50 protein-coding genes and 1 pseudogene (2 of these 51 running past the window's edge) are annotated in these 56743 nt (G+C 64.3%); 31 read left to right on the top strand and 20 right to left on the bottom strand.

The window, feature by feature from the left end:
- The 5 genes in view from ACM0O9_RS15470 to ACM0O9_RS15450 are tightly spaced (at most 43 nt apart) and all read right to left on the bottom strand, a layout consistent with a single transcriptional unit that may run on beyond the window.
- On the bottom strand, positions 1-475 hold the 5' portion of the coding sequence (locus ACM0O9_RS15470) for a PD-(D/E)XK motif protein (protein ID WP_235649893.1). It extends 554 nt beyond the left edge of the window; only the first 475 of its 1029 coding nucleotides appear in the window; the start codon lies at positions 473-475; its stop codon lies beyond the left edge, outside the window.
- Positions 456-3425 carry a Z1 domain-containing protein gene (locus ACM0O9_RS15465; protein ID WP_235649894.1) on the bottom strand — a complete coding sequence of 990 codons (2970 nt, stop codon included), beginning with the start codon at positions 3423-3425 and terminating at the stop codon, positions 456-458. Before ACM0O9_RS15465 ends, ACM0O9_RS15470 begins: the two co-directional genes overlap by 20 nt.
- A 10-nt stretch (positions 3426-3435) precedes the next feature.
- The gene (locus ACM0O9_RS15460) at positions 3436-4893 is read right to left on the bottom strand and encodes an ATP-binding protein (protein WP_235649895.1); all 1458 of its coding nucleotides are present in this window, start codon (positions 4891-4893) and stop codon (positions 3436-3438) included.
- 43 nt (positions 4894-4936) lie between these two features.
- Positions 4937-7072: a sigma-70 family RNA polymerase sigma factor gene (locus ACM0O9_RS15455; RefSeq protein ID WP_235649896.1), complete on the bottom strand. Its 2136-nt coding sequence runs from the start codon at positions 7070-7072 to the stop codon at positions 4937-4939.
- A 25-nt stretch (positions 7073-7097) separates the two neighbouring features.
- Entirely contained in the window at positions 7098-8675 is a 1578-nt protein-coding gene (locus tag ACM0O9_RS15450) for a DNA cytosine methyltransferase (RefSeq protein ID WP_106466889.1), read from the bottom strand.
- A gap of 17 nt (positions 8676-8692) precedes the next feature.
- Here ACM0O9_RS15450 and ACM0O9_RS15445 point away from each other — a divergent pair, with 17 nt between their 5' ends.
- Positions 8693-9172 (top strand): very short patch repair endonuclease, encoded by a 480-nt coding sequence (locus tag ACM0O9_RS15445; RefSeq protein WP_088435688.1) that lies wholly within the window; start codon positions 8693-8695, stop codon positions 9170-9172.
- A gap of 910 nt (positions 9173-10082) precedes the next feature.
- On the opposite strand, the gene ACM0O9_RS15440 is transcribed toward ACM0O9_RS15445, so the two are convergent.
- Both ACM0O9_RS15440 and ACM0O9_RS15435 read right to left on the bottom strand, forming a co-directional pair.
- On the bottom strand, positions 10083-10451 hold the full coding sequence (locus tag ACM0O9_RS15440) for a hypothetical protein (protein ID WP_049449348.1): 369 nt from the start codon (positions 10449-10451) through the stop codon (positions 10083-10085).
- 487 nt (positions 10452-10938) lie between these two features.
- Positions 10939-11154 carry a hypothetical protein gene (locus ACM0O9_RS15435; protein ID WP_170272467.1) on the bottom strand — a complete coding sequence of 72 codons (216 nt, stop codon included), beginning with the start codon at positions 11152-11154 and terminating at the stop codon, positions 10939-10941.
- A 194-nt stretch (positions 11155-11348) separates the two neighbouring features.
- Between ACM0O9_RS15435 and ACM0O9_RS15430 the strand changes: the two genes are divergently transcribed.
- From ACM0O9_RS15430 to ACM0O9_RS15405, 6 genes and pseudogenes are all read left to right on the top strand, one after another.
- Positions 11349-11990 carry a DUF1629 domain-containing protein gene (locus ACM0O9_RS15430; RefSeq protein ID WP_235649897.1) on the top strand — a complete coding sequence of 214 codons (642 nt, stop codon included), beginning with the start codon at positions 11349-11351 and terminating at the stop codon, positions 11988-11990.
- Between the two features lie 207 nt (positions 11991-12197).
- A pseudogene (locus ACM0O9_RS15425) lies at positions 12198-12834 on the top strand (DUF1629 domain-containing protein).
- Between the two features lie 87 nt (positions 12835-12921).
- Positions 12922-13566 carry an imm11 family protein gene (locus ACM0O9_RS15420; RefSeq protein WP_414603827.1) on the top strand — a complete coding sequence of 215 codons (645 nt, stop codon included), beginning with the start codon at positions 12922-12924 and terminating at the stop codon, positions 13564-13566.
- Positions 13567-13940: 374 nt separating this feature from the next.
- A complete protein-coding gene (locus tag ACM0O9_RS15415) occupies positions 13941-14573 on the top strand; it encodes a DUF1629 domain-containing protein (RefSeq protein WP_111188413.1) in 633 nt (210 codons plus the stop codon).
- Positions 14574-14604: 31 nt separating this feature from the next.
- On the top strand, positions 14605-17952 hold the full coding sequence (locus tag ACM0O9_RS15410) for an XVIPCD domain-containing protein (protein WP_414603828.1): 3348 nt from the start codon (positions 14605-14607) through the stop codon (positions 17950-17952).
- Between the two features lie 73 nt (positions 17953-18025).
- The gene (locus ACM0O9_RS15405; protein WP_235649900.1) at positions 18026-18634 is read left to right on the top strand and encodes a hypothetical protein; all 609 of its coding nucleotides are present in this window, start codon (positions 18026-18028) and stop codon (positions 18632-18634) included.
- Between the two features lie 236 nt (positions 18635-18870).
- On the opposite strand, the gene ACM0O9_RS15400 is transcribed toward ACM0O9_RS15405, so the two are convergent.
- Complete coding sequence (locus ACM0O9_RS15400) at positions 18871-19740, bottom strand: hypothetical protein (protein WP_235649901.1); 870 nt, start codon at positions 19738-19740, stop codon at positions 18871-18873.
- 214 nt (positions 19741-19954) lie between these two features.
- On the opposite strand from ACM0O9_RS15400, the gene ACM0O9_RS15395 reads away from it, so the two are divergent.
- From ACM0O9_RS15395 to ACM0O9_RS15375, 5 genes are all read left to right on the top strand, one after another.
- Positions 19955-20881, top strand: a complete 927-nt coding sequence (locus ACM0O9_RS15395; protein WP_235649902.1) for an XVIPCD domain-containing protein — start codon at positions 19955-19957, stop codon at positions 20879-20881.
- Positions 20878-21513 (top strand): hypothetical protein, encoded by a 636-nt coding sequence (locus ACM0O9_RS15390; protein ID WP_235649903.1) that lies wholly within the window; start codon positions 20878-20880, stop codon positions 21511-21513. The genes ACM0O9_RS15395 and ACM0O9_RS15390 overlap by 4 nt, the downstream gene beginning before the upstream one ends.
- 2 nt (positions 21514-21515) lie before the next feature.
- Positions 21516-22529: an XVIPCD domain-containing protein gene (locus tag ACM0O9_RS15385; protein WP_235649904.1), complete on the top strand. Its 1014-nt coding sequence runs from the start codon at positions 21516-21518 to the stop codon at positions 22527-22529.
- 186 nt (positions 22530-22715) lie between these two features.
- The gene (locus ACM0O9_RS15380; RefSeq protein WP_235649905.1) at positions 22716-23861 is read left to right on the top strand and encodes a YncE family protein; all 1146 of its coding nucleotides are present in this window, start codon (positions 22716-22718) and stop codon (positions 23859-23861) included.
- Positions 23862-24037: 176 nt separating this feature from the next.
- Positions 24038-24727 carry a hypothetical protein gene (locus ACM0O9_RS15375; protein WP_235649906.1) on the top strand — a complete coding sequence of 230 codons (690 nt, stop codon included), beginning with the start codon at positions 24038-24040 and terminating at the stop codon, positions 24725-24727.
- A gap of 27 nt (positions 24728-24754) precedes the next feature.
- Here ACM0O9_RS15375 and ACM0O9_RS15370 read toward each other — a convergent pair whose 3' ends face one another.
- Together ACM0O9_RS15370 and ACM0O9_RS15365 are read right to left on the bottom strand one after the other, a co-directional pair.
- Entirely contained in the window at positions 24755-25147 is a 393-nt protein-coding gene (locus ACM0O9_RS15370; RefSeq protein WP_235649907.1) for an XVIPCD domain-containing protein, read from the bottom strand.
- A gap of 75 nt (positions 25148-25222) precedes the next feature.
- Positions 25223-25702 (bottom strand): nuclear transport factor 2 family protein, encoded by a 480-nt coding sequence (locus ACM0O9_RS15365; RefSeq protein WP_235649908.1) that lies wholly within the window; start codon positions 25700-25702, stop codon positions 25223-25225.
- 227 nt (positions 25703-25929) lie between these two features.
- Between ACM0O9_RS15365 and ACM0O9_RS15360 the strand changes: the two genes are divergently transcribed.
- Complete coding sequence (locus ACM0O9_RS15360) at positions 25930-26742, top strand: alpha/beta fold hydrolase (protein ID WP_171956380.1); 813 nt, start codon at positions 25930-25932, stop codon at positions 26740-26742.
- Positions 26743-27036: 294 nt separating this feature from the next.
- On the opposite strand, the gene ACM0O9_RS15355 is transcribed toward ACM0O9_RS15360, so the two are convergent.
- Complete coding sequence (locus tag ACM0O9_RS15355; RefSeq protein ID WP_139726658.1) at positions 27037-27717, bottom strand: hypothetical protein; 681 nt, start codon at positions 27715-27717, stop codon at positions 27037-27039.
- 134 nt (positions 27718-27851) lie between these two features.
- On the opposite strand from ACM0O9_RS15355, the gene ACM0O9_RS15350 reads away from it, so the two are divergent.
- Both ACM0O9_RS15350 and ACM0O9_RS15345 read left to right on the top strand, forming a co-directional pair.
- Positions 27852-28511, top strand: coding sequence for a hypothetical protein (locus ACM0O9_RS15350; RefSeq protein WP_171956381.1), 660 nt, complete (start codon positions 27852-27854; stop codon positions 28509-28511).
- Between the two features lie 103 nt (positions 28512-28614).
- Positions 28615-29583 (top strand): polysaccharide deacetylase family protein, encoded by a 969-nt coding sequence (locus ACM0O9_RS15345; protein WP_065197335.1) that lies wholly within the window; start codon positions 28615-28617, stop codon positions 29581-29583.
- A gap of 3 nt (positions 29584-29586) precedes the next feature.
- Here ACM0O9_RS15345 and ACM0O9_RS15340 read toward each other — a convergent pair whose 3' ends face one another.
- The 3 genes from ACM0O9_RS15340 to ACM0O9_RS15330 all read right to left on the bottom strand — a co-directional run bounded on the left by ACM0O9_RS15340 (position 29587) and on the right by ACM0O9_RS15330 (position 32080).
- Entirely contained in the window at positions 29587-30429 is an 843-nt protein-coding gene (locus tag ACM0O9_RS15340; protein ID WP_005415070.1) for a class I SAM-dependent methyltransferase, read from the bottom strand.
- 456 nt (positions 30430-30885) lie between these two features.
- A complete protein-coding gene (locus ACM0O9_RS15335) occupies positions 30886-31548 on the bottom strand; it encodes a hypothetical protein (RefSeq protein WP_235652619.1) in 663 nt (220 codons plus the stop codon).
- Positions 31549-31660: 112 nt separating this feature from the next.
- Positions 31661-32080, bottom strand: coding sequence for a hypothetical protein (locus tag ACM0O9_RS15330; protein ID WP_235649910.1), 420 nt, complete (start codon positions 32078-32080; stop codon positions 31661-31663).
- Positions 32081-32170: 90 nt separating this feature from the next.
- Between ACM0O9_RS15330 and ACM0O9_RS15325 the strand changes: the two genes are divergently transcribed.
- On the top strand, positions 32171-32455 hold the full coding sequence (locus tag ACM0O9_RS15325) for a hypothetical protein (protein ID WP_005415073.1): 285 nt from the start codon (positions 32171-32173) through the stop codon (positions 32453-32455).
- A 74-nt stretch (positions 32456-32529) separates the two neighbouring features.
- Here ACM0O9_RS15325 and ACM0O9_RS15320 read toward each other — a convergent pair whose 3' ends face one another.
- On the bottom strand, positions 32530-32901 hold the full coding sequence (locus ACM0O9_RS15320; RefSeq protein WP_053499005.1) for a MerC domain-containing protein: 372 nt from the start codon (positions 32899-32901) through the stop codon (positions 32530-32532).
- A 69-nt stretch (positions 32902-32970) separates the two neighbouring features.
- On the opposite strand from ACM0O9_RS15320, the gene ACM0O9_RS15315 reads away from it, so the two are divergent.
- On the top strand, positions 32971-34296 hold the full coding sequence (locus ACM0O9_RS15315; RefSeq protein WP_065197339.1) for a GTP-binding protein: 1326 nt from the start codon (positions 32971-32973) through the stop codon (positions 34294-34296).
- A 143-nt stretch (positions 34297-34439) separates the two neighbouring features.
- Here ACM0O9_RS15315 and ACM0O9_RS15310 read toward each other — a convergent pair whose 3' ends face one another.
- On the bottom strand, positions 34440-36047 hold the full coding sequence (locus ACM0O9_RS15310) for an ATP-binding cassette domain-containing protein (protein WP_069140077.1): 1608 nt from the start codon (positions 36045-36047) through the stop codon (positions 34440-34442).
- Positions 36048-36272: 225 nt separating this feature from the next.
- Positions 36273-37172, bottom strand: coding sequence for a LysR family transcriptional regulator (locus tag ACM0O9_RS15305; RefSeq protein WP_061478607.1), 900 nt, complete (start codon positions 37170-37172; stop codon positions 36273-36275).
- Between the two features lie 227 nt (positions 37173-37399).
- On the opposite strand from ACM0O9_RS15305, the gene ACM0O9_RS15300 reads away from it, so the two are divergent.
- Together ACM0O9_RS15300 and ACM0O9_RS15295 are read left to right on the top strand one after the other, a co-directional pair.
- Positions 37400-38578 (top strand): serine hydrolase domain-containing protein, encoded by a 1179-nt coding sequence (locus ACM0O9_RS15300; RefSeq protein WP_414603829.1) that lies wholly within the window; start codon positions 37400-37402, stop codon positions 38576-38578.
- Positions 38575-39759 (top strand): MFS transporter, encoded by a 1185-nt coding sequence (locus tag ACM0O9_RS15295; protein ID WP_235649914.1) that lies wholly within the window; start codon positions 38575-38577, stop codon positions 39757-39759. The genes ACM0O9_RS15300 and ACM0O9_RS15295 overlap by 4 nt, the downstream gene beginning before the upstream one ends.
- Positions 39760-39826: 67 nt before the next feature.
- Here the strand turns inward: ACM0O9_RS15295 and ACM0O9_RS15290 are convergent, their stop codons facing one another.
- A complete protein-coding gene (locus ACM0O9_RS15290) occupies positions 39827-41443 on the bottom strand; it encodes an EAL domain-containing protein (RefSeq protein ID WP_235649915.1) in 1617 nt (538 codons plus the stop codon).
- A 228-nt stretch (positions 41444-41671) separates the two neighbouring features.
- Here ACM0O9_RS15290 and cycA point away from each other — a divergent pair, with 228 nt between their 5' ends.
- Positions 41672-43045 (top strand): D-serine/D-alanine/glycine transporter, encoded by a 1374-nt coding sequence (gene cycA / locus ACM0O9_RS15285; RefSeq protein WP_005415083.1) that lies wholly within the window; start codon positions 41672-41674, stop codon positions 43043-43045.
- Between the two features lie 212 nt (positions 43046-43257).
- Positions 43258-44034 carry a lytic transglycosylase domain-containing protein gene (locus ACM0O9_RS15280; RefSeq protein ID WP_005415084.1) on the top strand — a complete coding sequence of 259 codons (777 nt, stop codon included), beginning with the start codon at positions 43258-43260 and terminating at the stop codon, positions 44032-44034.
- A 7-nt stretch (positions 44035-44041) separates the two neighbouring features.
- Here ACM0O9_RS15280 and ACM0O9_RS15275 read toward each other — a convergent pair whose 3' ends face one another.
- Positions 44042-45562 carry a tetratricopeptide repeat protein gene (locus ACM0O9_RS15275; RefSeq protein ID WP_164230510.1) on the bottom strand — a complete coding sequence of 507 codons (1521 nt, stop codon included), beginning with the start codon at positions 45560-45562 and terminating at the stop codon, positions 44042-44044.
- A 167-nt stretch (positions 45563-45729) separates the two neighbouring features.
- Here ACM0O9_RS15275 and ACM0O9_RS15270 point away from each other — a divergent pair, with 167 nt between their 5' ends.
- Positions 45730-47811, top strand: coding sequence for a gluconolaconase (locus ACM0O9_RS15270; protein ID WP_414603830.1), 2082 nt, complete (start codon positions 45730-45732; stop codon positions 47809-47811).
- Here the strand turns inward: ACM0O9_RS15270 and ACM0O9_RS15265 are convergent.
- Positions 47789-48196, bottom strand: a complete 408-nt coding sequence (locus ACM0O9_RS15265) for a YciI family protein (protein WP_005415088.1) — start codon at positions 48194-48196, stop codon at positions 47789-47791. The genes ACM0O9_RS15270 and ACM0O9_RS15265 overlap by 23 nt on opposite strands.
- A gap of 705 nt (positions 48197-48901) precedes the next feature.
- On the opposite strand from ACM0O9_RS15265, the gene ACM0O9_RS15260 reads away from it, so the two are divergent.
- The 9 genes from ACM0O9_RS15260 to ACM0O9_RS15220 form a co-directional block, all read left to right on the top strand.
- Positions 48902-49315 (top strand): YciI family protein, encoded by a 414-nt coding sequence (locus ACM0O9_RS15260; protein WP_053500761.1) that lies wholly within the window; start codon positions 48902-48904, stop codon positions 49313-49315.
- Between the two features lie 67 nt (positions 49316-49382).
- Positions 49383-49805, top strand: coding sequence for a VOC family protein (locus ACM0O9_RS15255; protein WP_111175762.1), 423 nt, complete (start codon positions 49383-49385; stop codon positions 49803-49805).
- Between the two features lie 33 nt (positions 49806-49838).
- On the top strand, positions 49839-50249 hold the full coding sequence (locus tag ACM0O9_RS15250; RefSeq protein WP_414603831.1) for a VOC family protein: 411 nt from the start codon (positions 49839-49841) through the stop codon (positions 50247-50249).
- 22 nt (positions 50250-50271) lie between these two features.
- Positions 50272-50628, top strand: coding sequence for a DUF1428 domain-containing protein (locus tag ACM0O9_RS15245; protein ID WP_014645774.1), 357 nt, complete (start codon positions 50272-50274; stop codon positions 50626-50628).
- A gap of 45 nt (positions 50629-50673) precedes the next feature.
- Positions 50674-51936 carry an RNA polymerase sigma factor gene (locus ACM0O9_RS15240; RefSeq protein ID WP_171957927.1) on the top strand — a complete coding sequence of 421 codons (1263 nt, stop codon included), beginning with the start codon at positions 50674-50676 and terminating at the stop codon, positions 51934-51936.
- Between the two features lie 106 nt (positions 51937-52042).
- Complete coding sequence (locus ACM0O9_RS15235; protein ID WP_005415094.1) at positions 52043-53239, top strand: hypothetical protein; 1197 nt, start codon at positions 52043-52045, stop codon at positions 53237-53239.
- Complete coding sequence (locus tag ACM0O9_RS15230; RefSeq protein WP_049464579.1) at positions 53230-54330, top strand: hypothetical protein; 1101 nt, start codon at positions 53230-53232, stop codon at positions 54328-54330. The genes ACM0O9_RS15235 and ACM0O9_RS15230 overlap by 10 nt, the downstream gene beginning before the upstream one ends.
- Positions 54331-54428: 98 nt before the next feature.
- Positions 54429-55106, top strand: a complete 678-nt coding sequence (locus ACM0O9_RS15225; protein WP_235649920.1) for a hypothetical protein — start codon at positions 54429-54431, stop codon at positions 55104-55106.
- A gap of 16 nt (positions 55107-55122) precedes the next feature.
- Positions 55123-56743, top strand: the 5' portion of a protein-coding gene (locus ACM0O9_RS15220; RefSeq protein WP_053500757.1) for a CsgG/HfaB family protein. Its footprint extends 35 nt past the window's final position; the window shows 1621 of its 1656 coding nt (coding positions 1-1621); its start codon is at positions 55123-55125; its stop codon lies beyond the right edge, outside the window.

The raw sequence follows: 56743 nt of genomic DNA, 5'->3' as shown, positions 1-56743 counted from the left end.
CTCCGAAGAGCCCAATCTCTTCCTCCGTGGAAAGAACGCCATCGCTGTCGCGCTTCATGAAGGCTTGCCAAGCACGGATCCTGGAAATCATTGCACTATGAATCCGTAGGCCGTCCTGAGCGGACGTGCTCTCCATCAGGTTCACCAGATCTACCGCCACTTTGGTAAAGAGCTCAAGCGATCCTGACTCCTGTCGAACCAACGCAAACCACGAGTGGCCTGCATGGTGGCCCTGAAGCTCCGTGCTTATGAGGCTGAAACCCTGGCCGCGTGGCAGCTGAAATGGTTGGGATGGCACGTTTCCCTTGACGCCGACCAGGACGCTCTCTTCATTCCGCGCGCCACGACGGCCTGCCATGACGCAGCAGTTTCCAATGCTGAAAAGCTCGATAACCTTCCAGCCATCCCCTGTGGCAAGGCCGCTCAGGGCGCGCCACGCGGCGACCAGCTCTGTGTCACTGCTGGAGCTGAGCATTCATATCCTCCCAGCCGATGTTGTTGATGACGTACTCGGGGATGTCGGAATACTCGCTCTCCCAACCGACGTTGTTCACCTTGTAGGGAACCTTGATATCGGAGCTGCTTCCTGGGAAGCTCACGGCAAATGCCAACACGGGTGGGGCGCCTGCAAGGTTCTTCGGGCGTTCCCAATCTGCCCCTGTCTTGGCGCCCGCACGAGCTGGATCAAGAACGTACAGAATCAGGAGGCCCTTCTCTGGTTCCGCCCTTACGGTCGAAGTTCCCTTGCCTCGAACTCGGCGCAGCGCTACGCCGCTGGGGGTGTCCGGAGCCGAAGCACTTTTCTTCTCCTCCCTCTTCTCCCAAGTGGACACGGTGAGCGCGAGCGCGGCGTCCCATTGATCCTGGCTCACGTCAATTGACTCGTCGGTCGGATCAAGGAGGACACCAATCGAGTACCGGCTCCCCTCCATCGAATCCGCCTTTCTGCGCGCCATGCCAACACTAATCCCTGGAGCAAGCTCGTAGGGCTCACCCGATTGAGTCCCCAAAACTGCCACTGTCCACTCCGTGAGCTCGCTTGCTTCCGCCATCTTGCGGATGAACTGAGCAATCACGTTGCTGTTTACCCGGTGGGCGGCTGCCAGTGTGCTGTAGCTGTCTAGGAAGTCGGCTACGGTTGTGAAGTCGACACCTCGCCAGAGATGCCCCTGCCATTCCTTGGAGCCACCTTGGAATGCCGCCTTTATGGGGTTGCTCTCGTCAGGCTTTCCCATTTGAACGGCAAGCCGATTACCTGCATCCAGGTTTCGATTCAGAGTCGGTTGATCAGTCGGGAAGCTGACTGTCTGAACAAGCTCTCCACTGTACGAAAGATGCAGTGTCTTCGCGCTCCGCATCTTGATCTGCGACGTAACCATCATCTCGGGATGCGACTGGACCTTCAGCCCAAACTCCCTCGGCGTCGCCCCAGAGTTGGCCATGAGATCGAACTCTTCTCTCAGCTCTGCTGATGCATCAGAGATATGCTTGAACCAGCGAATAAGGTCCGGGGATGTATAGAGACGGCAGAGATCAAGGTAGCCCGGACGGTATCCGAACCACCGACCCATCTGCATCAGCGTGTCGTACATCTTTGATGCGCGCAGGAAGTAGCTGGTGCAGAGGCCCTCCAACGTAAGGCCGCGTGCAAGCTTGTCGCCTCCGATAGCGATGACTTTGAGGCCTCGATCCTTGTTCTGCTCGTAATCCAAGGCATCCTTGGCAGTTCCGTTGATCATTCGCACTTCGATATCATCGAGTACTCCCGGCAGCGCAGACGCGACGTCTTGCCAAGTAGCATCTGCACTGGGAAGGTCACCCAACCCAAGCTCACGAATCGCGGCAGAAGCAGGAAGGAAGTCACGGTTCCACAGCTCCTGCAGGCTGGATAGGGCGTCGGCGTGGCCGATCCCGCGCCCAATCGCTTGTCGGGCATGCTTGATGTAATCGTCAATGTCAGCCTTTACCACCTTCTGAACGTTGTTGAATCGCGTGACGTGAACGAGCATCGAACTATGCTTCTTTCCTTGGCCACGGAGCTTCCTGACAGTGCATGCCAAGACAAAGGAGTCGACTGCCTCTCTCAGGCTTGGTGGTAGCGCGTGTGCCTTGCTCCACTGCGGGACATGATCGATCTTGTGGCCCGTAGGCATCCATCCCGTTGTCTTGTCGTCTGACTGGTAGTCACCCACAGGTCGGGTCAGGGGAAGCTGTCCCTTGCGACCCTCCGGGGATGCCTGCCCAAACATCGTCGTAGGGCCAACGTAGTTGTCGGGCGCTGCCAGGTTCTGGATGAAGGCAGAGGGGAACAGGTCCGGCCCTTCGTTTCGTGTCTCACCGCGCTCATGAATGAAGATGTTTGCGAAAGGCGTAGCGGTATAGCCCACGTACGCTGAGCGCGAGAACGAATTCAGTATGCGCCGGATAAGTTTGTTGATCGCTGTTGGGTCATGTTCCTCGTCGGGCTTTCCATCCTCGTCGACTACCTCTTCACCTGTGTCAACCGAGGCATTGTCAGCCTCGTCATCAATGATGAGCAACGGGAACTTGGTCGCCCTTTTTGCCACGATGGGAAGCCCTTTCGTGTTCGCGGAGGCGGGCTCCGCGCCTGGAACAGGAGCGTCCGCGACGTGCGTCTGAATCCACCTGAGAAGCCTGACAAGTATCGATTTGTTCTTCTTGACGACAAACAGCCAAGGCCGCTGTTCGGGGCTGATCGAAAACTGTTTTCCGGCAAGCCCACCAAAATCACCGTTGTCGGCTCGCGTTGTAGCGCAATTGGGCTTGATGGACAGGTCGGTGTCGATCAAGCCGACGCCCACGCGTTTGAGTACATCATGCATAGAGTTTGTCTCATACCCCAGGAAGCCTTCCTCAAGCCGTATCTGGGTCTGGGATCGCAGGTTGTTGTGCAGGCCGGCGAGGACGATGATTATCTTGTACTGCGCATCCGCCGCCTTGCATACGAGACCGGTATAGCTCGCCGTCTTGCCTGACTGCACGTGCCCGACGACAAGCCCCCGGCGACTCCACTGGCCAGAGCGCAGAGGATCCTCAAGCATCCCCAGAATCTTGTCGGTTGATTTGTCCAGCTTGTCAGCGATGTCCCAAGACAAGTCCTTCTCGATCATCTCCCGATAGCGCTGCCAGTAACGCCAGTCCTCTTTCCTGGAGGAGTCGAGCCAGGGTTCATGGCCACGATCGTCGGAGAGACTGATGTCATCACCGATCCATACACTGAATCGCCGGATAAGCTCGTCCGTAACAGCGTCACGATCAAGATCGGCTGCCCACTTTCGATTCATCATCAGCACCAGGCTGATCTTCTCGTCAATCAACGCTGGAGTGATCGGTCCTGAATCTTTCTCGCCAGCCAGAAGCTCCTGGACAATCTTGATAACGCTGCTTTCGCTTGAGTCACTCATAGTTCTCTCTTCAGTCCTTGGAGATATTGTCCGGCAAATTCTTGACCAGCTCTGGGTGCAGATCGAAGGGTTCGGTTCTTAGAAGTTGCCGCTTGGCCATGCTCGGCGACATGCCCTTCTTCTCAACCAAGCTCCGGTAGATCACGTTGAGAACCTCTCGAACTGAGTCGTCAGTCTCCCCTGTGAATCCGCCCTTTGCATGCTCTCCGCTTTCTGCAGCTTCAAGCCAGATCCTCTGTACGGGGATAGTTTCCTCGAGGATACGCAGCATCGCTTCAACCTTGGTGCCGTACGCTGCGTCATCCAGCAGTTCTTTCACCGCTGCATGTGTACGGTCGACGCGGTAACGTCGCCCTGTCGCCGTCTCTCTGGACTGCCATACGGATACAACCTCGTCGCGGCGGCCCAGCGATGAATTTGAGTGCGCCCGATGCAGGAATACCTTGCGCGCCCTGTCGCGCGCGTCTTCGGCCAAGCGGTAGAGCTGATCCCGCAGTGCAGCGGGAGGATGAGCGGATGACTTGCGGATGTCGATCTTCCATTGCGCATCAAGATCGTTGGGCAGGTCCAGCCGGATGCGTGCGAGCCTGTGAGCCTCGTCCTTGGACCAAGAGCGTCCGCGTCCCAAGCCGAGCCAACTGCCTGCAACCAACAGTCTCCGTCCACGATAGATGTAGAAGCCTTGCTGACTCGACCATCCCTCGATTCCGCCCGCTTCAGCGTAGGCCTTGTCGTTGAGACGGTCCTTGTGGGGCAGCACGAAGGCTTGGCTGGTGATTCTCAAACCACCTTCGCCAACGCTCGACTCGGGTGACCTCCAAGTTGCCGGATTCGATGACAGGAATGGGTCCCATGGTCTCACTGCTTTCCCGTTGAGCCGCAGCTCAATGCCGGGACCGCTGCCATCAAGATAGCGGTGGAAGATCATTGCGAGGTGGCGCTCCACGTCGTCAATGAGATCAAGGAAATGCCTGCTTGTGAAGCCTTCAGTGACAATCCGATCGAGTTGTTCCCACAGAACTACCGTCCCTGATGAGTGCGCAGCGTGCTGGCCGAGGCGTGGCTCGGAGGACGACTCGGGTCCATCAAGAAGGTGCCACTCGCCGTCAGGATCTGAAGCCAAGACATCCAGATCCCAGCGCAGGCAGCTCGACTGACCATCCTTGACGCTCAGTACGGTCAGCCTTCTGGCTTGTGAGAACGATGCTGTCTTGAGTCCCAAGCCAAAGCGACCCAAGTCCGAGGCCCCCCGTACGTCCAAGGGGTTGCGGTCACCGAGGCGCATTGCGCTGAACAGCTCAGCATCGTTCATACCTCTGCCGTCATCTGCAATGGATATCCAGCTGTCTACGCCATTCCAATTGAACCGGATCTCTACATGGCCGGCGCCAGCGGAGATGCTGTTGTCCACCAAGTCTGCCAGCGCCGTGGCCGTCGTGTAGCCCAGGCCGCGCAGTGCCTCAACCATGGCGTCAGCCCTGGGGGGAGCATTTCGGCCTTGCGGCCTACCTTTACTGTTCTGCTGCATCGTCAGCCTCTGGCTTTCCATTGACCAACTCCCTGAGACGTCGCGAAGGGTGGCGCATCAGTCTTAGTGCCTTGGATTCAATCTGACGTATGCGTTCCCGTGTCACGCCAAAGATCTGGCCAACTTCCTCCAATGTCTTGTCGCTGCCGTCGATCAATCCAAACCGATGTCGAATGACTTCAGCTTCTCTTGAACCAAGCGCACCTAGGCAGTCATCGATCGCTCGCTTACGCAGATATCCATCAGTGAATTCCTCAGGCGGCTGAAACGTATCTGGAGTGGCGAGGACCAAATCCGCTGTCTCATCCTGCTGGTCCCAAGAGACCGCATCGTGCGCCACATTCAGCAACTTTGCTACATCCCCGACTGATAGATCGCAGGCCTTTGCGATGTCCTCGGCGCGCACGTCATCTAATGAGTCTTCACGGAGGACTCTGACTGCCTTTGAAACCTTGTTGACCCTTTCCATGACGTGTATGGGTAACCTTATGACACGCGCTGTGTCTCCGATGGCCCGCCCAACGGACTGTTTCAGCCACCACATCGCATACGTGGAGAATTTGTTGCCCCTTGCGTAATCGAATCTGTCGATAGCCTTGAGCAGGCCTATCAGGCACTCCTGAATGCGATCCATGCGTGGCAGCGTGCTCCACGCGTGGCTATCTGCCACGTGCACTGCGAGTCGAACGTTTGCATGGAACATCTCGAGCTCAAGGCGCGACAGACGCTGCACCGCTCTACGCAGTAGTACGCTTGTGCACCCAGCTGCCCTGAACTCCTTGTCAAACCGTTTAACGGTCGATGAGGTCAGCTCCAGCGCACATACAGCGGCCAATGCATCCCTAGCAAGACCTTGGTTGTCTGGATTTTCCTGGGAGGCGAAACATCTGCAGCGTGCGCTTTCCAGCATGTCGCTAAGGTTGAGTCCGCTGACGGGTCGGGCCGGGGCTGGATCATCATCGGCGTCATCCGAGGCGTCGAGAAGATCGCTGGCGCGCTCAACGTCTTCGCTGCTGATGTGGCTGATTTGGCCGACTGAGAGGCGACCCCGCTCAAAGTCTGTGGCTAGGCGTGCTATCGACGCGACAGCATGCGGGCTCTCTGCGATGGCGCGATACGCATCCTTCAGGGACAAATCCAGCAGAATCCCAATTCGCTCTTCGCCCGTACGGTCAAGCAGAACAGACGACTGGGCAACCTTTGCGAAGTGGAAGTAGGGATCGTTCGTCATCGACGCGAGATCCTGCATGAACTGCTCCAGTTCACCGATATCGCTGTCCGATGCTGGTTCGCTATCCTTTTCTAGATACAGAGGAGGTAGCCATTCATCATCGTCTTCCGGTACAGCATCAATCTGGCCCATAAGGACAGTGAGCTGGCGAAATACATCGCCCCTCTCATCGCCTTCAATCTCACGGGAGATGACCTCAAGGTCAAGAGGATTGAAGTTGCCCTCCATCTGGGCGCGATGAACTAGCGCTTCGAAGAGTCCATGGGTCGAGCTGTGATTCAGCTCCCGGACCAGTGAAATTTCGGCGTGACTTGGGAGCAGCTTCGCCAGGTCATTCCAATCCTCATCGTTATCGACAATTACGTGCTTGGAAATCACGTCCTGCACAATCTGTATTGTCGATCGAAGCGAAGGATCCTCCAGCGGCGCTTCGGTCGCAACTTCTTCCTCCCAAGTGGCAAAGAACTCGGATTCGAATTCAGCACCGTCGTGAGAGGAGTTCCGTATGGAATCAGTGGCTCGCGTTCGAGCAGATTCCTCGGCCTCACCATTACGTTCATTGCTCCAGAGGTTGTCCAGCGCGACTGTTGAATCGTCAGCCTTCTCGACTGCAAGCCGCTGAACTTCGAAAGCATGCTCCGAAATCAGGCGGCAGAGATCCAGATGCCCTTTGGAAGCGGCAAGCATATGTAGTGTCCGCCCCTGCTGGTCGCGTGCCTCTACGTCACCCCCGAGTTGAAGGTAGCGCAGAACATACTCCGCATCGCCGCGAAGCGCGGCGAGTCGAAGGAGCGGCTTCAGCGATGATTGCCGCTTGTCCCCGGCGCTGGCTTCACTGCCAGCCCGGGTACCTGCAGAGCCCAGGGGCTCCATTTCCCCTTGATTCATTGGTTCCCCCTGTTGAACCCTTTGCCTAGCTGAGTATCGACCACACGACTCGGGCGATCTGTCTGGCAATCAAAGGCGGAACTGCATTTCCGACCTGTACAAACTGTTGAGTCCTATTGCCGAGGAAAACATAGTCGTCCGGGAACGACTGCAACCGAGCGGCCTCTCTGACAGTGAGACTTCGGCACTGGCGAGGATCCCAATGGATGAACGCATGACCATCTCTCGAAAGGTGGCTGGTCACCGTATTTGAAGGTTTGCCCTTGAGCTGAACGCGGAAGCGATCCGAGAACGAACCACTTTCCCAGTTCAAGTGATCAGGCGCGAGCTTCTTTGGGAAGTCACGGCTGGTCGGTGATCTGTCGTGCTCGCGCGCGAATGCCGCGCAGAAGAGGTAGCGCCCGAGGTCGGATTTCATGTGTCCCCGAGTCTCATGGTTGAGCACGGAGTGCTGCGAGTCGCTCTTGAGCTGCTTGACGTAAGGATTGCTTTCCTGAGTGTACTTGATCGAGCCGCGCGGAAGCCCGCCGGATGGAACAATCGAGCTGAGCTTCTCGATCAACTCTGGATGGGATTTGTCCAGAATCCGCACCAGGCGATCCCTCTCCGATTCCATGGCTTTCCGCCATTCTTCGGGATCGTCCTGTTTGCGGCTCAGTCCGCTTCTCAGCCTGGGAAGTCCCTCGAGGGCCTTCTTTACACTGACCGGCTCTGCAGCATTGAGGCCGGGCAAGTCCTCGATTCCATCGGGAAGAAGATCTTCCCGGACACCCATGATGATGACCCGGTGTCTCGCCTGTGGAATTCCGTGGTTCTCACACTTGATAATGAATGCAGACGGATCCTCCGCGACAAGTTCGCTGGTCCGCTTCTGATTCGCCTCAACGTGGATAGGAAGAAGCACATAGCGATGCCCGTTCTTCCCCCCCTTCTTTTCCCTTTTCAGGGCTGCAGCAGGGTCGGATAGATCGCGCATGATTGCAGCGAACATCTCCTTGTTGCCAACCTTGGAAGTCAGGATTCCCTTGACGTTCTCCATGATGAAGACAGCGGGTGAGAACTCGTCAAGAAGACCCAGGTATTGCTTGTAGAGGAAATGCTTCTTGTCGCCCTTTGAGGAGAACCCCTCCACATTCCGCTGGCGAGCCCGGCCTACGACGGAGTAAGCCTGGCACGGGGGGCCTCCGATGAGGATCATCTTCTCGTACCTATCCTTGACCTCGTTGATCCGTGAATAGAGAGCCTGATTGTCCCGCTCTTCTCCCAAGGTGAGGTTGAGTGCCTCTCGCTCGGCTTCAGCCCACAGGTCGCTCCATCGACCGTTTCCGAAGTGTGCTGCCGGAGGAAGGGCGTCGCCCTTCGCAATTTCATCCAGATAGTCGTAGTACTCTTGCGGGACCTGGCCTTCCTGCCGGATGAGAAGGCGATAGAAGGCCCTTAGACGGAGAGTCGAGTGCGCAGACTTCTCCATTTCAGCGGATACCGCGAGTTCGAAGGGATACTTGGCACCTTCATCGGGCTTGAAGCTGCTGAACCCTTCGCCCAGGCCACCGGGGCCGGCAAAGATATCAATTACACCGATGGGCTTGCGTACTGCTGTCAAGACGGAGTCTCTGCTAGATGGTTGATGTGATGAGCCAGGCTGTTCGATCAGCACTGATGTCAAGAATCAGGGCCAGGAACACTAAGCCGGAAGTCACTGTCCGAAGGCATCTCTGGGCGCGCGGCTTCCGCTTTCGACTTCATACGAAGGGCCTCGCAGGAAAGCCTGACCTTGTGCTTCCGAAATGGAAGGCGGCGGTGTTCGTACACGGGTGCTTCTGGCATCGCCATGAGGGTTGCCCTCTTTTCAGACTGCCGAAGACACGAGCAGCCTTCTGGGATGCAAAACTCTCCGCCAATCGACAGCGCGACCTGGCAGTAGTCAGGTCGCTTCTGGACATGAGCTGGCGCGTGGCAGTTGTATGGGAGTGCGCTATCCGACTCGACTCGAGTGTCGCGAATGATTGCCTTTCGGAGTGGATATCCAGTGATCGCAAGGGAATAGAGATCCTGGCCAGCGATGGCACAGTAATCTGTGGAAACTTGGATAGCGATTAACCGTGAAAAATCCATCTGCCTTCGACCACTCCCTTGTTCATTTTCGCGTTCAGAAAGGGTGGTCGCTTTTGATCCAGGATGTCGGCCCCAATCTGTCTGCGGCAGGGTTCAGTGCTCCGATCTGAATGTCTGAGCCGCGCCCCCCGACGCCTGACGGAATCATACCAGGGTGGAAGCCCCTATCGCTGATTCTTTAGTGGCGCCGGATGGCGATAGGGGCGATTGCCGAATGCCTGAGTCGCATGGGGCAGCCTCTGGGGCATCATGCCCGATTGTTTCGTGCCGCAGAAGGCAAGCCGGGCAGGCGGCCGCCAGAGCCTTGATAGAGCTTGGTCGACCCAGACTTCATCGACCCGTGAGCAGGAAGATGAGCGGGGTTGGGGGCATCTCACTCGCGCGGAAGGCCAGACTGGCGTCGTGGGTGTTCATGGAGGTGAGGCCGGACGGGAGCTCATCCAGCATGCTTACGCACTCAGGACTAGTGGCCACTACTGCGCCACAATCCGCCCACTGCAATGCGATAGCAGCGGCACAACGCACGGAACATCAATCTGCCTATTCGCATACAGCACGATTACAAGCTGCTACAGCGAGTTATCCACCAACATCACGGGTATGCCGTGACAGCTGATCTCGAAGTACCTCCCTCCCGCGTACCGCGCGGGCGGCTTCCTCGCGCATTACAGCAAATTCAGCGTCAGACACCTTTCGAAACGTACGCAGTTCCGGGCCTGCCTTGGGTACATGCCGGCTGGCGATCGTGGCAGACGGCGCCGCCAGCAGCACAGCGCCATGGATCACAGGCTTCATTGGACGCTCTGCAGACAGGGAATGAACCAGAAGGCGAACGGTCCGCCGATAGGGCGTGGGTGACCAGCAGTCACGCTGCAGATGGCCACGTCCAACTGGGCTATTCCCGCACGTGCAACCGCTCAGTCACCTGCGCAGTCAACGCCACACACGCCATCTTCAACCCTTCCATAACCCGGTCCCCCAGGTACTCCTCGGGCGCACCGTTCTGCCGGGTCCGCTCTGCGGCCAGCATCAGCTCCGCCACCACACGCAGACCCGCCAGCGCGCAATCCGCATCCGCCAGCTGAAGACAGCGCCCAGGCAGTTGATGCCGCTCCGGCCAAGGCTGGCCGTCCGCCGCTGCACCGGTTCCGATGCGGTGTAGCGTGGCGACGAAGGCGTTGGGATCGACGGATGGTTCGCGCTCGGGTTCGGCGTTGTCCGGATCGTACTGCGCGTGCAGGGAACGGAAGTCCGATGTGTTCATGGCAATGCTCCGTACAGGACAGATAGCAACGCCACCGATAGAGGCGGCGGACGGTGCGTGGTTCGAAAGCCGGACAGTAACCAAGCCGGTGGGTCCGAGGACCCCCACGCACCGCCCGCCATGGAACGCGAACGGATTGCCAGCCGGCGCCACCCAAAAGGTGACGCCGGCTGACAAGCGCAAAACACAAGGTTACTGAGCGGGCTTTCGAACCCCGCGCCACCCTTTTCCGGTGGCATGCCAAGGTGTACTCGCATGGTTGCGAGATGCCAAGAAACCGTAGACCGCAGAGGCCGTAAATGCTGACGCTTACGGCATTGTTGCATGGAGCAGGCGTGGCAGAACCCTTGCGGTGCGGTGGTTTCGGCCGGTGTTAAGTTATCGCCGGAATGCGCATTGAAAAGCACGGTTTGTAGCTCTTCGGGATCCCAAAAGCGACACGTAGCCCACATGCCCCATTCGCGCAGCGTGCCGATTGCGACACAACTTAACTTTGCAGCGCCACCCCCGGCCGAGGCCACAGCGCATCGTCGCGCTCCAGGTCGTAGTCGCTGCCGAACGCCAGGGCAGCCTCACGCGGCGGAAGGTCTGTGTAGCAGCCCAGCAGGTATTCATCCATGCCGGCATCGCGATGGTCGATGGCGAACAGGCGGAGGAGCTCCTTGTCGAAGGCTTCCAGCCATGCGGGGTCGATCTTGGTCATGGGCATCCTCAGTGGGGGAGGGAGAATGGTCTGCCTCCATCTCAGAGGATGCGATGGAGGGCAGAATCTGCCTCTCAGTCATCACTGGGCGGCATCAGCGGAAACCGTGAGCCTGTCGCTGCCTCGAAACGACCATGCCAAGAGGGGTAAGCTCCATCTGCGGTGTCATTGAAGCGAATCCAGGGACGCAGGAGATGAAGCAAAGCCCCATCCAAGGCCCTCAAGCGGGCCAGTACTACTTGTTCTCACCAGATCTGGAAAGCAGCCGTCCTTTCCGGGGCGCCGAGGTTGAGAACCTGTCGGTGTTGCTCGATCCACCGCGCATCATTCTCCGTCCGGACAATGGGGGTTTCCCGGCGCTTTGCGAGAAGCCACGCGTTGTCATCGATGCTTCCAAGGGCCCTGAGCCGCGTGACCTGGAGGGCGGCTTCAGCGGGTACTGGCTCGTCTCGGAACGGCTATGGCAGGTGATGAATTCTGTGGATCCGCATGCGTTCGACTTTGCTGAGTGTGATGTCCGCCTGGCCGATGGCACAGCTATGCCACGGCGTTTCCTGTGCGACGTGGTGCGTGAACTGGACGCGATAGACGAGGAGCGTTCAAGGCTGGATATCGAGGTCGATGAGGACTTCGTCAACGGAAAGTTCTATTCGATTGCAGGCGGGGCGAGTCTGGCCATTCGCTCTGAGGTGGTGCGAGATGGGCATGTCTTCCTGACTCCATTCAGCACCTTCGTGATCGCGAGCCGCGAGTTTGTTGATGCAGTTCACGCGGCGGGGCTTCCCACGAATCCTCGGGATAGCGGCATCTCGTTCGTGGATGCTGCGGAAATCTGACCTTGGGGGAGACAGCTGATGGCAGACAAGTTCCGGCTGTCGAACGGCCGCCCGATTCAGTCAGGTGCGCCCGGCTGTAGCCACTGCCCATGGTCCAGCTCCAGGTTGTAGTTGCTGCCGAACACCAGGGCTGCCTCGTGCGGTGGAAGGTCCGCGTAGCAGCCTTCGAGCAATCTCGATTCACATTTACAGCGTGAGACAACAAGCATGGGATCAACTTCCACCCATCAGCCGCGCAAGGGCGAGTTCTTCAAGCTACGACCGGATGCTACCCGTAGAGGAAAGGGTCACGGGGTGGTCTTTAAAAACGAGGACGCGTTGCTTGCGACTCCCAGGCTGATCCTCTTACCCGAAGCCGGTGGCTTCCCTCCACTGCGTGAAACCCCGCGCCTGGTCTATAGGGAGCGGCAGGGTGTCCCTCCACAGGACCTGGAAGGCGGGTTGAGCGGCTACTGGCTGGTCTCCGAGCGTTTGCGCCAGGTCATGGAAGAGATTGACCCTGACGCGTTCGTTTTCGCTGGACCACCGCTTGGAAGACGGTTCAAAAGGGCCAACCTACTTCCTTTGCGACGTGGTCCGCACGCTGGATGCCTTGGATGAGAAAGCCTCCCAGCTCAAAATCGTGATCAGAGATGAGTACAAGGCAAGGAAATACTACCGCCTGACCGGCGATGCCCGGTTGGCGTTCAATCGTAGAGTGCTGGGTTCGGCTCATGTGTTCAGATTGCCCTTCCATGGCGGGGTTATCTGCGACCTAACGTTCAAGGATGCGGTGGAAGCTGCCGGCATCGTCACGGCCAAGAGATCCAACGGGCTCTGGTTTGAAGATGTGGTGAACTGCTGAGTCGGTTCCATCGGCACCAAGTTCGTGACCGATGCTGCAAGTATGCGGACTGCGGTACATGCCTCAAATTCGGAAGGGAACAAGCACATGCCCACGTTAGAACGTAATCAGCCTGCGCCCGGCGAGTTCTATCTGCTCATGCCCGACACGACCCGAAGGGGAAGAGGGCATGGCGTTGAGATCGAGAATGAGGGCGCACTGCTGACGCCACCCAGGCTGATCATCCGCCCTCAAGAAGGTGGTTTCCCTCCTCTGGCGCAGAGACCGCGCCTGGTTCTCGAACCAAAGCTGGGGGATCCACCGCAGGATCTCGAGGGAGGAATGAGTGGCTACTGGTTGGTATCAGAGCGCCTCAAGATGGCCTTCACCGAAATAGATCCCGTTGCGTTTGAGTTCGTGGAGTGTGATTACGTGCTTCCGAACGGCACAGAGGGCCCAACGTACTACCTGTGCGAGGTTGCTCGCGAACTGGATGCCGTCGATGAGGAAGCATCGAAGTTCCGGGTCATCGTCGATGAGGGCTATCCGGGCGGAAAGTTCTACGACCTTCGTGGCGGATCAAGCTTGGCATTCAAGAGGGACGTAATCGGGGACAGTCATGTCTTCAGGAGCCCGTATTCCGGCGATCTTGTCTACTGCGATCGCATGGTCCGGGATGCCATACGCGCTGCGGCAATTGGAAGCGAGTGTGAAATGCGTGGCCTGAGGTTCAAGGACGCAGCCAATGTCTGATATGGCGCGCGTCATTCTAAGCATAATCCGCATGTAAAAATTGAAGACGGCTGCGGCGCGTCTCATGGAACGGGATCGGTAGTCGAACTCAAGATCGATTTCATTTTTGTCCGATTGCTTGCCGGTGCAGAACGGTTTAAAAAGCAGTCATGCCTATTCAGTGCTTGAGTTGAAGGCAGAGCGGTAAGAGTCAGGTCGCATCGGTACTTCAGAGCGGCCAGAGGAATTGGAGAGAAGCAGTAGTGCGCTATGTCGGTGGAGGGGACTTCAGGCTGAGAGCGCGCGGGGATGACTCGAAGAAGGCATGGAAGGCTGACACCCTCTGATAAGCTCTTGGCACGCTTATTTAGATTGATTCTGAGGTGAGACAAGCAATGAATTCGAATCTGCCAAAGAAGGGCGAGTTCTTCGAGTTGCGCCCAGATGCTCGACGGCGCGGCAAAGGGCATGGCGTCGTTTTTGAGAACGAGTCTTCCCTGAAGACGCCTCCAAATTTCCTCTTGCGTCCCGATCAGGGGGGCTTCCCGCCTCTGCGCGAGACCCCGCGCCTAGTGTATTACCCAAGCGAAGGGTGGCCACCGGAGGATCTTGAAGCTGGGATGAGCGGCTATTGGCTCGTTTCCGGGCGTCTCCGCGAGGTGATGGCGGCCGTGGACCCAGGAGCTTTTGCGTTCAGGGAGACTGACTATCGACTCGCTGATGGAGCAATGGGTGGCCCTTATTTCCTTTGCGATGTCATCAGAACCATTGATGCCTTGGATGAGGCAGCATCCCAGTTGAAGATCATCGTTAGTGACGACTATGAAGAGGGGAAATACTACGATCTGACTGGCGACGTCCGCTTGGCGTTCAAGCGGGAGGTCATCGGCGATGCTCACGTATTCCGGCTCCCTTACTACGAAGGTGTCTTCTGCGACCGCACTTTCAAGGAGGCGGTCGAAGCCGCGGGACTGATCGCCAGCGGTACGTCCAACGGTCTGTGGTTCTATGACGCGGTGAACTGCTGAGACCAGGCGATGCTTGAGTCAAGGAGGATTTGTGGCTGGACATTCCACTCATTTGCAGGACCATCACGCGATTGAGCAGCAGACGCTGAGGCACAGCCCATTGCTCGCAAAGCTGCAGGAGGCCGGGCGATTCAATATTCACGCCCAAGAGAACCGGCTATTCCTCCCCGCAAACCCTGCCTATGCAGATGCGATGGGCATTACGCCTCACAGTGGCGGACCGTTGGGTGAATACCAGAACGGAATGATTCGGCGCTTGAACGAGATTCAGAGAACGCGAGACGGTAAGGCCGCGCTGCTGAATGACTCTGACGCCCTCGATAGAGTGATGGCACGTGTAGAAGCATTGCGAGACACCGTCAAGGTCGGGTTGATCAACGGCGATCTCAACACGAATACTCCGCTGGGAAGCACGCCTGCGATCACGAACAAACGAATCCGGGATTTTTTTGACGGAGTTCCTGAGTACCACCAAAGGCATATCGCTCAGATTCAAGCCTTGAAAGGTTTCACCGGGGTCGACCTTGGCTGGGTGGCTGTCACTCATTCCGAAAGTGGTATCGTGACTACGCTCAATAGAATCGAGTATGACGCCAAGCCACTGACTCGCGGTGGAAACATTGAGTTGCAGCGAAGCGGCCTGTCGCTTGCCATTTCCAATGCCCACCACGGTGGCCGAGTTGTTCTGACAGAGCCGGGTATCCAGACGGTCGAGCGCGTGCTCGGCGAGGAGGCCGGGCATCGCATTCGCAGCCCGCGCTCGCAGCAAGGCGGTGCGACATTGGACCTCCTCCTCGGCGAAGCCTCCACGAGCCAACTGATCCGCTCCGGCGGCCTGCTCGCCTCCGGCGCCGACGCTGTCATCACCGCCCGCCGCACCTCGCAACTGCTGGAAGAAGGCAACGGCACGGCCGCCCAGTCCGAGCTCACCCACGCTCTGGCACGCAACGGCGGTGGCTGGATCGGCGGCATGGCCACCGCATCACTGATCGGCACGTCGAGTTTCGTCCCTGCGGCCATCGTCGCGGGCGATGCGCTGCTGATGAGCAAGGCGTTCGACAAGGGTGCCGATCTGCTCGACAACCGCGCCATCTACCAGCAGACCGACAAGGCCGATGTCACATGGCAGTTCAATGGCCTCAACTGGCAGCGCCAGGCGGTCATGGACAGCGCGGGCGACGGCCTGGGCAATCCGACTGAGCGCAGTGTGGGTGCCAGTTACGAGAAGGCCCGCGAGCTGGGCGCATACGCCCATGTAAAAGCGGTAGAGCTGGCGCTGGGCAAGGCGCCGCCGCCGCAGGATCCTTTCAGCATCCCGGCGAAGGACGGCGAGGGCCGTCTGGACAATCCCAACTGGCACCGTGATGCGCAGACCGAACAGTGGACGCGGCAGGTCAAGATCGGTGTGTCCGGTGCCAACGACCGGGGTGTGTATGAGACGCAGACCGCCAGCCCCGAACGCGCCAACGAGTTGAATCGCGAGGCGGTGCAGCGCATCGAGAACAACATCGCCAACGGCAAGGCCGCGATTGCCGCCAGCTACCTGGAGACCCGTGCTGCTACACGCGCAAGTGACTTCGTGCCGCTGGTGCCGGAGGCGGTGGAGCAGGCCCGTGCCAGGCCCGACGCCATCCAGGGCTCGGACAACCAGCTCTACCAGCGCGATGAAGCAGGACAATGGAGCCATGCTGGCCAGATCGCGCAGGGCAACATGGCGCTGGAGCTGGAGCTGACCCGCACCATCCAGCAGCCGTCGCTCGATCAGTTCAACCAGACCATTGCCGCATTGGAATCGCGGCCGCTGCCGTCTGCGGCGGAGGTGAACCAGAACGAGCTGCGCCACAGCTACTACGCTGCGGGCGTCGCACTAACCCCGGCGTGGGAGCAGGCCATTGCCCTGGCCACGGCACGCACGCGCGAGCAGCACGGCATTACGGGTCCCACGCTGCAAGAACTGGGGCCTGTAGCCGAGGGCAACGCGGGCGCGTCCCGGCCCATCACCCATTACCAAGTGGGTCAGGATGGCGTGGCGCGCGCCGTCGCGACCACCAGCACGCAGGAGCTGCAGGCCGCATGGAATGAGGTGCGCGCGCGTGCCAATGAGCAGGCGCCGTTGCCCGACTCGCCCGAGCTACGCATTACAGCGCTGTCGGCGGGTGAGCAGGAGGCGTACCGGCAGGCACTGCAGGAGGCAAATCGGCTGGGTGCTGCGCAGGTAGATGCAGGACAGGCTGCACGAGCAGCCGCGCAGGTGGCACATGGCGACAAGCCATCCGAGCAGGATGGGAACGTGGAAGTGCGGCCTGAAGAGCCGGCGACTGCGCAACCCATCGCGCCTGCGGCGGTGGCGGCAGCGCCGCCCGCGATAGGGGTCACGCCACCGCCTACGCCCGCCCCCCAGGACAAGCCCGAGCTTCAGCGGCACGCCGAGCAGCGTCGCGAGCCACAGCGGCGTGAGGCGGAGCCCCAACCTCAGCCCCATCCAAACAGCGAGGCGCCTACCGAAAACCGTATCGCCTCACAGACGCCGGAGCCCGCTGGGCCGATGCAGGCACAACCGGCCGCACCTGAGCGCGCGACGCCACATGTCGCCGCGCCTCTGGATGCGGCAACGCAGATGATGCCCACGCAGCGCACAGAGCAGGCATTGGAACCGGAGCAGATGGTCGCACCTGCGGTTGCTCCCACTCCAAAGCAGGACATGGCAGTGCAGGAGAGTGAACCGGTGCCCTTCAAGGAGCCGCTGCCTGCTGAGCCTGCGCGCGATCCATGGCCTTTGGAGCAGGAAGCGGCACAACACGTGCCAGAGCCCGAAACGGCTCCATTGGATGACCACCAGCCCGTCACTGCGGCTGTCACTGTTACTGCCGCGCCCACGATAGCGCCAAGCCCCGAGCCAGCCGCGCCCGCACCGGATGAGGCATCGGCCCCGAGCCGGGTGGTGCAGGACCCCACGCAGCCCGGCCATCCCGATCATGCGCTGTATCAGCAGATCCGCGAGGGCGTGGAAGCGTTGGACGCCAAGCACGGTCGCAGCTTCGATGAAGTCAGCGAACGCATGACCGTCAGCCTTCTGGTGGTGGCCAAGGACAACGACTTGGAAGGGGTGGACCATGTGCTGGTGAGCAACGCCACGCACGAACACCCGGCAGGGCACACGCTGTTCGTGGTCCAGGGCGAACCGAGCAATCCGGCCCATCAGCGCGCTGCGATGCCGACTGAGCTGGCGGCGCAGACATCGGTGGAGGAATCACTGCAGCAGTTCGATGCGGTCAGCCGCGAGGCAAACCAACGTGCCATTGCCAACCAGATGGAGCAGCAGCTGGAAGACCAGCGGGTGCAGCACGACATACAGATTCGTGCGGCGAGCGGGGGATGAGTAGGGCATGCACTGCACTGGCGACCTGGACGGAGGACTGAAGATGACGCCACATGGAATGCGCCGGATATGCATGCTCGCAGCACTACTCGTTCTTCTGGCTACCGCGTGCCGGCCCGATGCGGCTCGCGACGAAGGCTCGATAGCAGAGGCCCATCGTCCGGATCTGGTGCCGCTTGTGCGAGCCATGCCCACCTCGTCAATGGATGCACCATTGACGGTCGAGTTCGATGTGGCTGCTCCCAGCAAAAATTCCTCTCCAACGCTCATGATCGGCATTCGCGTTGACCGCACGGATAACACCGCGGCGTTTTGGGCACTGGCCGATGTTCGGGCGTCCGGGTTCCAGGCGAAGGTTTCCATGCAGCGCCTGGAATCGAGTGGATGGAAGGACGTGCCCTTGCACCGGCTGGAATGGGTCATTGGGGAACCTGCCAGAACAATTCCCATCCCCGCTGATGGTCGAGTGACAAATGCGTGGCTGGACGATGTTGACGTGCTGGCGCTGCAGAATGCTGGGCTGGAACGACCCGATGATAACTATGCACAGCTGGCCTTCGCATGGGCACGCAATCCGTCGCCGGGCCGATGCCGGGTTGAAGTGCAACTGCACTCCCCTCTGCCACAGCTTGAGCCGTACCAGCCGGAACTGCTGGTTGCTTACTTGCGCAGGCCTAAATAAGGCAGCCTCGCCACCGCCGGTACGCTGAGTGTCACGGGTAAGTCAGCTCGCCATTCTGCCGATAGACGGGGATCGTATTCATCGGTCTCCCTCTCCGAACTGGACTGCGTAGACGCAGGCTCATGATGGAGGAGAGCTGCGCAGAAGCGTCTTTGGCTGTGATGACCCTCGGTGGGTCCCTGTCCGGGTTGAAGCCACTGTACGACCCGAATGAAGAGCGCCCGGACCTCCATCGTTCACGGCTGAACGCGATACCGTTCCAGAAGATCACGCACGCTGGTTTCCAGACGCTGCCAGTCGCTCAGCATTACGCGTGCATAGTTCATCTCGATGGCGATGCTGTCGCCCACATCCACGATGGAATGGCGGCACATTGCGATCTGGCCTTCTCCGACGCGTTCAAGTGTCTTTCCCTGAGCTACAAGTCCGTCAGGAATGCGATCTGCCGGGTCGCAGCTGATGAACGTTGTCAGTTGCCCCTCCGCCGAGCGGGCCACATACCAGTCTGGCTCCATCCCCGGGTTGTGCACGTAAGGCCTGCCCAGCGCAGCCTCTGACTCCTTTGCATAGGCTTCCATCAACGATGGGTCGATCGCATAGGGCGTCAGGCCCCATCGCTCGGGTTGTGCAACGCGTAGCGCAAGATTCTCCACCGGGTCTCTTCGCTCCAGCGACCCCGGCGCGCTGGTGGCCTCACTGCTGGACCGGCGTGCCAGATAGTTCTGGATGGGAACGCGATCGATGTACCTAAGCTCGACCAGTACCTGCCGCCGGCTGTCCTGCGTGCTGCGCACCGGGCGATCACCAGGAGGCGCTGCATCGAAATCAGGCCAGAACACAGTGAGCATGACGCCCCCATCGGCCAAGGGGCCCGTCTGGTTGTAGTAGAGGTTGGCCGGGAACATGAAGCGGTGCGGGCCAAGCCGAGCTTCCACCGGCTGCATTGTGTAGGTCTGTCCGCCCACCGTACGTGGGCTGGTTGCGGTTTCGGACATGGGGGTTCCGTTCGGGTCCTTTTCCGTGGATGGGGCCTTCGCGCAGGCGGTGGTGCTCAGCACGGCCACCAGGGCGAAGGAGGCAAGCCGGCAAGCCGGTGCTCTGCTCATGGTCGATTCCCTTGCATGATCGAAACGACTATAGAACGGTGGGATGGCAAGCTCCAGTCGCAGCCGAGACCGCGGCCACCGCGGGGTCATTACTGCATGCTGGCTCACATATTCGGCAAGTCGCGATCGGCGTCCTCTCTTCTTCCACCTGCCCCCCAATCCACCTATGCCATCATCCGCCCAGGACCGCAGCACCCATCAAGGCTGAACAGGCATGGAGCAGGCAACACGCTACACCGTAACCGTTTATCTGGCCGCGCCCGGCACCCCGCTGAAAAGTGGGGGCATCTCGCCGCGCGGCCATATGTACCTGCAGGTGGCCGCGGGCGACGAGGCCCACAGTTACGGCTTCGCGCCGCCGCGCCAGGCGCCGGGCGAAACCCCCACCGGCGTGCAGTACGCGCAGGTGCGCCACGATGATGCCGACGAGCATCTGGACCCGTACTACAGCCGCACCCTGGAAATCACCGAGGAGCACTACGGCTGCCTGCGTGATTTCGCCGAGGAACCCGCCGAGTTCGAATTCGATGTGGATCGCCCGGCCACCATCAACCGCTGCAGCGACTTCGTTTGGGCGGCCCTGCACTACGCCGGGCTGCATCCGCTGCCGGCGCCGCTGGATGGCAGCAGCAATCTGGGCGAGTTCGCGGTGCTGTTCAACCTGCCGGAGATCCAGTGCATCGCCGCGCCGTTCCCGGGCAGCGACCTGAATGCCGAAACCCACCACGCGATGCCCGAGCGCGAGGCCGAGCATCATCGCCAGGGCGACCGTGCCAGCGATGAGCCGCCGCCGACGCCGATTGAAGTGGCCGGTACGCTGCTGGACCCTTCGCATCCCGACCATCGCCTGTTCTCGCAGCTGATCCAGAAAGTGGCCGAGCTGGATGCTGCGCATGGGCGCCCGTTCGATGCCGCCAGCCAACGCATCAGCGCCAGCCTGCTGGTGCTGGCCAAGCAGAACAACCTCTCGCGCGTGGACCACGTGCTGCTCAGCAGGCCGACCCAGAACAGCCATGCCGCCGAGAGCATCTTCATCGTGCAGGGCGACCGCAACGACCCAGGGCACCGCCGCGCCAGCATCGCCACCGAGGTGGCGGCCAAGACCGATGTGGCCGATTCGCTGCGGTTGAAGGAGCAATGACGCGGCCACTGCGGCGGGGGCTGGTGGTACTGGCGGTGCTGGGCGCGCTGGCGGCATGCCGTGCGTCACCAGCGCCTGAGGTTGCGCCGTCCCTGCTGACGCGCGCACAGGCCGAGGCCCGCACGGTTGTGCCGCTCACGCGGGCCGTGCAGTTGCAGAAGGCCGGTCGGATTGCCGAGGTCACGTTTGATTTGCCGGCGCCCCAGAAGCCGGCCATTCCGATCCTGAACATCGGGTTGCGGCTGCAGGATACCGATGCGCGACGGCTGCTGGATGCTTCGGAGAAGATCACTCACGGACGGCTGCCAACGCGGCTGCGCCTGGAGCGTATTGATGGTAGTGCACCTGGTCCTGTGCAGCTCTGGCAGCGTACTCGCGATGGACGCGATTCTCAGAAAATCGGGGACGATGGCGTGGTAACAGACCTGACCACGGGGAGCGTGGACATCAACAGCTTGGCCGAGGCCGGGTTGTACTCTGAAGAGGTGCTCTATCGCACGTTGCAGTTGGCGCAGGTCGGAGGCGTTGCACCCGGGCGCTACGTTCTGCGGGTGGACCTTGTGGAGGATCGGCCCCGGCTGGAAGGCCTGAAAGCAGAACTGATCGTTGGCTACCAATCACTAGGAAAGTAGACATGCACAAGGACGATGCCGAACGCTACAGCGTAACCATTCATCTGGCGGCCCCCGGCACGCCGCGCTACGGCCGTGATGCTGAGGGAAACAGGTTTCTGCTGGAGCCATCGTTCGCGGGGCACATGTTCCTGTCGCTGCGCCGTTCGGGTGAACCCTTCCCGGAGAGCATGGGTTTCACCCACGCAGGCACCAAGGACGAGCCGAACAGGGGCAAAGTCGATGACATGGATGTGTTGGTCTACGACAAACCCCGCTTCGAGCGCACGATCGAGATCAGCAAGGCGCAGTACGACCGCATCCTCGAGTTCTCGGCGAACCCGAAGAAGCACGGCTTCGACATGGAGTACGACTTCTTCTCCAACGCCTGCACCGATTTCGCATGGGGTGCCCTGAACCACGCTGGGCTGCGCCCGGTCGGGCTGGCCGGGGAGATCACCAACTACGAGGGCGCTACCAGGGTCCTGGACAACATCCGCGCGGTCAATGCCATTCCGCAGCAGGTGAAGGGCAGCGAACTGGACAAGGTGCAGTGGAACCCGATGCCGAAGCAGACCTTCCGCGAGTGGATGTTCACCGAGAACGGCGAGCAGTGGCGCGGCAACAGTACGCTCGCGGCAAGCGGCACGCCCGCAGACCCGGCGCACGACGATCATGCCCGCCTCAACCAGATCCACCAGCAGGTAGCCGACCTCGGCGCTTTCGGGGCGCGCAACGGCAATGTCAGCGCCAGCCTGCTCGCGCTGTCGAAGGAGCAGCAGTTCTCGCGCGTGGACGAGGTGGTTCTGGGCGAGCAGCGCGGTGATACCGCACCGAAGCTGTTCATCGTGCAGGGCGACCGCAGTGACCCGGCACACCAGCGCGCCAGCATGCCGGCGGAGGTGGCTGCGCAGGCACCGGTGGAGGCCTCGTTCGATCGGGTCGCGCAGTTGCAGCAGAATCAGCGGCAGGGAGACGCGCAGCGCCTGCAGGAGGAGCAGCAGCTTCAGCAGAGCCACGGCCCACGGATGGGATAGCGGCGGGCGCAGCATCGAGGTCGAGCGTTGGCCATGCCCGCGCCGGCGCACGCCACGCCCCCCACCTGCTACCATTCCCCCCGCAACCCCAGCCAGCCCACCCCGCGCAGACAGATGCGGGGCGGGCCGTCGCAGTACGGCCCAGCGAGCCAGGACACCTTCCCGTGCCCATTCAAGGACGCTCGCATGTTCCGTATTCCTCTCTTCCGCTCGGCCGCGCTGGCCGTTGCCGTTTCGCTCAGCCTCGGCGTGCCCTCCGCGTTCGCCGACAACGCACCCGCCGCCAGTGCCACCGCCGCTGTACAGCGCCAGGCCGTGGCCAAGGGCCTGTACGAGCTGGCCTACAGCCCGAAGCAGAACGCCGTGTTCGTGGCCTCCTCTGGCGGTTTCGGCGATGACGCCGGCCCGGCCCAGGTGCTGCGCCTGAACCCGGCCACGCTGGCGGTGGAAACCCGCATCCCGCTGGAGCGCAAAGCCTTCGGCGTGGTGCTGGATGACGCCCACAACCGCCTGTACGTGGGCAACACCGTGGACCTGTCGGTGACCGTGGTCGACACCGCGCAGAACAAGGCCGTCGGCACCATCCAGCTGATGGAGAAGAAGACCGGCAAGGACGGCAAGGCCGCCTACACCCATGACCTGCGCGAGCTGGTGGTCGACAGCGCGGCCAACCGCCTGTACGTGACCGGCCACAGCAGCCAGCCGGACGTGAGCAGCGTGCTGTTCGTGATCGATACGAACACGCTGAAGGTGATCAACACCATCGACGGCCTGGGCAATGCCAAGGCGCCGGGCCTGGCACTGGACGCGGCCAACAAGCGCGTCTACACCAGCAACCTGCTGGCCGACCTGGTGGTGGTGGGTACCGATTCGAACAAGGTGGTGGCGCAGCACAGGATCGCCGCCGAGCAGCCGATGAACATCGCGCTGGATCCGGCCGGCAAGCGCCTGTTCGTGACCGACCAGGGCTCGGAATTCCTGCGTGGTTACCAGGCCAAGAGCAGCGGCCTGGTCAGCAAGCATCCGGGCCAGCGCGTGCTGGTGCTCGACCGCAGCACCGGCAAGGAACTGGCCAGCATCCCGACCGATGCCGGCCCGCTGGGTATCCTGCTGGATGCACCGCGCAAGCGCCTGTACGTGACCAACCGCGAGGCGGGCACGGTGACGGCCTACAACAGTGACAGCTACCAGAAGGTGGCGACCTACACGGTGCCGACCCACCCGAACAGCCTGGCGCTGGATGCGAAGAACAACGTGTTGTTCGTGAGCATCAAGAACGGCGAGAAGGATGACAAGGGCGCTGACGAGAGCGTGGCACGCATCCAGTTGTAAGCATTCGCGCTGGATTGACGAGGGCCGTGTCCTCGGCCGTCGGCCGTGGAGCGGGCCTCATCCGTTTGTGCGGCTCGCATGACGCTGGACTAGGAAGTGTTGCAAAAGCAGGGGCAGCGCTTGTTGCAGTGGGGCGGTACATGTAGCGTCATCAGCCTTCCAGGGGAGGCTATCCAATGAGTACGTATACCGCGTTCGTCGAGCTCGCATTTGAAAGGTTGAACAAAGAGCTGGCGATACCGAAGGGATTCGCCGTAGCACTCTACAAAGAGGAAGACTCGTGGAGCTTCATCTCGAAGCTGGCGCAGCTCGTCGAGGCCGTTTTCACGCGGGCCGTCGTCGATGCCCTGCGCGAGCCGCTGATATTCGATGTGATCAGCAATCTTGCGCAGGAAGTGAGGATCAATTTTCTGCGCAAGATGAACATCATCGACAGTGAACAGAAATCGATGTTCAAGGCCGTTGCAGAGATCAGAAACCAGTACATCCATGATCTCTCGAACATCGACGTTCCGCTGGATGCCTACATCAAGAACCTGGAGGACGGTGCAAGGAAGGGACTCTTCAAACGGTTCAAGCCGTACTTCGTCGACCCGAAGATGTCCATTGAGAAGTTCATCTCGCAATGCAGGCCACAGGTCTTCCATGTGTGCGTGCTGGAGCTGCTGAAGGTCCATGGAAAGGTGTCATCCATCAACATCCAGAAGGACCACGAGGCATTCCGTCTTCAGCAGGCGGGAAGGTTGCTGCCGGCGAAGAAGCAGGGCGAGATGCTTCCATTGGATCGACTTACGGTGAGCAGCTATGTCACCCAGGCCAGAGACGTTCTGAAGCGGGAAGGCCTGTTCGTTTCAGAGTTCAAATAGCGGGAGAGAAACCGCTTCCGCGCCTGCTTACCCCATCCGAGGCGCAGGATTCTGCATTTCGTGCGCCTGCACATCGACCTGCGGCTGCGCACCCAACCCCAACTTCTGCATCGACTGCTCCACTGGCGTCTGCGCCGCTACCGCGGTCGGCATCATCGCGCGCAGGTGCGCCGGGTTGGCCGGGTCGCCCTGCACCACGAAGATGTTGTGTCCGGCCGGGTGCTGGGCCGTGGCGTTGCTGACCAGCACGTGGTCGACCTGCTGCAGGCCCTGTTCGCGGGCGAGTACGGTCAGGCTGGCGGTCAGGCGTTCGCTGGTCTGGTCGAACGGACGTCCATGCTGGGCGTCCAGTGCGGCCACGCCCTGACGGATCTGCTGGTTGAGGCCGTAGTCGGGGTGGTTGGGGGTGAATTCTGCCATGGCGATCGAACGGTAGCGGTGGGTCGGGGTGAACCCCGCCAGTATAGATCCGGCCGGTGAAGGGCGCCGGAAAGGTCAGTCCGCCGGCCGATGGTCATAGCTGATCACCCGTTCGGCCAGCCAGTGCCCGTCCACGCGGCGCCAGACCTGGATGAAGCGGGCCTGGCCGGTCCAGCGTTCCACCCCGTCCTTGCCGCGCTCGTAAAAGCGGTGGTCGCCGATTTCGAGCGCCCGCTCATCGTGCAGCGGAAACACCTGCAGCGAAGATTCCACGAGCTCGCGGCGCAGCTGCCAGCCACCCTCGCGCGCGCTGCTGCACAGGTTGGCCACGCTGTGGCGGAAGTCCTCGCGGCTGCTGGCCGACTTGCCATCCTTGTCATGGAAGAACTCCATGTCGTCGGTCGTCATCGCGGCGGCCTTGTCGGCATCGCAGGCCTCGAAGGCCGCAGCGAAGAGCTGGATATCGGCGTGGCGGATCTGCACGCGCAGGGTGTCGGCGGGCGCTGGCGTGGCAACGAGGCCGGCGGCCAGCAAGGGCAGGGTGAGCAGCAGCATGGTGAGGCTCCAGGGAGGGTTCACGCAGGCTCGCATGGCGTTTGGGCCACTGCAGCCGGCTTCCGACGAAACGGCCCTGCCACGGAATGAATGCCCATATTGGCGGCCCGGTTCCAGCCTTGAGGCCGTTGCCTGTGCAGGGGATGTCATGAGCGACCGGGATTCCCTCACAGCCGCCACAGGTGACGGCCACTAGCCTGCACTCCTTCCCTTCCACAGGAGCGCCCATGCCTGCTTCCCGCATCCGCCTGCACGTTGAAGACACGGGTGGCGATGGCCGCCCGGTCATCCTGATCCACGGCTGGCCGCTGTCCGCCGATGCCTGGAAGACGCAGGTGGCGATCCTGCGCGACGCCCAGTATCGGGTGATCAGCTACGACCGGCGTGGCTTTGGCCGCTCTGACAAGCCGGCCGAAGGTTATGAGTACGACACGCTGGCGGCGGACCTGGCGGGGCTGATCGAGGAGCATGACCTGCGCGACGTTACTCTGGTCGGTTTCTCGATGGGCGGCGGCGAGGTGGCGCGCTACGTGGCCAACCATGGCCAGGATCGCGTGCACAGTGTGGTGTTCGCGGCCGCTGTGCCGCCGTTCCTGCTGCGCAGCGACGACAATCCGGAAGGTCCACTGACCCAGGCCAAGGCCGATGAAATGCGCAGCGGGCTGGAGAAGGACCGCGAAGCGTTCTTCGATGGCTTCACCCGCGACTTCTTCAGCGCCAACGGCCAGTTGATGGTGACCGAAGACACGCGCCAGGCGGCGATCGCGCTGTGCCATCAATCCGACCAGGCGGCGGCGCTGGGCTGCATGAAGGCGTTTGCTACGACCGATTTCCGGGATGACCTGAAGAAGATCTCGGTGCCGACGCTGGTCCTGCACGGTGACAGCGATGCCATCGTGCCGTTCGAGGGCTCCGGCCAGCGCACCCATGAGGCGATTGAGGGCAGCGAAGTGGTGATCCTGGAAGGTGCACCGCACGGCTGCAACACCAGCCACGCCGACCGCTTCAATCTGGCGCTGCTGAACTTCCTGAAGCGGTAAGCTGCGGCGATGCGCGAGCCAAAGACACCCCCGTGGAAGAAGCCCAGGCCCAAGGGGCAGACGTCGCAACCGCTGTCGGATGCGCAGAAGGCGGCGGCACGGCAACGTGCCGAGGAGAACGGGCGGCGGTATCCGAACCTGGTGGACAACATGTGGGCGGCGAAGCTGCCGCGTGGGTCGTGATTCACAGGCCGGGTGGGGACGTGGCGTAGCACAGAGCCGATGCTCGGCTGGCGCGCGCAGCGCGTGCCGTTCGGGGAAAGGGGCAAAGGGCAGCCGAGCATGGTCTCGGCGCTAGGGGCCGGGCAGTGGCCGCCAGCCCGACTCCCGCCATGGCGCTACGTCGCGCCTCTGCACGTTGATCGCCTCGACCGGCAATCCTGCCTGTCGCGCCAGTTCGGCACGCAGTACTTCGCTGTCCACCGGCAGTGCGATGGCCACCTGCAGCTGGTCGCCCTGCTGACGGACCTGCGTGGGCACCACCGCATGGGCTTCATGCTCGCCGCCGGTGCGAGCAATCGGATAGCGCATCGCCACGGGCCTTCCCAGGTGTGCCAGTACGGGGCGCCATGCCTGCAGCACGACAGGCTGTGCTGCTGCGGGAACCCGCACCTCGATGATGGTTCCCGGGTAGCCAATGACATTGCCCACCATCACCTGGAAGCGCGCACCATCGGGGATGGCGACCACAGTGGCGGCCAGCACGCCTATCGACAGGACAGCTGCGGCGAGGCGCCATCTGCGCGGCGCGGCGGCGGCGCGGGTCGCCGTGCGCAGCCCCGGCTTGCGCCGCAGCTTGCGCGCGTAGATGCGCCGATCCTTCCTGCGCGGGCTGCTGCTGTGCGCCGGCAGGTTCAACGGGACGCGTGGCAGCCGGGCGACGCGCGCGTCGATCAGGCGCGCGAGCAGGTACCACGCGAGCACGAATGCCAGCAGGGGCAGCAGCGTTCGTACGATCAGGTACAGCATCACCATCGGGAATACCAAGGAAAATTCGCATTCAAACAACCGTGCCATCGTAACGGCGCTGCGTGGTGTGTGTCGCATCCGCCAGCCGACACGTGCGAACTGCTTGGTTAGGATGGCTCTTTGCTGTCATGGATGAACCGATGAGCGCTGCCACCTCCCGAATCCGCCGCATCTGTGGGCAGGGGCCGATCCTGCTGATGCTGCAGCTGGTCGCGTTGCTGTCCGTTGCACTGGCTTCCGGGTTCTTCCATTGCCGCGTCGACCTGCTGCTGGAGCCGATCACCGCGGCGTGCGGTGGCCCGGATGAGCAGGCGCGGTTGCAGATGGCCGAACAGGTGATGGCGCGCGCCGGTGCATTGGACGACTGGCAGCCATTGAGCTGGATTCCATTGGCGGGCATCGTGCTGGCGCTGCTGGGTGCGATGGCGGTGTGCGCGAGCCGCGCGCTGTGGCTGCGCGATGGGCTGCGCACGGCGAACGTGGCGCTGCTGCTGCTGCATGGCGGCGCACTGTGCTTGGCCGGGTGGACGCTGCACCTGTACGAGAACGCATGGAACAGCGTGGCGCGCTTGTCACCCACGGCATGCCTGATGGACCTGGTGGCGGAGGGCGATACCCCGCTGGTGCAGGCGCAGTCCGTGGTGTTCCACATCCTGGCGCGCGAGAACGCAACGCTGATGCGCAATCCGGACGACCTGGCGCTGGTGCTGGTAGCGTTGCTGATGGCGACGATGGTGGGGGGCATCTCCCTGTGGCGGGCAATCGTGCGGGTTCGGGCGGCACGATCGGCAGTGGCCTGACGGGCCTCCGCGGCCGACCGGATCCGAGACATGCAGAGCGCACGCTCGGCGGCGCGCGGCAATCGCGCTACAGTCGACGCCTCGCCACTCTAGGGAAGACCCGATGCGCTTGTTGCTGCGTGCGTTGCCGTTGTTGCTGTGTTCGCTGGCCGTACACGCCGCCGAGGTGGACCGTCGTATCGCGGTGACCATCGATGATCTGCCATGGGCACGGCTGGACCAGATCGTGCCGCCGGATCTGCAGGCGCGGCACGAAGCGTTGATGGCCCAGCTGCGCGAGGCCGGCGTGCCGGTGGTGGGCTTCGTCAATGAGAACAAGCTTGAGGTGAATGGACAGGTGCAGCCGGCGCGGGTGCAGATGCTGCGCGACTGGCGCGATGCTGGCTATGTGCTGGGCAACCACACGTACTCGCACATGGATCTGAATGCGAAAGGCGTGGCGGCGTTCCAGAAGGATTTCCTGCGCGGCGAAACGGTGCTGCGGCCGCTGCTGGCCGAGAAGGGGCAGGCGCCACAGTGGATGCGCCACCCCTACCTGCGGGCCGGGCGCACCGCGGATGAGCGCGTGCAGATGGAGGCGTTCTTCAAGCAGCATGGCTATCGCGTGGCACCGGTGACGGTGGACAACGGGGAATGGGTGTGGGCGTTCGCCTATGCCAACGTGATGAACGAGCAGGCGGATTCGCCGGCGAGCGACGCGACGCTGGCGCAGCTGCGCAAGGGCTACGTGCCGTACATGCTGAACAAGCTGGATTACTACGAGAAGCAGTCGCAGGCGCTGCTGGGGTACGCGCTGCCGCAGGTGTGGCTGATGCACGCCAACGAGCTCAATGCGGCCACCCTTGCCGAACTGGTGGCGGCCACGAAGCGCCGCGGCTATCGCTTCATTTCACTGGACGAAGCGATGCGTGACCCGGCGTATGCGCGGGGTGCGGAAGGCTACAACGGCCGCTATGGCCCGAGCTGGCTGCATCGCTGGGCGATGGCGGAGAACAAGCCGAAGGACTTCTACGCCAGCGAACCGGGGGTGCCGGCGTGGGTGATGAAGCTGGCCAAGGTTGATTCGGAGTGAGGCTCAGCGCTTGACGGCCAGCACGCCGTCGAGCGCCAGTTCCGCCTTGAAACCAGCCTTTTCCAGGCGTTTGGCCACTTCACGCGGCACGTCGCGGCCGCTGGTCAGCTTGTTCGGCGCGCCGGTGTAATGGAACAGGCGACCGCCCTTGCGGATGACGCGGGCGAGGTGGTCGTAGAACACCTGCGAGTACAGCTCGCCGGCGATGCCGAAGCGCGGTGGGTCGTGCAGAATTGCGTCGACACTGTTGCTGGCCACCCGTTCGATCTGCTGCGAAACGTCACCGTGGCTGAACTGCAGGCGACCACCGGCGGCAGCCGAGTCTGGATCCGGCGACCACGGGTTGAGCGTGCGAAGCCACATTACATCGGCGTTCTTCTCGAATGAACGGATCTGGCCGACACCGGCCTCCAGCGCGCAGGCGGCGAAGTAGCCCAGGCCACCGCAGGTATCGAGGATGACCTTGCCGGCCGGGGCGACCAGCTCCACCTTGCGGCGTGCATCCTCGAACGGCGACAGCTTCGAGGTCGGCAGCATCTTGATGCCGTCGATCTCGAAGGTCGGTGCGCCCCATTCGGTGGGCACCAGCTTGATCAGCGAGCCGCTGTAGCGCGAGATCGGCGCGAATTCCTCGCCATCCCAGTAGTACAGCGTGCGGTCCTTCAGCTTGCCCGGCCAAGGGTAGGGCTGGCCCCGGAAGTGGAAGCCGTCCGCATCCAGCGCCACGCTGTCCTGGCTGCGGCCGAGGTCAAGCGATCCCTGCCAGTCGGCGGCGCCCTTGTCATGGGCACGGCGCAGGGTATCGGCGCTGTCGCGGGTCAGCAGGGGGCCGGTGTAATGGGGCACGGCGGGTACCGGGGCGGTTCGGGGGAGGGCATGGTACCGCAGGACCTTTGCCAGGATACTGAGATTCCGTAGTGCAGACCCAACCGGTGGAGGGCGTTGGTAGAGATGCAGTTCCCACTGAGGGCGTCATGCCCATAGCGGCACAGAATTCTCTGTGGAAGTCGCGTGACGCTGACGGTTGAAGATCGTAATGATAGGTCAGTACTCCCTCTTCATTTCTGATCAAAAGTTGCTGGATGCATATCATGTTCCCAGAACTGTCAGGGGCCAATGTGCTGCGGATGACCACTGGTGTCCCTTGGAGGCTGTAGTCCGCGCTCAGTTGGCCTGGGATGCACGAGCCTGATACGAAAATCAGGGATTGAGCGATGGTAGCGATCATTGGGAATCGGGTCATGTACCTAAGCAGTGAGGGTGGCTTGGTCACCCTCACTGCTAGGTCAAAAGGTTTTGGTATCAGTTGGCTCTGATGGAACCACGATCACTGGCGCAGGCGCGCGGTACACAACCTTCCATCAGCGTATTCATCGTCTGCGGGGAATGAGCAAAGCAGAGGACTCGTGCAGTGTGATTTCCCACCGTGTTTGGCGGGTAATACTCGCTATAGAAGGTCCGGCACCTTCCGTTGTCTATTTGCGCGCTACCCTGGATGTTCCCACTGACTGAGCTGTTGAATCTTACGGTTCCGTAGGAAACGAAGTTCTGGCCAGCTGATACCTGTCCATTTGGTGCATAGGCGATTACATAGTCAGTACTCTTTGCGTCGCTAGCACTGTTCGAATCGATGCTTGAGCAATGCCATGCAGCGCTTCCTGGCCCCACTGTGATGGACTCGCCCTTGGCAGGGTTCATTCCAAGATCTGCGCAGGAAGCCTCGTGATACTGCTTCGTCGCTTCCGTTTGATCGTCGTAGCGATATACATATTGTCCCTTCGAGTTGCGGGTGAGGGACTGCTCCACACTGATCGTCCCCCCAATGAAGTCGGGCCATTCTGCGCTGCGAACGATTTTTTCCGGGATCTTTGCTTCGTCTGCGGTTTGTCCGACAGCTGGATTCCCGTCTCCTGCCTGCACGGATACAGAGGCGATGAACATGATGATGGCTAGCTGCAATTTCACTTGGGCCTCTCAAAATCTGGGTGAGGCTTCATCTTCGCTACTTGCCCAATGGTGCTTTTGGTTGCATTACGCAGTTCTTTGGATTTCAAACATTTCTCAAAAGTCTGTGTCGCTAATCGCACTTCACCGCATACACCGGCCCGGCCCCGATCAGCATCAACGCCATGTAGTCGCTGTCGCTGGCCTTGCCCTTCAGCGTCGCGCCCTTGTTGAAGTGGAAGATGCCGAAACCGCCGGCCATGCGGATCAACGCACTGTCGATCTGCTCGGCGTCGTCGCGGAAGTAGCGGCTGATCTCGCTGGACGTGGCCTTGTGCAGGGCATTGGGTTCGCGCTGCCACTGCTCGCCACGGCTGAAGGAAACGAAGTACTGGCCACCTTCCTTGTCGATGCGGAAGTCGGCGGGTTTGCGCGCGCTGGTGGCGAAGCAGCCCTGCAGCGGGTCGGTGGAAAACGGAAGCCCGGCGTCACCGCTGCAGGCGGCGGTCAGCAGCAGGAGGGCACCGGGCAGCAGCAGGCGGAGCGTGCGCATGGGATGTCCCTACAGGGCAGGTGCGGCTAGTGTAGGCAGCACGCGGGCGTGGCCCGTACGGAAATTCGGCAAGGATACAGGGGTTTTCGGATGGCGCAGGGCAAGGCACCGTGGTGCGGCGTGGCCAGTTGGCTGGGTATTGCAGTGGGGTGGGGGGCAGGCACCGTGGCGGCACAGGCGGCGGTCGCTGCGGGTGGCAATGGCATGGCCGCAGGGCTGGGCGTGGGCGTGCTGGGTGCGGCGCTGGTGGGCGGCGGCCTGGCCGTAGCATCGCGCGTGCGCGGTGAGCGCTGGCCGTGGATCGGCATCGGCGGTGCAGTGCTGAGTGCGCTGCCGCTGCTGATGTACCTGCTGCGGATGATGCTGAAGCTGTAGCGGTAGTGCCGGCCGCTGGCCGGCACCTGCAGGTTGCGTGCGGCGTTCATGGGGTTGCCGGCCAGCGGCCGGCACTACCCGTGCCGGTGCCGCGCGTTCCAGATATGCGTGGCGGCCAGCAGCAGGCTGCCGGTGACGGTCATCGGTGTTTCCCAGTCGTGCGAGGGCAGCGCCAGCGCACCGGCCAGCAGCAGGCCGAGCCCGGCGCCGGCGGTGGCCCAGGCCAGCACCGGCAACGGATGACGGCGCTCCGCCCGCCACAGCGCGTAGCCGGTCAGCGGCAGGGCGATGGCCACGAACAGCAGGTGGACCCATTCGGCTTCGGCCCAGCTGCCGAACAGCGGCAGCGCGGCTGCAAGCAGGGGCAGCGCCAGGCAGTGCAGCAGGCACAGGCTGGACAGGGCGACCGCGCCGGCATCGAGCAGGGCGGCAGACGGCGACTTCATCAGGGGACGCTCCTTGCGCAGATAGTGTTATACAGTAACATTTACACTCCGCAGCCAACCCGCTCCGACATGAACACTGTTTCCCGCGCCGACCGTCGCCTTCCGGTCACCGTGCTGTCCGGCTTCCTCGGGGCCGGCAAGACCACCCTGCTCAACCAGATCCTGCGCAACCGCGCCGGCCTGCGTGTGGCGGTCATCGTCAACGACATGAGTGAGGTCAACATCGACGCGCAACTGGTGCGCGACGGCGGCGCCGAGCTGCGCCGCACCGAAGAGACGCTGGTGGAATTCAGCAATGGCTGCATCTGCTGCACGCTACGCGATGACCTGCTGCAGGAAGTGCGGCGCCTGGCCGACGCCGGTCGCTATGACTACCTGTTGATCGAGTCGACCGGCATCGGTGAGCCGATGCCGGTGGCGGCCACGTTCGCGGTGCGCGACGAGCAGGGCTTCAGCCTGAGTGACATCGCGCGCCTGGACACGATGGTGACGGTGGTGGATGGCAGCGCGTTTCTCGCCGACTTCGGCTCGACGCTGCGCCTGGCCGAGCGCGGCCAGCAGGCTGGGCCGGATGATGATCGCGGCGTGGTCGACCTGCTGTGCGAGCAGGTCGAGTTCGCCGACGTGATCGTGGTCAGCAAGGTCGACCAGGTGGATGACGAAGTGCTGCAGGACACGCTGGCCGTGCTGCGCGGCCTGAACCGCGACGCGAAGCTGCTGCTGTCCCGCTTCGGTGACGTGCCACTGGCCGAGCTGCTGGACACCGGCCGCTTCGACTACGAGCGTGCGCAACGTGCGCCGGGCTGGGTGAAGGAACTGCGTGGCGAGCATACGCCGGAGACCGAAGAGTACGGCATCGCCAGTTTCGTTTACCGCTCGCGGCGACCGTTCCATCCCGCGCGCTTCGCCCGCGCGCTGCAGTCGGGCATGCCCGGCGTGATCCGCAGCAAGGGCTGGTTCTGGCTGGCCAATCGCATGGACTGGGTGGGTGAGCTGAACACCGTGGGCGCCGCGACGCGGACGCAGGCGGCGGGGTTCTGGTACGCCGCGCGTGATCGTGTGCGGGCTGGGCTGGAGGACACCGCGCCATTGCTGCCGCCCACGCCGCTGCCGTACAGCGACCTGGGCTGGGCGCGGCAGCAGGCCGACTGCTGGAGCGCACCGTTGCCGGGTCTGGAAGACTTCCCGGATGCGGCCGCGCATTCGGCGATGCAGCGGCTGTGGCACCCGCTGTGGGGCGACCGCCGCCAGGAGCTGGTGGTGATTGGCGTGCACATGGATGAGCGCGCGGTGCGTGCGGAGCTGGACGCGTGCCTGCTCAACGACCAGGAACTGCGTGCGGGGCCGCTGCTGTGGCAACAGTTGCCGCAGGCATTCCCGGTGTGGAAGCGGTGACGGTGCACTGAGGATCCATGGGTTGCCGGCCAGCGGCCGGCACTACCCCTGGTCGATAGGCCATGCATGCATCCACGCATGGCCTATCCTGTAGAGCCGAGCCGACGCTCGGCTGCTGCAGCAGGTCCACGCATGGCGTGGATCTACAAGCCGTCACGCCACTGCCACCCCCCGGTGCCCACCTGCAGCACGTGGGTCGGCCGCAACGCCTGCAGCAGGTGCCGGTCGTGGCTGACCATCAGCAGCGCGCCCGGCCATGCCGCCAGCAGTTCTTCCAGTGCCTGCAACGCGCTCAGATCCAGCGCGTTGCCCGGCTCGTCCAGCAGCAACAGCTGCGGCGCGGGATCGGCATACAGCACGCTGGCCAGTGCGCCTTTCACCCGTTCACCATCGCTGAGGCTGTGGGCTGCACGCTGGATGCGCTGTGCGTCCAGCCCGAGCAGGGCCAGCCGTGTGCGCAGTTCACCCGCATCCGCCACCGGGTTGGCGGCCTGCACGGTGTCGAGAATGCTGCGTTCGCCGGACAATCCCAGCAGCTGCTGGTCGAGCAGCGCCAGTGGTGCATGGCGCTGCACGATGCCGCTGCGTGCAGGCAGCTGGCCCGCCAGCACGCGCAGGAGCGTGGACTTGCCACTGCCATTGTCACCGACCACGGCGATGCGCTGGCCGCGGCGGATCTCCAATTGCAACGGTGCACTGCAACCCTGCGGCAGCACCAGCGACTCCGCCTGCAGCAGACGTGCGTTGCCGCGTTCACCGTCACCGGCGAACAGCGCCAGCTCCGGCGCGGCGTGAACTGCCGAAGCCGCTGCGCGCAGCTGGTCGGCGCTGGCCTGAAGACGATCGGCCTGTACCTGTTGCGCGCGCCCGTGGCTGGCTTCGGCACGCTGTTTCTGCCGGCCAAGCAGGATCGGTGCCTGGTTGGCCTGCTTCGCATCGCGATTGCCACGTGCCTGGCGCTGCTGCTGGCGTTCGTGCTGCTCGCGCGCGCTGCGCTGTTGCTGCCGGTGCTGGGCGCGGGCGTGGTCGAGCTGTGCGGCGGCCGCTTCGCGTTCGGCGGCCCGCGCGTCGGCGTAGTGCTGCCACGGCCCGCCATAGCGATGCAGCCCGCGCGCGTCGAGCTCGACGATCTGCTGCATCTGCGCCAGCAGCTCGCGATCATGGCTGATCACCAGCAGGCCGCCGCGCCACTGCTGCAACCGTTCGTACAACTGTTGGCGATGGCGGCCATCGAGGTGGTTGCTGGGTTCGTCCAGGATCAGCCAATCGGCGCCGCTGGCCCAGGCGCCGGACAGCGCCACCTGCATGGCCTGGCCGCCACTGAGACGCGCGGCGGGTTGGGCGGGATCGAGATCGTCGGGCAGGCGGAGCGCCTGCCATTGCTGCTGCAGGCGCTCGCGCAGATCCCAATGGTCGCCGACGCAGGCGAAGTCGGCCTCATCCACGCTGCCGGCTTCGATGCGTTGCAGCGCGGCCAGTTCCGCGCCGACGCCGGCCAGTTCACCGACCGTGCCGGCGGGGGGATAGCCGGGCGTCGGCAACAGGAACACGCGGCCGCTGCTGCGCACCTGCCCGTTCTCTGGCCGCACCCGACCCGCGAGCAGGCGTGCGAGCACGCTCTTGCCGGTGCCATTGGCACCGACCAGGCCGGTGGCGACCGGATCGAAGGAAAACGACAGATCGGAAAACAGCGGGCGGCCGTCGGCCAGCCGATACGACACGCGATCGAGCGTGAGGGAATGTGTGGTCATGCGACCTCCATGGATGCCGGTTCTCCCCTGCGCGCAGGGGCGGGAAGAGTCAGGCCGTCTGTTGGGAAGACGGCGGCATCAATGGCGCATTGGTCGCGAGCCTCTGGGAGGAATGAGCGGCCAGTATAGCGGGGTTGGCTGAATGGTTTGATGGCTCTGCACTACAAGAGCATCCACGCATGGCGTGGATCTACTGTGGGCCGGGCATGGGTGGATTTCTCGCGGCTACGGCACGGTGTCCAGGCGGGCGCCGACGAAGTCGATGAACACCCGCAGCTTCGGCAATACGTGTCGGCCCGACGGCCACAGCAGGTGGAAGGTGCCGCAGGAGTGCACATGATCCTCCAGCACGGTGACCAGGCGGCCGCCGGCCAGCGCATCGCGCACCGAGTGCACCGGCACGAAGGCCAGGCCGGTATCGCGCAGCGCCAGCGCCACCCGCGCCTCGATGGTGTTGGCCACCATGTGCACCGGCAGCTCCTGCGGTGTTTCGTGGTCGGGCCAGTGGATCGGCCACGGCTCCAGCTTGCCGGTGCTGGGGAAGCGATAGTGCAGCAACGTGTGCTGCAGCAGGTCGGCCGGCGTGCGTGGAACGCCGCGACGCTGCAGGTAGCCCGGCGAGGCGACGACACGCCGCGGGAACACCCCCAGCCGGCGCGCGTTCATCCGCGAGTCGCTGGGTTCGCCAACGCGCAGCACCGCATCGAAACCTTCCTCGATGACATCGACCAGCCGGTCGCTGAAATCCAGGTCGAGGCGGATGTCCGGATACGCGGCCATGAATTCGGCCATCAACGGCAGGGTGAGGTCGCCTACCAGTGGCAGGCTGATCCGCAGCGTGCCGCTCGGTGCAGCGTGCGGTTGCGCCAGTTCGGTGCGCGCGGCATCGCGTTCGTCGAGGATGCGCCGGCAGCGCACCAGGAACAGCTGGCCCTCGGCGGTGAGGGTGATGCTGCGCGTGCTGCGGTGGAACAGGCGCACGCCCAGTGCGTGCTCCAGCCGCGCAACGCATTTGCCTGCGGCCGATGCCGAGATGCCCTGCAGGCGCCCGGTCTCGACGAAGCTGCGGGTGTCGGCGGCGTGGACGAAGGTCTGCAGATTGGCGAGGTTGTCCAGGACTGACATGGGCGTAGCAGCAATGAAAACGGCAGGGTAGGGGCAGGTGATCGCGGCACGCGGCGCGGCCATCGCAACACTGTGGTGCGGGGCCTCGGGCAGCCCTTGCGGCGTTGCAGTTCCGGGCATGATGCCGATTGCGGACTGCACGGTCCATGATGCCCGGAGCGGCAACCGGCTTTTTGCAGCGCCGCGCGCTGCCTAACGTGGCGGGCCTCTCCCCACGGATCACCGCGATGAATGCCGCTCTTTCCCTTGAACCTGCACCGACGCTGCCTTCGGTGCAGCGGCTGCTGCAGCAGGTCCATCCGTTGCGCCTGGTTGGTGCGGTGGTGCTGGTGCGCGAGCACGGCGTGCTGCGCCATGCCAGCGCGAGCGGGCTGGCCGACCGCGAGTCGGCCAGGCCGATGCAGCGCGATCAGCTGTTCCGGCTGGCATCGGTCAGCAAGCCGTTGCTGGCCACGGTGATCCTGCGCCTGGTGGCTGAAGGCGTGCTCGACCTCGACGCGCCGGTGCAGCGCTGGCTGCCGGACTTCCGCCCGGCGCTGGCCGATGGCAGCACGCCGCCGATCAGCCTGCGCCAGCTGCTCAGCCACAGCAGCGGACTGGGCTATCGCTTCCTGGAGGCGGATGCGGAGGGACCTTACGCGCGCGCTGGCGTCAGCGATGGCATAGACGCCAACCCGTTGACCCTGGCCGAGAACGTGCGCCGCATCGCGCAGGTGCCACTGCTGTTCGCACCGGGCAGCCAGTGGTTTTACTCGTTGGGCGTGGACGTGGCCGGTGCGGTGGCCGAAGCCGCGACCGGTGAAACGCTGCAGGCGCTGTTCCAGCGTCTGCTGGCTGCCCCGTTGCGCCTGCGCGACACCGCGTTCGTTACGCGCGATGCAGAGCGGCTGGCCACGCCGTATGTGAGCGACACGCCGCAACCGCATCGCCTGCAGGAAGGCGAGGTGGTCGCACCTTTCGAGGGAACGCTGGGCATCGAGTTCAGTCCCGCGCGTGCCACCGACGCCAGTCGGTTCGCTTCGGCCGGCGCCGGCCTGGTCGGTACCGCCGATGAGGTGATGGCGGTGCTGGAGGCTTTGCGCGACGTGCAACGCTCTGGCCTGTTGCCGCCCGCGCTGGCGGCGCAGATGGCCAGCCCGCAGGTGGGCGAGCAGGGGCCGCCGGAACCGGCCGGCTGGGGCTTCGGGCTGGGCTTTGCGGTACTGCGCGATGCCGCCGCCAGCGGCACACCACAGCGCGAAGGCAGCTGGCGCTGGGGCGGTGCCTACGGGCACAGCTGGTTCGTCGACCCGTCGCGTGGGCTGAGCGTGGTGGCGCTGACCAACACCCTGTACGAAGGGATGGATGGCGTTTTTGTCGATGCACTGCGCGACGCGGTCTATGCCGACCTGGAGACTACGCGATGAGCGGCCATGCCATCGATGCCGCCAGTCCGGCTGGCGAGGCCACGCGCCTGCCGTGGGCGGGCCTGCTTGCCTTGGCCGGCGGCGGCTTCATCACCCTGTTGACCGAGACCCTGCCGGCGGGTGTGCTGCGGCCGATGGGCGAAAGCCTGGGCGTGAGTGATGCGGCGGTCGGCCAGCTGGTGAGCGTATATGCGCTGGGTTCGGTGATGGCCGCACTGCCGATGACCGCGCTGACTCAGCGCCTGCCACGGCGTCCGCTGCTGCTGGCGGCCATCGCCGGCTTCGTGGTGGTCAATACGCTGACCGCGTTGAGCAGCAGTTACGCGCTGATCCTGGCTGCGCGCTTCCTGGCCGGTGTGAGCGGCGGATTGCTGTGGTCGCTGGTGGCCGGTTACGCCGCACGCATGGTGGTGCCGTCGCTGCAGGGACGGGCCATTGCGGTCGCGATGGTCGGTTCGCCGCTGGCGCTGTCGCTGGGGGTGCCGGCCGGAACGCTGCTTGGCCAGCAGATCGGCTGGCGCTGGGCGTTCGCGTTGATGAGCGTGCTGGGTCTGCTGCTGCTGGCCTACGCGCCCTGGGCGTTGCCTGCGTTGCCGGCCGCTGGGGCCGGGCAACGCACTTCGCTGGCGACCGTGTGGCGCCTGCCCGGTGTACGCAGTGCGCTGCTGGTGATGGCGCTGTACGTGCTGGCGCACAACGTGCTGTACACCTACATCGAGCCGCTGGCCGTCGACGCGGGTGCCGGTGCGTGGCTGGACCGGCTGCTGCTTGCTTTCGGCATGGCGGCGATTGCTGGCATCGCGATGGCCGGCTGGGGCGTGGATCGCTACCTGCATGCGCTGGTGTGGGCGGCGGTGATCGGTTTCATCGTTCCGGTGCTAACCTTGCTGGTGTGGCCAGGCGTGGCGAGCGCGCTGCTGCTGGCGACGATCCTGTGGGGCGTGGCGTTCGGCGCCGTGCCGACCCTGTTCCAGACCGCCTTGGCACGGCGCGCCGGGGCCGCTGCGGACCTGGCGCAATCGATGCTGGTGACCGGCTGGAACCTGGCCATTGCGGCCGGCGGCGTGGCAGGCGGGGTGCTGCTGCAGGCCAGCGGCCCACGCCAGCTGGGATGGCTGCCGTTGCTGTTGCTGGCGGTGACCGCCACGTGGTTGCTGGCACGGCCGAAGGCGTGGGCGTAGCTGTTGATCAGTGATGACGCGGTGCCGGCGAGCGGCCGGCACTACCGTGGGCCTTGCTTTTGCCTTGCTAATCCAGCGGCACCTGCTCGATCGGCACGCTGCGCGGGTTCTGCATGTGTTCGCGTGCAGCGCCGTACTGCTGTTGCCGCTTCTGATGGAAGGCGACGAACTCATCGCGCGGCAACGGCCGCGAGAACAGCCAGCCCTGTCCGAATTCCACATGCCGGCTGTGCAGGTAGGCCAGCTGCGCTTCGGTTTCCACGCCCTCGGCCACCACCCACAGGCCCAGCTCCTTGGCCATGTCGATGATGTGCGGCGTGACCGGGCTGGTGGCGCTTTCGGTACCGATCGCATCGATGAATGATTTGTCGATCTTCAGCGCATCCAGTGGCAGCTGCTGCAGGTATTGCAGGCTGGAGAAGCCAACCCCGAAATCATCGATGGCCACGCTGTGGCCGGCGCGGCGGGCGGCGGCGAGCATGGTGCGCGCGCGGTCCAGATCGAGGAAGCCACGTTCGGTGGCCTCCATCCAGATCTGCTGCGGCAGGATGCCGCTGCCGGCCATGTGCCGGGAGATCATCTTCAGGGCGCGACCGCTGCTGATGTCTTCGGCGGCGAGGTTGATCGCGATGTGCGCGCTGCGGTCGGCGACCAGCAGCTCGCGCATGTCGCGCACCACGTTCTCGATCACCAGGTCGGTGACGTCGGCGATCATGCCGGCCTCTTCGGCCAGTGGAATGAACAGGTCAGGGCGCACCTGGGTGCCATCCGGGCGTTGCCAGCGCACCAGCGCCTCGGCGCCGACGCAGATGCCGGTGTCCAGTTCGATGATCGGCTGGTAATGCAGGTACAGCTCGCGGCGACGGATGGCGGTGGCCAGTTCGCCGCGCAGGGAAAGGCGGCGCCGCGACAGCCAGATCACCAGGCCGGCCCCGGCGGCGGCCAGCAGCAGGCCCGCCGGCACGTACAGCCAGGCCTGTTGGCGGAAGGCGGCGGCAAGCGCGGTGCGCGGTGTAGTGGCGACGGCCAGCCATTCCTCGTTGCGCGCGGTAGCGAACAGCGTGGTGTGGTCCAGGCCTTCGCCCGGGTCGCGCAGCAGTGCCTGCAGCAGGTCCGGATCCAGGCCGGGTTGTTTGGCCAGCAGGCGGCCATCGGGGCTGGCCAGTGCCAGCCGCACATTCGGGTCGGCGATGACATCGACGAAGCGGCGTGGGTCCACCAGAGCGTCGTAGGACCCATACAGGATCGCCAGCACCTGGCGGCGCCCGCTGATTTCCGGGCGCACATCCACCGCAATGCCGGCGCCGTCGCTGGTGACGTGGTCCGGCCTGGGCTGATCCACATCCGACAGGAACGGCCCCCAGGAGGTGCAGCGCAGCTTGCCTCCTTCGAAGTAGCCCATCTGGTCAATCGATGGGGTGGTCATTACCAGGGTCTGCATGCGCCGGATGTGCTCGGGGCTGCAGGACACGTAGGTACCGGCTTCGGCGGATTTCAGCGCCGCCAGCGCCTCCTGGTAGGACAGGTCGGAGCGGCGCAGGGTGCGATCGGCGATGTCGCGCAGGCGCTGCTGTTCGACGCTGACCGCGCGGTCCCAGGTGGCGTAGGCCATGACCGCGATCGGCACCGCAGCGGCCAGCAGGGCCAGTGCGGTACCGCCGATGATGACGCGCAGGCGGCTCATGGCCGGGGCTCCAGCAGGGCGGGCGGGGCAGGGCGCATGGTCGGGCCGGTCCTTGGGCAGGTGCGGCTATCTGAGCATGGCACCGGGCCGGGCGGAATGGGATCAATACGGTATTCGGTCACATTGTGGTGAAAGCGGCCTGCTTTGACGCAATGGGGCCGTCTGGCGCTGGCGCTCGGCGCCGCGGAGGACTACCGTCGAACGCTTCGCCCGCCCCTTCCCGCGCCCATGACCGAGCCCGCCACGCCCCCCGAGCACCTGCGCCGCAGCCTGTCCAACCGCCACCTGCAACTGATCGCCATCGGCGGTGCCATCGGCACCGGCCTGTTCATGGGCTCGGGCAAGACCATCAGCCTGGCCGGCCCGTCCATCGTCTTCGTCTACCTGATCATCGGCGCGATGCTGTTCTTCGTGATGCGTGCGATGGGCGAGCTGCTGCTGTCCAACCTGCAGTACAAATCCTTCATCGACTTCTCCACCGACCTGCTCGGCCCGTGGGCCGGGTTCTTCTGTGGATGGACCTACTGGTTCTGCTGGATCGTCACCGCGATTGCCGACGTGATCGCGATTGCCGCCTACGCACAGTTCTGGTTCCCCGGGCTTGAGGCCTGGAAACCGGCGCTGGCCTGCGTGATGCTGCTGCTGGCGTTGAACCTGGTGACGGTGAAGCTGTTCGGTGAAATGGAATTCTGGTTCGCGCTGATCAAGATCGTGGCGATCTGTGCGCTGATCATCACCGGCGCCGGGCTGGTGGCGTGGGGTTTCACTTCACCCAGCGGCCACACCGCGTCGCTGTCGAACCTGTGGAATGACGGCGGCATGTTCCCGATGGGCCTGGTCGGCTTCTTCGCCGGGTTCCAGATTGCGGTGTTCGCCTTCGTCGGCATCGAGCTGGTCGGCACCACCGCCGCCGAAACCGCCGATCCCGAGCGCAACCTGCCCAAGGCAATCAACTCGATCCCGGTGCGCATCATCATCTTCTATGTGCTGGCGCTGATCGCGATCATGGCGGTCACCCCGTGGCGCCAGGTGGTGCCGGACAAGAGCCCGTTCGTGCAGCTGTTCGTGCTGGCCGGCATTCCCGCCGCCGCCAGCCTGATCAATTTCGTGGTGCTGACCTCGGCCACGTCCTCGGCCAACAGTGGCATCTTCTCCACCAGCCGCATGCTGTACGGCCTGGCCGAAGAGGGGCACGCCCCGCGCGGGCTGTCGAAGTTGTCACGCGCTGCCGTGCCCGCCCGAGGCCTGCTGTTCTCGTGCCTGTGCCTGCTGGGCGGCACGCTGCTGATCTACCTGATTCCGAACCTGGTGACCGCCTTCACCCTGGTGACGACGCTGGCCACGGTGCTGTTCATCTTCGTCTGGTCGCTGATCCTGGTGGCCTACATGGCCTATCGCCGCCGCTACCCGGAGCGCCACGCTGCCTCGATCTTCAAGATGCCCGGCGGCGTTGCCATGTGCTGGGCCTGCCTGGTGTTCTTCGCCGCCGTGCTGGTGCTGCTGAGCCTGCAGGGCGACACCCGCCAGGCGCTGATCGCCAGCCCGGTGTGGTTCGTGCTGCTGGGCGCGGGGTATTGGGTGCGCCGGAGGGCCGCGAAGTGATCCAACGTCTCCGTTCCATCGATTGATCCATCGTCTCCAGAGAGTTTCATCCACGCATGGCGTGGATCTACTGTCAGCCGCAGGAAATCGGCCGCTGCCGTTGCCGTTGAGGTTGCCGGCCAGCGGCCGGCACTACCGCGGGTGCAGGGCGTAGCCCTGCCGGCCCCCCATTCACCCAACATTCGCGGGCGCGGCCGGATCATCCGGCCGCCATGTCCCATCGACCTCTCCTGCTTGCACTGGTGCTGCTGCCCATCCTGTGGCCCGGGATGGCTGCCGCGCGCACGGTCTATCGCTGCGTGCAGGGCAACACCGTCAGCCTGGCCACCGCACCGGAGCCGGGATCGCGGTGCACGCCGAAGGAGATCGACGACAACGCCATCCAGGCCCCGAACCTGTGGGGCAACATGGGCGTGTTCAGTGGTGTGCTGTACGAGCGCGAGCAGGACGGCGTGCTGGTCTATTCCACCCGCAACCTGCCCGGCTCGCGGGTATTCCTGAAGTTCACCGTGGCCACGCCGCCGGGCGAGCCGGCGCACGAGGGCCTGGGCAAGGTCGGCAAGCCGCAGCTCGCGCAGCACGCCAGGCAGTTCAAGGCCGCGGCCAAAGCCACCGGCGTCGATGATGCCTGGCTGCGCGCGATCGCCCATGCCGAAAGCAATTTCGATCCGCTGGCGGTCTCGACCAAGGGCGCACAGGGCGTGATGCAGTTGATGCCGGAGACCGCACAGGAATATGGCGTGCGCGATCCGTTCTCGCCACAGCAGTCGATCGAGGGCGGCGCACGCTACATGCGCGCGCTGCTGCGCCGTTACAACGGCGATCGCCCGTTGGCGGCGGCTGCCTACAACGCGGGCATCGGTGCGGTCACCCGCTACAAGGGCGTGCCGCCCTACGCCGAAACCCTGGCCTATGTGGACAAGGTGATGGCGCTGTACGCGCGCTACCGCGAAGCGATGGGCATCCGCACCGAAGTGCCAGCCCGCTAGCAGGGACTCAGCGCGAGGTGGAAGTGCTGACCAGGTCGTAGCGCTCGATGCGGCCGACGCGTGCCACCTCCGCCTGCACGTCGGCACGCTGCTTGAGTGCACGCCACGCGGCATCGATGCGCACATCGCCCGGCAATGACGGATAGGTGCGCATGTCCTGCAGGCTGGCCAGGGTTTCACCGCGTTCAACCGGCGAGCGCAGCTGTTCGATCAGCACGGCGGCGGCACCGTCCAGGTCGCCTTCCTCCAGCAGCATTTCGCGATGGAACAGGCGGGCATCGTCGCGCTGGGCCAGGATCACCGCGCGTGCTGCATCGCGCGCCTTGGCATCGCCGCGCTCGCGGGCGGCGGCGAACTGCAGCAGCGCCTGTGCGGCCTTGCCGTAACCGGCGAGGCCCGGCATGTCATTCACTGCCTGCGCAGCGTCCTGCATGCGCCCCAGCGAACTGAACACGAAGCCGACATTCATCTGGTGCTCGACACCATCCGGGCCGAGCGCGCCGATGCGGGCGGCCTGTTTCGCCGTGGCCAGTGCCTCATCGGTGCGGCCCAGCCGGCGCAGTGCGGTGAGCCGGCTGTTGAGCAGCCAGGCCACCCATTCCGCCTCCGCAGCGGCAGGCGATTCGCCGTTGCTGGCGGCACCGGCCATGCCCTCGGTCAACGACAGCACTTCCTCGTTGCGGTCCAGCATCAGCAAGGTGGTGCTGAACTCGGCCATGCGCGCGTCCAGTGCGCGGTCGAGCAGGCCGGAAACACGCAGTTCATCGAGGTGGCGCTGTGCCGCCTGCACCGGATCGAAACGCGCGTCACCGCGATCGACATAGCGATCAAAGCGCTTGTCGCTGCGCAGGCGGATGATCTCGGCCGGGCTGTCGATCCGCGCCAGCGTGGCCGGAATGCTGTCGCCACGGCCGTTGTCGGCCTGCAGCGTGGCCAGCGCCAGCCACAGCCCGGTGGGTTCCAGGCCGCCACTCTTCCAGCCGTTGTCAAACAGCGCCTGCAGCAGGTCCATGCGCTTCTGCGGCTGCTCACGCAGGCGGTACTGCAGGTAGTTGATGGCGTGGTGATCGATCGGCAGCGGTGCGTCGGCGTGCTGCAGTGCCTTTACCAGGAAAGAGGTGGCTGCGGCCGGCTGGTTGTCCGACAGTTCCACCGACACCTGGGTGAGCAGGATCTGTGCATCCTCCGGCAGGGCCTCCTGCGCCCGCTGCAGGTAGCGGCGGGCCTGGTCCGGCTTCTTCTGCATCAGCGCGGTCCAGCCGGCGACCTGCGAGGCGCGGCCGCGATGCTCGGCATCGAAGTCGTCCAGCAACGGATCTTCCATCAGCCGCTCCATGCTGATCAGCGCCCCCAGCGTGTTGCCGTCGCGTGCCTGCTGGATGGCCTCATCCCAACGCGTGGCGTACGCCGCGTGTACTGCATCGGCGGTGGCCGAAGGCTTCTGCGGGGCCACCGTGATCGAAGCGGAGGCGGGCGCGCTGGCCAATGCGGCCAGCAGCAGGGCGGTGAGGGGGAGAACGCGGGGCATGGAGAATCTCCATCCGTGGGAACCGCATTGAACCTGCTACGGCCAGCGAGGACAAGCACGACGAAGCGAATCCTGGTGTTCAGCCGCATGATCGGCCGTGGCGGATCGCACGCGCAGCGTCTATTGTCGGTGCCTCTTCAAACAGCAGGCAGAGGCAGCGCAACACGATGGCACGGTGGCAATGGATGGCGGCAGGGGTGGCGTTGGCAACGGCGGTGGGCTTGGCTGCAACCTGGTGGGATACCCCGCTGAAAACGCTGGCCGGCCCTGCCGGCCCGGTGCCCACGCCGCTGGCCTGGACCGCGCAGATCGAGCCGCTGGCCGGCGATGGTCACCCCGGCGACCGCGACGGTGCGTCCGCGCAGGCGCGCTTCGCCGACCCGTATGCACTGCTGCGCGGCACCGATGGCAGTATCTATTTCACCGATGCCGGTGACAACAACCGGATCCGCCGCCGCCTGCCCGATGGCCGCGTTGAAACCGTGGCCGGGCAGGGCGAGGGCCGTGTCGATGGCCCTGCGCTGCAGGCCAGCTTCCATACGCCTTCGGGCATTGCCGGCGATGCGCAGGGCAACCTGTACGTGGCCGACACGGGCAACCATGCGATCCGCCGCATCGGCACCGATGGCCAGGTGACCACGCTGGCCGGTGGTGAACAGGGCTTCGCCGATGGCCCTGCCATGCAGGCCCGCTTCGATGCACCGATGGGCGTTGCGGTGGACGCGCAGGGCCAGGTCTACGTGGCGGACACGTTCAATGACCGCATCCGGGTGATCGGTACCGATGGCAGTGTGCGCACCCTGGCCGGTGGTGATCGGCCAGGCTTTGCCGATGGCGTGGGCGCTGCTGCGCGTTTCGATACGCCGGTGGCGCTGGCCTTCGACGCGCAGGGTGCATTGCTGGTGGCCGATCTGTTCAACAACGCCGTGCGCCGGGTGGGGACCGATGGCACGGTCAGCACCGTGGTTGCCGGCGGTGGCGTGATCAATGGGCCACTGTCGCTGACCACCACCCACGATGGCGTGCTGTACGTGGGGGATATGGATGGCCGCATCGTGCAGGTGACGCCGCAGGGCCATCAGATCGCACTGGTCGGCAACGGTCGCCTGCCGCGCCTGGCCCGCCCCAGCGGATTGGCGATGGAGGCCGATGGCAGCGTGCTGGTGGCCGACGCCGCAGGCTACCGCCTGCATCGCCTGCGTCCGCTGCCGGTGGGCGAACTGCCGGCGCCGGCACTGGTCGGCCCGGCCGCCGATGCCGCGCTGCCGAAGACGGGCGGCCGTTGGCCGCTCGCACCGCAGGACGGCTGGCACGAAGTGGTCGGCACCCTGGGTGAAGTGCGCGGCAACTTCAGCGGTGAGAGCCGCCACCACCTGCATGGCGGCTTCGACGTGCGCGGTGATGTGGGCCAGACCGTGCTGGCGATTGCCGATGGCAAGATCAGCAGCCCGGTGGCGGCCTGGAACCTGGGCGAGCAGGCCGAGGGCCTGGCGGTGGACCGCCTCAAGTACATCCACATGCGTGTCGGCCGCACCCCGCGCGATGTGCCGTTCGACGCGCGCTGGCAGGCGCTGTATGACGAGCAGGGCAAGCTGCAGCGGATGCGCGTGCGCCGTGGCATGCGCATCCACGTGGGAGACCGCCTGGGCAGCATCAACAACCAGGCGCACGTGCACCTGGCGGTGGGTACCGGTGGCTTCGAGACCAACGCGGTAGCGCTGGGCTTCCAGGGCTACGCCGACCACTTCGCACCGCGCATCACCGATGTGGCCCTGCTGGACGACAACGACCAGCCGATGGCCGCCGGCAGCGATGGCGTGGTGATGGTTGCGCGGCAGGGGCGTGGCGTGCAGATCGTGGTGGAGGCCTGGGACCAGGTCGACAACAATCTGCCACGACGCCGGCTGGGCATGTACCAGGTGGGTTACCAGATTCTCGATGCTACGGGACATCCGCTGCAGGGCTACGAGCAGCCGCGCTGGAACATCATGTTCAACCGCATGCCGCCGCAGCGGGAAGCGGTGCGCGTGGCCTACGCACCGGACAGCGGCATCACCGTGCATGGCAGCGCGGTGACCCGGTTCCGCTACCTGGCCACCAACACCGTGCGTGATGGCCTGATGGAAACCGGGCGCTGGCAGCCGGCGGCGTTGCCGCCGGGCGAGTACATCGTGCGTGCCAGCGTGCGCGACTACAGCGGCAACGAAGGCGTCGGCCCGCGCGAGATCAGAGTACGGCTGCTGCCATAGCCGCAGCCGGGGCGCCGCAGCGTTCGCGCTCGGCGTCCATGTCTTCCAGCGGCCGCACTTCGATGCTGCCGAAGCGTGCCCACGGGAAGTCGCGGGCGATGCGCATGGCGTCGTCGCGGTCGCGCGCCACGATCAGGTTGAAGCCGGCCAGCAGCTCGCGGGTTTCGGCAAACGGGCCATCGAGCACGCGGCTGTGTCCATCGCGCACGCGCAGGGTCTGTGCGGTATCGACCGGCTGCAGCTTCTGTGCGGCCAGCAGCGCGCCTTCGGCCTGCAGCTTGTCGGCATGGGCCAGGCAGTCGCGCATCAGCGCGTTGAATTCTTCGGTGGGCAGGGCCTGCAGCAGGGCAGGCTCGATGTAGATCAGAAGCAGGTACTGCTGCATGGCATGGTCCTGGCGGGGGCGGGGGTCCATGATCGCGCAGGATTGCGCACGGGCATGTTGCAGCGCAGAAGCGCGCCTTCGGCGGGGATCGGCGAACGGCGGAGCCCCTCCGTGGTGGCGCTACAGCGTGATTCTTGGGCTTGGCCGGGTGGGTAGGCGGGTCGGGGGACGCCGTAAACCCATCCGTGGGGGCTTAGCCGCGGCATCCATGCCGCGGACACCCCCGCCCCGCCTACCCACCCGGCCCTGGACAGTTTCCTGCGGCGTTCACCACGGAAAATCACAAACAAGAGCAAAAGCGGGTCGCTTCGCTCGTAAAGCTGAGGCCGCCAGCCAACCGCCGTTGCTGCTGCTTTTGCTTTTGCCTTTTCTCTTGATTTTCCCGTGGTGGGGCAGCCGCAGAGATCTGTCTGGGGCCGGGCGGGTGGGGTTGGCGGGGTATCCGCGCCATGGATGGCGCGGCTAAGCCCCCACGGATGGGTTCACGGCGTCCCCGCCAACCCCGCCCGCCCGGCCCACTCCCAGAAAACCAGCTTTCCGCGACCAACCCACACCACCACGGAGGGGCTCCGCCGTTCGCCGACCCTCGCCGAAGGCGCGCTTTCCGCGCAAGAAAAAAATTCCCAACAGACGTGTCGATTCCCAGCCCCCTGGTTCGTTGTACCCAGTGAAGGGCACGCACCACGCGTCCCACGGGAGACCAAAATGAAAGTGATGGTGATCGTGAAGGCCAACGCCGACTCCGAAGCCGGCCGCATGCCCAGCGAACAGGAACTGTCCGAAATGGGCGCCTTCAACGAACAACTGGTGGCCGCCGGCATCATGCTGGCCGGTGAAGGCCTGCACGCCACCCAGCGCGGCCGTCGCATTCATTTCGGCGGCGGGGCACCCAAGGTCGAGGCCGGTCCGTTCGGTCCTGCCAGCGAACAGATCGCCGGCTTCTGGCTGTGGGAGGTGCGGTCGCTGGACGAGGCCGTTGAATGGGCCAGCCGTGCGCCGTTCGGCGAGGGCGGCACGCTGGAACTGCGTCCGCTGATCTCCGCAGAAGACTTTGGTGAAGCCTTCACCCCCGAATTACAGCAGCAGGAACAGCGTCTGCGTGCACAGCTGGAAGGCTGATCCGATTCCTCTCCCTGCCGGGCACGCCCCGGCACTATCGCCCTGAACCGCACAACGGAGTATTGCCATGAGACTGATTCCCTTCCTCGGCTTCAGCGGCCAGGCCCACGAGGCAATGGCGTTCTATGCCAAGGCACTCGGTGGCCAGGTCACCTCGGAAATGAAGTACCGCGACATGCCGCCCTCCGATGGCTCGCCGGGCTGCAACGAAATGCCGCCGGAAACCCTCGACCACGTTGCGCACAGCCAGCTGGAAATCGGCAGCGCCATCGTGATGGCGGCCGACGGTCCCGGCGGTGGCGAGGGCGGCTCGACCACCATCAATGTCGATGTCGACAGCATCGAAGAAGCCGAACGCGTGTTCGCCGCGCTGGCCGAAGGTGGCCAGGTGCAGATGCCGATCGGCGAAACGTTCTGGGCACATCGCTGGGGCATGCTGATCGACCGTTACGGCAAGCCGTGGATGGTCAACTGCATGAAGCAGCCCTGATCCCGCCTCTGTCATCCACAAGGAGCTTCAACGATGAGTGCACCACAACCGCAGATGATCTTCGTCAACCTGCCAGTGCAGGATCTGGAGAAGTCCAAGGCATTCTTCACCGCGCTGGGCTACAGCTTCAATCCGACCTACACCAACGACGACGCGGCCGGCATGGTCATCAGCGAAAGCATCTACGTGATGTTGCTGACCCAGCCCTTTTTCCAGCAGTTCACCAACAAGCCGATTGCCGACGCGCACACCCACACGGAAGTGATCAATGCGCTCTCGGCACCCAGTCGCAAGGCCGTTGACGAGTTGGTGGACAAGGCCCTGGCCGCCGGCGCCAGCGAACCGCAGCCGGCGCGCGACTACGGCTTCATGTACCAGCGTGGCTTCCAGGACCTGGACGGCCATCTCTGGGAGATCGCACACATGGCCGGCGAGCCGGGCTGACGGCCGCCGCAGGAGAACCCGTATGGCTTACGTGGACGCTTACGTGCTGCCGTGCCCGCAGGACAAGGTGGCGGCCTACCGCCGCCTTGCCCGCAAGGCCGGCGCGGTGTGGAAGGACCATGGCGCGCTGCAGTACATGGAATGCGTGGCCGACGATGTGGAACCGGGCAAGAGCACCTCGTTCCCGCGCGCGGTCAAGGCGAAACCGGGCGAGACGGTGATCGTCGCCTTCGTGGTGTTCCGCTCGCGCGCGGCACGCGACCGCATCAACGCAAAGGTGATGGCCGACCCGCGGCTGGCGTCGCTGGGCCCGAAGGACATGCCGTTCGATACCCGGCGCATGTTCTGGGGTGGCTTCAAGCCGATTGTTGAAGCGTGAGCTGCGGCGCTTGTGCGGGCCGGGCGTGCGTGCTGTGATCGGCGCATGCTCGAGCCCGCACTGACGCAGCGTCTGGAAACCCTCTGGCGGATGGAGTCGCCAGTGCTGATCGCGCGCCTGGCGCGGCTGCTCGGTGGCGATGTCGGCCGTGCCGAGGAACTGGCCCAGGACACCTGGCTGGCCGCGCTGGAGCGTTGGCCGGAGCAGGGCATCCCGGACAACCCCGGAGCCTGGCTGATGACCACCGCGCGCAACCGTGCCATCGATGTGCTGCGCCAGCACCAACGCGTGGCGCAGCAGCACGCGCAATGGGGCGAGGAACTGCATCCGGCGGCGCTGCCGGCACCCGATGACAACCAGGCGCTGGAGGATGACCTGGGCGATGACCTGCTGCGGCTGATGTTCGTGGCCTGCCATCCCGTGCTGCCGGCCGATGCGCGCGTGGCACTCACCCTGCGCCTGCTCGGTGGCCTGACCACCGTGGAGATCGCACGCGCGTTCCTGCAGCCGGAACCGACCATCGCCCAGCGCATCGTGCGCGCCAAGCGCACCCTGGCGCAGAAGCAGGTGCCCTATGAAGTGCCGCGCGCGGAGGCGATGCCGGAGCGCCTGGCTTCGGTGCTGGAGGCGATCTACCTGGTGTTCAACGAAGGCTATGCGGCCAGCGCCGGCGATGACTGGATGCGCCCGGCACTGTGCGAGGAAGCGCTGCGCCTGGCCCGCATCCTGGCCCATCGGTTGCCGGTGCCGCCGGTACTGGGCCTGCTGGCGCTGATGGAGCTGCAGGCCTCGCGTGCAGCGGCGCGGGTGGACGCGCAGGGCGCGCCGGTGCTGCTGGACCAGCAGAACCGCGCGCGCTGGGATTGGCTGCAGATCGAACGTGGTCAGCAGGCACTGGCACGTGCGCTGGCCGCAGGCGGCGGGCAGGATCCCTACGTGCTGCAGGCACGCATCGCGGCCTGCCATGCGGCTGCGCGTCGCGCTGACGCCACCGATTGGCCGCGCATTGCTGCGCTTTATACACAGCTTCTGCAGGTGCAGCCTTCGCCAGTGGTGGCATTGAACCGGGTGGTGGCGATCCTGCGCAGCGACGGTCCCTTCGCCGCGTGGGCGCAACTGCAGCCCTTGCTGGTCGACGCGCGCCTGCGTGACTACGCGCCACTGCAGGTGGTGCGTGGCGAGCTGTTGCAGGCACTGGGGCGCGAGCAGGATGCGCGTGACGCTTTTGGCGAGGCGGCTCGGCTCAGCCACAACCAGGCCGAGCGCGGACTGCTGCGGCAACGGGCCGGCCTGCCCCCCACGGACTGAGCCGACAAGGACAGCACTTGTCGCCGCGCGCCTGAGCGGCTATGTTTCGCGCCCAGCGGACGCATCAGCGCCCGCATTCCGTGCGTATTGACCGAGGAGCGGTTGGATGTATTCAAGGACGAAGAGCGCATCGCGCGCTTTTGCGCGCCTGCTTGCCTGTGCCCTGTGCCTGGCCGTATGGCCGACGGCCGTGCAGGCCGCGGACAAATCGCAGCAGGCCTATTGGGCCGGTTTTGCCTATACCGCTGACGCCGCCGCCGTGCAGGCGACCACGCCACATGCGCATGCGGTGCTGGAACGGCGTGGCCTGGTCCCGCTGAACCAGACGCTGGCGCAGTCGCTCAAGCGCCGCGCACCGGCCCACCTGGAGCTGATCGACCAGCCGGTGGCGATGCTCGACGGCACCACCAGCGCCACCGTGCTGGCCGCCGCGCTGGACCGCGAACTGGTCTCGGTCGAGCCGATCGGTGACCAGTACAAGGTGCTGGTGGAAGTGGCGCTGCAGGCGTTGTTCTTCGACTTCCGCGAGCGCCAGGTGATCGCGTCCTATCCGCTTACGCTGCAGCGCATCGACGTGCAGGATTACCGACCGGACAACGACGATATCGACGCGATCGTCGCCGATCTGCTGTATGGCGGCGCCGATACCAGCCTGTCGCAGGTGCTGGCGGCCAGCCTTGCCCAGGCCAGGTTGCCCGACGCGGCGGTGCGCCGTCTGCAGGTCGGTGGAGTAACCCTGTCCGACGCGGTCCGCGCCAAGCTGCCCGACCCGAAGTGGGAAGCGCCGCTGCGCGCCACGCTGGCCCATGAACTGTCCAAGACGCTTTCTTCCAACACCGGCGTCGGGCTGCTGCCGCCGGCCTCGGGCCAGGCGATCGGTGGCGCGATGGCTGCCCGCTTTGCCGACGGCAAGGTCTACCAGCTGAAGATTCCCGAACCCGACTACGTCATCAACCTGCAGGTCGATGCACTGAAGAACGGCGTGATCGAGGAAACCCCGGCGATGAAGACGATGCTGTTCGGCGCCTTCTTCACCGCCAAGGTGACCGAACCGTTCTCGGGGAAGGTCTATTTCGAACAGCCGCTGCGCAAGGGGGCCACCAAGGTGGTTCCGGCCACGCAGTGGCAGGTCGACCAGTGGTCGGCCAGCTACGAAACCCTGCTGGCCGGGCTCGATGCCTTCGCCGGCGCCGCCGCCAAGCGTGCCGATTCGCGCGCCTGGCTGGACGAACAGAAGCCGGGCGGCCGCCCGTTGCAGCAGCAGACCCAAGCCCTTCAGGAGTTGATCAAGTCATGTCGTTGATGCGTACCATCCTGCTCATCCTCATCGCGCTGGTGGTGGCCTCGCCGGTCGCTGCGCAGACCGCGAGTTCGCGCGGCACCGGCTCGGCCAGCTACGGCCTGCGCCTGAGTGCCGATACACGTGCCCAGGCCCTGAACAAGGCCAAGGTCAACGCCCTGGAGGCGTACATCGCCGAAACCGGTGCGGCCAAGCTGCGCCTGTTCGAAGCGCGCCGCGCCGAGTTCATCGGCGAGATCGACCGCTACGTGCTCAGCGCGGTGCAGCTGTCGGACACCGAAGACAAGAAGGCCAAGACCTACACCGTTACCGTCCGTGCCGAGATCAACACCACTCTGCTGCAGACCAAGCTGGATGCGGGTTCGGCCGTGGCCGGTGCCACCGCCGCGCAGCGCTCGCTGCTGACCTTCCTGTTCATGGCGCGCTCGCAGGACACCGTGCAGTCGTTCCAGGACAAGGAATACCGCCGCGTCGACGCCAGCAGCAGCTACAGCGAGAACACCCGTGAGGGCGACAGCTTCCGCGGCAACTCGGTCAGCACCAACGGCAGCATCAACCAGAACGGATCGGTGTCGGTCACCAGCGGCGGTAGCACCACCGCACGCGCCGACAACATCACCTGGAAGGTGGCCAACGCCGCCGAGGTCAACACCGCAATGACCGGTGCCTTCAGCGCCGCCGGCTACGAAGTGGTTGAAGCCGAATACGTGGAAGGCGAGTCGCGTGGCCTGCTCAGCATCGAGCGTATCCGCAAGGACTTCAGCACCGGCAACGACCTGGCCCCGGCCACCCTGCGTGACACCGCCAACGGCATCCGTGCAGCCAACATTCCGTACATCGCCGTCGGCACCCTCGACGTCGGCATGCGCGACCGCGACCCGGCCAGTGGCAACACCCGCGTGTTCGTCACTGTCACCGGCAAGGTGCTGGACGTGACCGGTCGTTTCCCGCGCACCGTGTCGTCGGTCGGCCCGGTGCAGTTCTCCGGCACTGGCCCGAATGAAACCGTGGCCCGTACCAATGCCCTGCAGCTGGCTGCCGAAAAGGCCGCCCAGCAGATGATCAACGAACTGAACGTCAAGGCGGTCCGCTGATCCGCCACCCCGGTGGGTACCGAGCTCGCTCGGCATCCACCGGGGTTACCGATTCCCCACGTGCCGCACCGCGGCCGTCTCTCCCAAAGGACTCTCACATGATCCGCAATACCGCTCTTGTCCTGGCCATCGCGGCCGCCACCCTGTCGATGCCGGCGCACGCCGGCCTGGGCAAGCTGAAGGATCTGGCCGGCGCCGCCACCGGTACCTCCAGCAGCAGCGCCTCCAGCGCCGCCGCACCGGATGAAGCCGCGCAGGAAGCACTGGTGCGTCGTTTCGTCAGCTCGCAGTCGCACTCGCTGCAGGCCCAGGCCTCGTTCGCCCGTGCCTTCGGCCTGGCCGAGCAGGTGCAGCTGCTGGAAGCCGAGCGCCAGGCGCTGTCGTCGGGTTCGGTCAGCGTCGATGCGATGAAGAAGTCGGTGTCGGTCAGCGAAGCCGCCCAGGCCGCGATCGACGAGCGCCAGGCCGCGCAGCCGGAGCTGAACGCTGAATCCAAGCAGCACTATGCCGAAGGCCTGGTCTCGCTGCTGGCGTCGGCTGCCGAAGCGCAGAAGCTGGGCGGCGAAGCCAGCAACTTCACCGCCGGCATGAAGAACCTGGGCGCCACCCAGATGGCCACCGTCGGCCGCAAACTGGCTGCCGGTGCATGGGTGGCCAAGGAATCGCCGGGCTTCATCCAGGGCCTGTACGGCTCGACCAAGTCGGCCGTGACCTTCGCCAAGAAGAGCAAGGTGAAGGTGCCGTCGAACGCCGATTCGATGCTCGACTCGATCTGATCCGAGGATCAACCCCATGCGTACGACCTCCCGTTTGATCGGCCTGGGCCTGGCCGCCGTGCTGCTTGCAGCCTGCGGCAAGCAGGACACCCCGGCCGCCGATGCGCCCACACCCGCCAAGGACAAGGCAACCAGTGCACTGGCCAGCAATGCGCCAGTGGAAGCAGCGCCCCTGCGTGGCACGCCGGATTTCGGCGGCACCACCCAGGTCGCGCGCGAGGCCGACGGCATCGGCAGCACCCCGGAACTGGCGGTGCTGGCGGCGCTGCAGTCGGCGGTGGCGCAGGTCAACGGTGTACGCGTGGCCAGCCAGATGCAGGGCCTGCGCGCAGGCCTGCATGTGGACGTGGATGACGAACACGTCGGCGATATCCGCGCCGACGCGTTCACCCAGCAGATGATCGCCGGCTCGCAGGGCGCGGTGCTGGGCTATGAAATCCTGTCGCAGGACGAAGTGCGGCAGCTGGACGAGGAAACCATCGCGCGCGTGCGCGCCAGCGATGAAGGCTGGAGCTTCAAGGGTTCGGCCTCTGCCAGCGCCTCTGGCGAAGCCACGGCCAAGGGCGGCGGTGCCTCGGCCAGTGTCAAGGAGCGCTACGACGAGAAGGTCAGCGTCGATGCCAAGCGTGGCGCAAGCTCGTTCGATTCCGACGTGACCCACCGCAGCATGCGCAGCTACTGGAAGGTACGCGTGCGTGCCCAGATCGCCCAGTACCGCGCACCGGACGAGCAGGGCAAGCCGAAGATCGTGGTCGCGCTGCCGCGTACGAAGGCCGGCAGCTATGCCGTGGGCGATGGCCGCGTGAGCGCCGATGAAGTGGCCGACGCGATCCGCGCACGCCTGTCCGACACGCTGACCCAGACCCAGCGCTTCATCGTGCTGGATCGCGAGTTCGGCGACGAACTGCAGGCCGAGATCGACCACATCAACAGCGGCAACGTGCGTTTGCAGGACACTGCCCGCGTCGGCCAGCAGCTGGCGACCGACCTGATCCTGATCCCGACCATCGAACGCTTCGAGTACCCGCGCAGCGTGCGCAACCTGCGCATGTCCGACCGTCAGGTGACCTCATACTCCGGTGGCGGCCGCATCACCCTGCGCCTGGTCAACGCCACCACTGGCCAGGTGGTGATGTCCGACAGCTTCGATCACCAGTTGGCCTCGACCGGCCCGAGCACCCTGCCGCGTGTGGTCAACGGCCGCAACATGGCTGCGGCGATGATGGAATCGCTGTCCGGCCAGATCGGCACCAGCATCGTCACCACGCTGTTCCCGGTGTCGGTGGTGTCGGTGGACGGTGACCAGGTGGTGCTGAGCCAGGGCGGTGACACCGTGCAGGCCGGCCAGCGCTGGCAGGCTGTGCGCCTGGGCGAGGAACTGAAGGACCCGCAGACCGGCCGTTCGCTGGGCCGCAGCGAACACCCATGCTGCACCATCCGCATCGACCGCGTGGCTGCACAGACCTCGTACGGCACCATCGAAGACGGCGTTGACGCGATGCGCGGCGGCTTCCGTCCGGGCCAGATCGAACTGCGCCAGAAGCTGGGCAGCAAGCCGGCTGCCGCCGCCGCAGGCGCGACCGCCTCGGCCGCTCCCGCCGCGGCCGCACGCCCGGCGGCCAAGCCGAAGCCCAAGG

The organism is Stenotrophomonas sp. FR012 (genome assembly GCF_047520565.2).
GTDB classification, from domain to species: Bacteria; Pseudomonadota; Gammaproteobacteria; order Xanthomonadales; family Xanthomonadaceae; genus Stenotrophomonas; species Stenotrophomonas sepilia.
Note: the sequence above shows the minus strand (reverse complement) of the source record. Positions and strands in the feature narration are given on the sequence as shown.

Excerpts from the sequence above, each read along its gene's own strand:
- ACM0O9_RS15465 (WP_235649894.1), bottom strand. The coding sequence starts at position 3,425 with ATGAGTGACTCAAGCGAAAGCAGCGTTATCAAGATTGTCCAGGAGCTT.
- ACM0O9_RS15460 (WP_235649895.1), bottom strand. The coding sequence starts at position 4,893 with ATGGTTGAGGCACTGCGCGGCCTGGGCTACACGACGGCCACGGCGCTG.
- ACM0O9_RS15455 (WP_235649896.1), bottom strand. The coding sequence starts at position 7,072 with ATGAATCAAGGGGAAATGGAGCCCCTGGGCTCTGCAGGTACCCGGGCT.
- ACM0O9_RS15445 (WP_088435688.1), top strand. The coding sequence starts at position 8,693 with ATGGTTGATGTGATGAGCCAGGCTGTTCGATCAGCACTGATGTCAAGA.
- ACM0O9_RS15440 (WP_049449348.1), bottom strand. The coding sequence starts at position 10,451 with ATGAACACATCGGACTTCCGTTCCCTGCACGCGCAGTACGATCCGGAC.
- ACM0O9_RS15435 (WP_170272467.1), bottom strand. The coding sequence starts at position 11,154 with ATGACCAAGATCGACCCCGCATGGCTGGAAGCCTTCGACAAGGAGCTC.
- ACM0O9_RS15430 (WP_235649897.1), top strand. The coding sequence starts at position 11,349 with ATGAAGCAAAGCCCCATCCAAGGCCCTCAAGCGGGCCAGTACTACTTG.
- ACM0O9_RS15420 (WP_414603827.1), top strand. The coding sequence starts at position 12,922 with ATGCCCACGTTAGAACGTAATCAGCCTGCGCCCGGCGAGTTCTATCTG.
- ACM0O9_RS15415 (WP_111188413.1), top strand. The coding sequence starts at position 13,941 with ATGAATTCGAATCTGCCAAAGAAGGGCGAGTTCTTCGAGTTGCGCCCA.
- ACM0O9_RS15405 (WP_235649900.1), top strand. The coding sequence starts at position 18,026 with ATGCTCGCAGCACTACTCGTTCTTCTGGCTACCGCGTGCCGGCCCGAT.
- ACM0O9_RS15400 (WP_235649901.1), bottom strand. The coding sequence starts at position 19,740 with ATGAGCAGAGCACCGGCTTGCCGGCTTGCCTCCTTCGCCCTGGTGGCC.
- ACM0O9_RS15395 (WP_235649902.1), top strand. The coding sequence starts at position 19,955 with ATGGAGCAGGCAACACGCTACACCGTAACCGTTTATCTGGCCGCGCCC.
- ACM0O9_RS15390 (WP_235649903.1), top strand. The coding sequence starts at position 20,878 with ATGACGCGGCCACTGCGGCGGGGGCTGGTGGTACTGGCGGTGCTGGGC.
- ACM0O9_RS15385 (WP_235649904.1), top strand. The coding sequence starts at position 21,516 with ATGCACAAGGACGATGCCGAACGCTACAGCGTAACCATTCATCTGGCG.
- ACM0O9_RS15380 (WP_235649905.1), top strand. The coding sequence starts at position 22,716 with ATGTTCCGTATTCCTCTCTTCCGCTCGGCCGCGCTGGCCGTTGCCGTT.
- ACM0O9_RS15375 (WP_235649906.1), top strand. The coding sequence starts at position 24,038 with ATGAGTACGTATACCGCGTTCGTCGAGCTCGCATTTGAAAGGTTGAAC.
- ACM0O9_RS15370 (WP_235649907.1), bottom strand. The coding sequence starts at position 25,147 with ATGGCAGAATTCACCCCCAACCACCCCGACTACGGCCTCAACCAGCAG.
- ACM0O9_RS15365 (WP_235649908.1), bottom strand. The coding sequence starts at position 25,702 with ATGCTGCTGCTCACCCTGCCCTTGCTGGCCGCCGGCCTCGTTGCCACG.
- ACM0O9_RS15360 (WP_171956380.1), top strand. The coding sequence starts at position 25,930 with ATGCCTGCTTCCCGCATCCGCCTGCACGTTGAAGACACGGGTGGCGAT.
- ACM0O9_RS15355 (WP_139726658.1), bottom strand. The coding sequence starts at position 27,717 with ATGGTGATGCTGTACCTGATCGTACGAACGCTGCTGCCCCTGCTGGCA.
- ACM0O9_RS15350 (WP_171956381.1), top strand. The coding sequence starts at position 27,852 with ATGAGCGCTGCCACCTCCCGAATCCGCCGCATCTGTGGGCAGGGGCCG.
- ACM0O9_RS15345 (WP_065197335.1), top strand. The coding sequence starts at position 28,615 with ATGCGCTTGTTGCTGCGTGCGTTGCCGTTGTTGCTGTGTTCGCTGGCC.
- ACM0O9_RS15330 (WP_235649910.1), bottom strand. The coding sequence starts at position 32,080 with ATGCGCACGCTCCGCCTGCTGCTGCCCGGTGCCCTCCTGCTGCTGACC.
- ACM0O9_RS15325 (WP_005415073.1), top strand. The coding sequence starts at position 32,171 with ATGGCGCAGGGCAAGGCACCGTGGTGCGGCGTGGCCAGTTGGCTGGGT.
- ACM0O9_RS15320 (WP_053499005.1), bottom strand. The coding sequence starts at position 32,901 with ATGAAGTCGCCGTCTGCCGCCCTGCTCGATGCCGGCGCGGTCGCCCTG.
- ACM0O9_RS15315 (WP_065197339.1), top strand. The coding sequence starts at position 32,971 with ATGAACACTGTTTCCCGCGCCGACCGTCGCCTTCCGGTCACCGTGCTG.
- ACM0O9_RS15310 (WP_069140077.1), bottom strand. The coding sequence starts at position 36,047 with ATGACCACACATTCCCTCACGCTCGATCGCGTGTCGTATCGGCTGGCC.
- ACM0O9_RS15305 (WP_061478607.1), bottom strand. The coding sequence starts at position 37,172 with ATGTCAGTCCTGGACAACCTCGCCAATCTGCAGACCTTCGTCCACGCC.
- ACM0O9_RS15300 (WP_414603829.1), top strand. The coding sequence starts at position 37,400 with ATGAATGCCGCTCTTTCCCTTGAACCTGCACCGACGCTGCCTTCGGTG.
- ACM0O9_RS15295 (WP_235649914.1), top strand. The coding sequence starts at position 38,575 with ATGAGCGGCCATGCCATCGATGCCGCCAGTCCGGCTGGCGAGGCCACG.
- ACM0O9_RS15290 (WP_235649915.1), bottom strand. The coding sequence starts at position 41,443 with ATGAGCCGCCTGCGCGTCATCATCGGCGGTACCGCACTGGCCCTGCTG.
- cycA (WP_005415083.1), top strand. The coding sequence starts at position 41,672 with ATGACCGAGCCCGCCACGCCCCCCGAGCACCTGCGCCGCAGCCTGTCC.
- ACM0O9_RS15280 (WP_005415084.1), top strand. The coding sequence starts at position 43,258 with ATGTCCCATCGACCTCTCCTGCTTGCACTGGTGCTGCTGCCCATCCTG.
- ACM0O9_RS15275 (WP_164230510.1), bottom strand. The coding sequence starts at position 45,562 with ATGCCCCGCGTTCTCCCCCTCACCGCCCTGCTGCTGGCCGCATTGGCC.
- ACM0O9_RS15270 (WP_414603830.1), top strand. The coding sequence starts at position 45,730 with ATGGCACGGTGGCAATGGATGGCGGCAGGGGTGGCGTTGGCAACGGCG.
- ACM0O9_RS15265 (WP_005415088.1), bottom strand. The coding sequence starts at position 48,196 with ATGCAGCAGTACCTGCTTCTGATCTACATCGAGCCTGCCCTGCTGCAG.
- ACM0O9_RS15260 (WP_053500761.1), top strand. The coding sequence starts at position 48,902 with ATGAAAGTGATGGTGATCGTGAAGGCCAACGCCGACTCCGAAGCCGGC.
- ACM0O9_RS15255 (WP_111175762.1), top strand. The coding sequence starts at position 49,383 with ATGAGACTGATTCCCTTCCTCGGCTTCAGCGGCCAGGCCCACGAGGCA.
- ACM0O9_RS15250 (WP_414603831.1), top strand. The coding sequence starts at position 49,839 with ATGAGTGCACCACAACCGCAGATGATCTTCGTCAACCTGCCAGTGCAG.
- ACM0O9_RS15245 (WP_014645774.1), top strand. The coding sequence starts at position 50,272 with ATGGCTTACGTGGACGCTTACGTGCTGCCGTGCCCGCAGGACAAGGTG.
- ACM0O9_RS15240 (WP_171957927.1), top strand. The coding sequence starts at position 50,674 with ATGCTCGAGCCCGCACTGACGCAGCGTCTGGAAACCCTCTGGCGGATG.
- ACM0O9_RS15235 (WP_005415094.1), top strand. The coding sequence starts at position 52,043 with ATGTATTCAAGGACGAAGAGCGCATCGCGCGCTTTTGCGCGCCTGCTT.
- ACM0O9_RS15230 (WP_049464579.1), top strand. The coding sequence starts at position 53,230 with ATGTCGTTGATGCGTACCATCCTGCTCATCCTCATCGCGCTGGTGGTG.
- ACM0O9_RS15225 (WP_235649920.1), top strand. The coding sequence starts at position 54,429 with ATGATCCGCAATACCGCTCTTGTCCTGGCCATCGCGGCCGCCACCCTG.